56 protein-coding genes (2 of these 56 cut by a window edge) are annotated in these 56,672 nt (G+C 54.2%); 37 read left to right on the plus strand and 19 right to left on the minus strand.

Annotation, left to right across the window (positions count from 1 at the left end; genetic code table 11):
- The 7 genes from livG to ugpQ form a co-directional block, all read left to right on the plus strand.
- Positions 1–157: the final stretch of a high-affinity branched-chain amino acid ABC transporter ATP-binding protein LivG gene (livG, locus tag AC6I8T_RS01515; RefSeq protein ID WP_013507459.1), read on the plus strand. It extends 611 nt beyond the left edge of the window; the window shows 157 of its 768 coding nt (coding positions 612–768); its start codon lies beyond the left edge, outside the window; the stop codon is at positions 155–157.
- Position 158: 1 nt separating this feature from the next.
- Complete coding sequence (gene livF / locus AC6I8T_RS01520) at positions 159–872, plus strand: high-affinity branched-chain amino acid ABC transporter ATP-binding protein LivF (protein WP_208724591.1); 714 nt, start codon at positions 159–161, stop codon at positions 870–872.
- Positions 873–1,107: 235 nt separating this feature from the next.
- A complete protein-coding gene (ugpB, locus tag AC6I8T_RS01525; protein WP_208724592.1) occupies positions 1,108–2,424 on the plus strand; it encodes a sn-glycerol-3-phosphate ABC transporter substrate-binding protein UgpB in 1,317 nt (438 codons plus the stop codon).
- Between the two features lie 60 nt (positions 2,425–2,484).
- Complete coding sequence (gene ugpA, locus AC6I8T_RS01530; protein ID WP_497833447.1) at positions 2,485–3,375, plus strand: sn-glycerol-3-phosphate ABC transporter permease UgpA; 891 nt, start codon at positions 2,485–2,487, stop codon at positions 3,373–3,375.
- Positions 3,372–4,217 carry a sn-glycerol-3-phosphate ABC transporter permease UgpE gene (gene ugpE / locus AC6I8T_RS01535; RefSeq protein ID WP_208724594.1) on the plus strand — a complete coding sequence of 282 codons (846 nt, stop codon included), beginning with the start codon at positions 3,372–3,374 and terminating at the stop codon, positions 4,215–4,217. Before ugpA ends, ugpE begins: the two co-directional genes overlap by 4 nt.
- Before the next feature lies 1 nt (position 4,218).
- On the plus strand, positions 4,219–5,292 hold the full coding sequence (locus AC6I8T_RS01540; protein ID WP_208724595.1) for a sn-glycerol-3-phosphate import ATP-binding protein UgpC: 1,074 nt from the start codon (positions 4,219–4,221) through the stop codon (positions 5,290–5,292).
- Positions 5,289–6,032 carry a glycerophosphodiester phosphodiesterase gene (ugpQ, locus tag AC6I8T_RS01545; protein WP_208724596.1) on the plus strand — a complete coding sequence of 248 codons (744 nt, stop codon included), beginning with the start codon at positions 5,289–5,291 and terminating at the stop codon, positions 6,030–6,032. The genes AC6I8T_RS01540 and ugpQ overlap by 4 nt, the downstream gene beginning before the upstream one ends.
- On the opposite strand, the gene AC6I8T_RS01550 is transcribed toward ugpQ, so the two are convergent.
- Complete coding sequence (locus AC6I8T_RS01550; protein WP_021184060.1) at positions 6,029–6,304, minus strand: DUF2756 domain-containing protein; 276 nt, start codon at positions 6,302–6,304, stop codon at positions 6,029–6,031. The two genes, ugpQ and AC6I8T_RS01550, sit on opposite strands and share 4 nt — an antisense overlap.
- Positions 6,305–6,494: 190 nt before the next feature.
- On the opposite strand from AC6I8T_RS01550, the gene ggt reads away from it, so the two are divergent.
- Positions 6,495–8,246: a gamma-glutamyltransferase gene (gene ggt, locus AC6I8T_RS01555; RefSeq protein ID WP_021184061.1), complete on the plus strand. Its 1,752-nt coding sequence runs from the start codon at positions 6,495–6,497 to the stop codon at positions 8,244–8,246.
- 523 nt (positions 8,247–8,769) lie between these two features.
- On the opposite strand, the gene AC6I8T_RS01560 is transcribed toward ggt, so the two are convergent.
- Positions 8,770–9,264: a GNAT family N-acetyltransferase gene (locus tag AC6I8T_RS01560; RefSeq protein ID WP_021184062.1), complete on the minus strand. Its 495-nt coding sequence runs from the start codon at positions 9,262–9,264 to the stop codon at positions 8,770–8,772.
- 330 nt (positions 9,265–9,594) lie between these two features.
- Between AC6I8T_RS01560 and gntR the strand changes: the two genes are divergently transcribed.
- The 3 genes from gntR to gntU all read left to right on the plus strand — a co-directional run bounded on the left by gntR (position 9,595) and on the right by gntU (position 12,609).
- The gene (gene gntR / locus AC6I8T_RS01565; RefSeq protein ID WP_208724598.1) at positions 9,595–10,590 is read left to right on the plus strand and encodes a gluconate operon transcriptional repressor GntR; all 996 of its coding nucleotides are present in this window, start codon (positions 9,595–9,597) and stop codon (positions 10,588–10,590) included.
- Between the two features lie 139 nt (positions 10,591–10,729).
- Positions 10,730–11,266: a gluconokinase gene (gene gntK / locus AC6I8T_RS01570; RefSeq protein WP_021184064.1), complete on the plus strand. Its 537-nt coding sequence runs from the start codon at positions 10,730–10,732 to the stop codon at positions 11,264–11,266.
- 2 nt (positions 11,267–11,268) lie between these two features.
- Positions 11,269–12,609, plus strand: a complete 1,341-nt coding sequence (gene gntU / locus AC6I8T_RS01575) for a gluconate transporter (RefSeq protein ID WP_208724599.1) — start codon at positions 11,269–11,271, stop codon at positions 12,607–12,609.
- 105 nt (positions 12,610–12,714) lie between these two features.
- Here the strand turns inward: gntU and AC6I8T_RS01580 are convergent, their stop codons facing one another.
- The 6 genes from AC6I8T_RS01580 to AC6I8T_RS01605 all read right to left on the minus strand — a co-directional run bounded on the left by AC6I8T_RS01580 (position 12,715) and on the right by AC6I8T_RS01605 (position 18,964).
- Entirely contained in the window at positions 12,715–14,340 is a 1,626-nt protein-coding gene (locus AC6I8T_RS01580) for a Na/Pi cotransporter family protein (RefSeq protein WP_021184067.1), read from the minus strand.
- Between the two features lie 107 nt (positions 14,341–14,447).
- The gene (locus tag AC6I8T_RS01585; protein WP_208724600.1) at positions 14,448–15,440 is read right to left on the minus strand and encodes an ABC transporter ATP-binding protein; all 993 of its coding nucleotides are present in this window, start codon (positions 15,438–15,440) and stop codon (positions 14,448–14,450) included.
- Between the two features lie 2 nt (positions 15,441–15,442).
- Positions 15,443–16,228, minus strand: a complete 786-nt coding sequence (locus AC6I8T_RS01590) for an ABC transporter permease (protein WP_021184069.1) — start codon at positions 16,226–16,228, stop codon at positions 15,443–15,445.
- A 10-nt stretch (positions 16,229–16,238) separates the two neighbouring features.
- A complete protein-coding gene (locus AC6I8T_RS01595; protein ID WP_021184070.1) occupies positions 16,239–17,084 on the minus strand; it encodes an ABC transporter permease in 846 nt (281 codons plus the stop codon).
- Entirely contained in the window at positions 17,074–17,892 is an 819-nt protein-coding gene (locus AC6I8T_RS01600) for an alkaline phosphatase family protein (protein WP_208724602.1), read from the minus strand. Before AC6I8T_RS01600 ends, AC6I8T_RS01595 begins: the two co-directional genes overlap by 11 nt.
- A gap of 10 nt (positions 17,893–17,902) precedes the next feature.
- A complete protein-coding gene (locus AC6I8T_RS01605; protein ID WP_021184072.1) occupies positions 17,903–18,964 on the minus strand; it encodes an ABC transporter substrate-binding protein in 1,062 nt (353 codons plus the stop codon).
- Between the two features lie 225 nt (positions 18,965–19,189).
- On the opposite strand from AC6I8T_RS01605, the gene AC6I8T_RS01610 reads away from it, so the two are divergent.
- Positions 19,190–19,888, plus strand: coding sequence for a UTRA domain-containing protein (locus AC6I8T_RS01610; protein WP_208724603.1), 699 nt, complete (start codon positions 19,190–19,192; stop codon positions 19,886–19,888).
- Positions 19,889–19,958: 70 nt separating this feature from the next.
- Positions 19,959–20,369 (plus strand): phosphate-starvation-inducible protein PsiE, encoded by a 411-nt coding sequence (psiE, locus tag AC6I8T_RS01615; protein WP_013507480.1) that lies wholly within the window; start codon positions 19,959–19,961, stop codon positions 20,367–20,369.
- 86 nt (positions 20,370–20,455) lie between these two features.
- Here psiE and AC6I8T_RS01620 read toward each other — a convergent pair whose 3' ends face one another.
- Positions 20,456–22,492, minus strand: coding sequence for a prolyl oligopeptidase family serine peptidase (locus tag AC6I8T_RS01620; RefSeq protein WP_497833448.1), 2,037 nt, complete (start codon positions 22,490–22,492; stop codon positions 20,456–20,458).
- 148 nt (positions 22,493–22,640) lie between these two features.
- Between AC6I8T_RS01620 and ubiC the strand changes: the two genes are divergently transcribed.
- Together ubiC and ubiA are read left to right on the plus strand one after the other, a co-directional pair.
- Positions 22,641–23,153, plus strand: a complete 513-nt coding sequence (ubiC, locus tag AC6I8T_RS01625; protein WP_021184075.1) for a chorismate lyase — start codon at positions 22,641–22,643, stop codon at positions 23,151–23,153.
- Between the two features lie 11 nt (positions 23,154–23,164).
- Positions 23,165–24,049 carry a 4-hydroxybenzoate octaprenyltransferase gene (gene ubiA / locus AC6I8T_RS01630; RefSeq protein WP_208724605.1) on the plus strand — a complete coding sequence of 295 codons (885 nt, stop codon included), beginning with the start codon at positions 23,165–23,167 and terminating at the stop codon, positions 24,047–24,049.
- 74 nt (positions 24,050–24,123) lie between these two features.
- Here the strand turns inward: ubiA and plsB are convergent, their stop codons facing one another.
- Positions 24,124–26,547, minus strand: coding sequence for a glycerol-3-phosphate 1-O-acyltransferase PlsB (plsB, locus tag AC6I8T_RS01635; RefSeq protein WP_208724606.1), 2,424 nt, complete (start codon positions 26,545–26,547; stop codon positions 24,124–24,126).
- A gap of 125 nt (positions 26,548–26,672) precedes the next feature.
- Here plsB and AC6I8T_RS01640 point away from each other — a divergent pair, with 125 nt between their 5' ends.
- From AC6I8T_RS01640 to AC6I8T_RS01655, 4 genes are all read left to right on the plus strand, one after another.
- Positions 26,673–27,041, plus strand: coding sequence for a diacylglycerol kinase (locus AC6I8T_RS01640; RefSeq protein ID WP_208724607.1), 369 nt, complete (start codon positions 26,673–26,675; stop codon positions 27,039–27,041).
- 105 nt (positions 27,042–27,146) lie between these two features.
- Positions 27,147–27,761, plus strand: a complete 615-nt coding sequence (gene lexA / locus AC6I8T_RS01645; RefSeq protein ID WP_021184079.1) for a transcriptional repressor LexA — start codon at positions 27,147–27,149, stop codon at positions 27,759–27,761.
- A 90-nt stretch (positions 27,762–27,851) separates the two neighbouring features.
- A complete protein-coding gene (dinF, locus tag AC6I8T_RS01650; RefSeq protein ID WP_208724608.1) occupies positions 27,852–29,177 on the plus strand; it encodes an MATE family efflux transporter DinF in 1,326 nt (441 codons plus the stop codon).
- Between the two features lie 163 nt (positions 29,178–29,340).
- Positions 29,341–29,553 (plus strand): CsbD family protein, encoded by a 213-nt coding sequence (locus tag AC6I8T_RS01655; protein ID WP_021184081.1) that lies wholly within the window; start codon positions 29,341–29,343, stop codon positions 29,551–29,553.
- A 69-nt stretch (positions 29,554–29,622) separates the two neighbouring features.
- On the opposite strand, the gene zur is transcribed toward AC6I8T_RS01655, so the two are convergent.
- Positions 29,623–30,144 (minus strand): zinc uptake transcriptional repressor Zur, encoded by a 522-nt coding sequence (zur, locus tag AC6I8T_RS01660; RefSeq protein ID WP_021184082.1) that lies wholly within the window; start codon positions 30,142–30,144, stop codon positions 29,623–29,625.
- 449 nt (positions 30,145–30,593) lie between these two features.
- Here zur and AC6I8T_RS01665 point away from each other — a divergent pair, with 449 nt between their 5' ends.
- The 3 genes from AC6I8T_RS01665 (at position 30,594) to pspG (ending at position 33,451) form a co-directional block, all read left to right on the plus strand.
- Entirely contained in the window at positions 30,594–31,844 is a 1,251-nt protein-coding gene (locus AC6I8T_RS01665; RefSeq protein WP_208724609.1) for a conjugal transfer protein TraF, read from the plus strand.
- 98 nt (positions 31,845–31,942) lie between these two features.
- A complete protein-coding gene (gene dusA, locus AC6I8T_RS01670) occupies positions 31,943–32,938 on the plus strand; it encodes a tRNA dihydrouridine(20/20a) synthase DusA (RefSeq protein ID WP_497833449.1) in 996 nt (331 codons plus the stop codon).
- 246 nt (positions 32,939–33,184) lie between these two features.
- Positions 33,185–33,451: an envelope stress response protein PspG gene (gene pspG / locus AC6I8T_RS01675; protein ID WP_021184086.1), complete on the plus strand. Its 267-nt coding sequence runs from the start codon at positions 33,185–33,187 to the stop codon at positions 33,449–33,451.
- A gap of 190 nt (positions 33,452–33,641) precedes the next feature.
- Here the strand turns inward: pspG and AC6I8T_RS01680 are convergent, their stop codons facing one another.
- Positions 33,642–34,625: a quinone oxidoreductase gene (locus tag AC6I8T_RS01680; protein WP_497833450.1), complete on the minus strand. Its 984-nt coding sequence runs from the start codon at positions 34,623–34,625 to the stop codon at positions 33,642–33,644.
- A 73-nt stretch (positions 34,626–34,698) separates the two neighbouring features.
- Here AC6I8T_RS01680 and dnaB point away from each other — a divergent pair, with 73 nt between their 5' ends.
- The 6 genes from dnaB to AC6I8T_RS01710 all read left to right on the plus strand — a co-directional run bounded on the left by dnaB (position 34,699) and on the right by AC6I8T_RS01710 (position 39,704).
- The gene (gene dnaB, locus AC6I8T_RS01685; protein ID WP_021184088.1) at positions 34,699–36,105 is read left to right on the plus strand and encodes a replicative DNA helicase; all 1,407 of its coding nucleotides are present in this window, start codon (positions 34,699–34,701) and stop codon (positions 36,103–36,105) included.
- A 128-nt stretch (positions 36,106–36,233) separates the two neighbouring features.
- Positions 36,234–36,725, plus strand: coding sequence for an Lrp/AsnC family transcriptional regulator (locus AC6I8T_RS01690; protein WP_208724612.1), 492 nt, complete (start codon positions 36,234–36,236; stop codon positions 36,723–36,725).
- 228 nt (positions 36,726–36,953) lie between these two features.
- Positions 36,954–37,568, plus strand: a complete 615-nt coding sequence (locus AC6I8T_RS01695) for a YitT family protein (protein ID WP_013507496.1) — start codon at positions 36,954–36,956, stop codon at positions 37,566–37,568.
- 48 nt (positions 37,569–37,616) lie between these two features.
- The gene (locus tag AC6I8T_RS01700) at positions 37,617–38,810 is read left to right on the plus strand and encodes an amino acid aminotransferase (protein WP_208724613.1); all 1,194 of its coding nucleotides are present in this window, start codon (positions 37,617–37,619) and stop codon (positions 38,808–38,810) included.
- Between the two features lie 124 nt (positions 38,811–38,934).
- On the plus strand, positions 38,935–39,351 hold the full coding sequence (locus tag AC6I8T_RS01705; RefSeq protein ID WP_013507498.1) for a secondary thiamine-phosphate synthase enzyme YjbQ: 417 nt from the start codon (positions 38,935–38,937) through the stop codon (positions 39,349–39,351).
- 2 nt (positions 39,352–39,353) lie between these two features.
- Entirely contained in the window at positions 39,354–39,704 is a 351-nt protein-coding gene (locus AC6I8T_RS01710) for an MmcQ/YjbR family DNA-binding protein (protein WP_021184091.1), read from the plus strand.
- On the opposite strand, the gene AC6I8T_RS01715 is transcribed toward AC6I8T_RS01710, so the two are convergent.
- Together AC6I8T_RS01715 and uvrA are read right to left on the minus strand one after the other, a co-directional pair.
- Positions 39,701–40,765 carry an NAD(P)-dependent alcohol dehydrogenase gene (locus AC6I8T_RS01715; RefSeq protein WP_208724614.1) on the minus strand — a complete coding sequence of 355 codons (1,065 nt, stop codon included), beginning with the start codon at positions 40,763–40,765 and terminating at the stop codon, positions 39,701–39,703. The two genes, AC6I8T_RS01710 and AC6I8T_RS01715, sit on opposite strands and share 4 nt — an antisense overlap.
- 221 nt (positions 40,766–40,986) lie before the next feature.
- Positions 40,987–43,815, minus strand: a complete 2,829-nt coding sequence (gene uvrA / locus AC6I8T_RS01720; protein ID WP_021184093.1) for an excinuclease ABC subunit UvrA — start codon at positions 43,813–43,815, stop codon at positions 40,987–40,989.
- Between the two features lie 214 nt (positions 43,816–44,029).
- Between uvrA and ssb1 the strand changes: the two genes are divergently transcribed.
- A complete protein-coding gene (ssb1, locus tag AC6I8T_RS01725; protein ID WP_208724615.1) occupies positions 44,030–44,569 on the plus strand; it encodes a single-stranded DNA-binding protein in 540 nt (179 codons plus the stop codon).
- A gap of 81 nt (positions 44,570–44,650) precedes the next feature.
- Here the strand turns inward: ssb1 and AC6I8T_RS01730 are convergent, their stop codons facing one another.
- The gene (locus tag AC6I8T_RS01730) at positions 44,651–46,036 is read right to left on the minus strand and encodes an amino acid permease (RefSeq protein ID WP_497833451.1); all 1,386 of its coding nucleotides are present in this window, start codon (positions 46,034–46,036) and stop codon (positions 44,651–44,653) included.
- 391 nt (positions 46,037–46,427) lie between these two features.
- Here AC6I8T_RS01730 and AC6I8T_RS01735 point away from each other — a divergent pair, with 391 nt between their 5' ends.
- On the plus strand, positions 46,428–47,558 hold the full coding sequence (locus AC6I8T_RS01735; protein ID WP_497829918.1) for an SMP-30/gluconolactonase/LRE family protein: 1,131 nt from the start codon (positions 46,428–46,430) through the stop codon (positions 47,556–47,558).
- Here AC6I8T_RS01735 and AC6I8T_RS01740 read toward each other — a convergent pair.
- Positions 47,548–48,087, minus strand: a complete 540-nt coding sequence (locus AC6I8T_RS01740) for an isochorismatase family protein (RefSeq protein ID WP_021184097.1) — start codon at positions 48,085–48,087, stop codon at positions 47,548–47,550. The two genes, AC6I8T_RS01735 and AC6I8T_RS01740, sit on opposite strands and share 11 nt — an antisense overlap.
- Positions 48,088–48,216: 129 nt before the next feature.
- On the opposite strand from AC6I8T_RS01740, the gene AC6I8T_RS01745 reads away from it, so the two are divergent.
- Together AC6I8T_RS01745 and AC6I8T_RS01750 are read left to right on the plus strand one after the other, a co-directional pair.
- Positions 48,217–49,047, plus strand: a complete 831-nt coding sequence (locus AC6I8T_RS01745) for an AraC family transcriptional regulator (RefSeq protein ID WP_208724618.1) — start codon at positions 48,217–48,219, stop codon at positions 49,045–49,047.
- Between the two features lie 73 nt (positions 49,048–49,120).
- Positions 49,121–50,080, plus strand: coding sequence for a DMT family transporter (locus AC6I8T_RS01750; protein WP_021184099.1), 960 nt, complete (start codon positions 49,121–49,123; stop codon positions 50,078–50,080).
- Between the two features lie 918 nt (positions 50,081–50,998).
- Here AC6I8T_RS01750 and AC6I8T_RS01755 read toward each other — a convergent pair.
- A complete protein-coding gene (locus AC6I8T_RS01755) occupies positions 50,999–51,394 on the minus strand; it encodes a transposase (RefSeq protein WP_021184101.1) in 396 nt (131 codons plus the stop codon).
- A 526-nt stretch (positions 51,395–51,920) separates the two neighbouring features.
- On the opposite strand from AC6I8T_RS01755, the gene AC6I8T_RS01760 reads away from it, so the two are divergent.
- Together AC6I8T_RS01760 and AC6I8T_RS01765 are read left to right on the plus strand one after the other, a co-directional pair.
- Positions 51,921–53,177 (plus strand): MATE family efflux transporter, encoded by a 1,257-nt coding sequence (locus AC6I8T_RS01760; protein WP_021184102.1) that lies wholly within the window; start codon positions 51,921–51,923, stop codon positions 53,175–53,177.
- 8 nt (positions 53,178–53,185) lie between these two features.
- Positions 53,186–54,136 carry an ATP-grasp fold amidoligase family protein gene (locus AC6I8T_RS01765; RefSeq protein WP_021184103.1) on the plus strand — a complete coding sequence of 317 codons (951 nt, stop codon included), beginning with the start codon at positions 53,186–53,188 and terminating at the stop codon, positions 54,134–54,136.
- 54 nt (positions 54,137–54,190) lie between these two features.
- Here AC6I8T_RS01765 and AC6I8T_RS01770 read toward each other — a convergent pair whose 3' ends face one another.
- A complete protein-coding gene (locus AC6I8T_RS01770; protein WP_013507511.1) occupies positions 54,191–54,472 on the minus strand; it encodes a YjcB family protein in 282 nt (93 codons plus the stop codon).
- A 300-nt stretch (positions 54,473–54,772) separates the two neighbouring features.
- Between AC6I8T_RS01770 and AC6I8T_RS01775 the strand changes: the two genes are divergently transcribed.
- Entirely contained in the window at positions 54,773–55,291 is a 519-nt protein-coding gene (locus AC6I8T_RS01775) for a hypothetical protein (protein ID WP_497833452.1), read from the plus strand.
- 79 nt (positions 55,292–55,370) lie between these two features.
- Here the strand turns inward: AC6I8T_RS01775 and soxS are convergent, their stop codons facing one another.
- The gene (gene soxS / locus AC6I8T_RS01780) at positions 55,371–55,799 is read right to left on the minus strand and encodes a superoxide response transcriptional regulator SoxS (RefSeq protein WP_021184105.1); all 429 of its coding nucleotides are present in this window, start codon (positions 55,797–55,799) and stop codon (positions 55,371–55,373) included.
- An 83-nt stretch (positions 55,800–55,882) separates the two neighbouring features.
- On the opposite strand from soxS, the gene soxR reads away from it, so the two are divergent.
- Together soxR and AC6I8T_RS01790 are read left to right on the plus strand one after the other, a co-directional pair.
- Positions 55,883–56,359, plus strand: coding sequence for a redox-sensitive transcriptional activator SoxR (gene soxR, locus AC6I8T_RS01785; RefSeq protein WP_013507513.1), 477 nt, complete (start codon positions 55,883–55,885; stop codon positions 56,357–56,359).
- Positions 56,360–56,408: 49 nt separating this feature from the next.
- Positions 56,409–56,672: the 5' end (the start) of a glutathione S-transferase family protein gene (locus AC6I8T_RS01790; protein WP_208725482.1), read on the plus strand. 402 nt of this gene lie beyond the right edge of the window; the window shows 264 of its 666 coding nt (coding positions 1–264); it begins with the start codon at positions 56,409–56,411; the stop codon falls past the right edge of the window.

The following is a 56,672-nucleotide window of genomic DNA, read 5'->3' on the forward strand; positions in this document are numbered from 1 at the left end:
GGTGTCGGTGTTGTTGATCGAACATGATATGAAGCTGGTGATGGGCATTTCTGACCGTATTTACGTGGTCAATCAGGGAACGCCGCTGGCCAACGGCACGCCGGAAGAGATTCGTAATAACCCGGATGTGATCCGTGCCTATTTAGGAGAGGCGTAATATGGCCAACCCAATGTTAACCATTGAAAACGTCAGCGCCCATTACGGTAAAATTCAGGCGCTGCATAACGTCAGCCTGTATATCAATCAGGGCGAAATTGTCACCCTGATTGGTGCCAACGGTGCAGGCAAAACTACGCTGCTCGGTACGCTGTGTGGCGAGCCGCGTGCAACCGCAGGCACCATTACGTTTGATGGCAAAACCATTACCGATTGGCAAACCGCACGCATCATGCGTGAGGCGATCGCCATTGTCCCGGAAGGGCGTCGGGTGTTTTCGCGCATGACGGTGGAAGAGAATCTGGCGATGGGGGGCTTCTTTGCCAGCCGTAGCCAGTATCAGGAGCGTATTGAGCGCGTCTATGATCTGTTCCCGCGTCTGGCGGAGCGTAAGGTGCAACGTGCCGGTACCATGTCCGGTGGCGAGCAGCAGATGCTGGCGATTGGTCGTGCGCTGATGAGCCAGCCGCGTCTGCTGTTGCTGGACGAGCCATCGCTCGGCCTGGCGCCGATTATCATTCAGCAGATTTTCGACACCATCGAGCAGCTGCGTAAAGAAGGGATGACCATCTTCCTTGTCGAGCAGAACGCCAACCAGGCACTGAAACTGGCCGACCGTGGCTACGTGCTGGAGAACGGGCATGTGGTGCTGGAGGATAGTGGCGAAGCGCTGTTGTCCAACGAGGCGGTAAGAAGCGCCTATTTAGGTGCCTGAGTGCCCTAACCCTCTCCCGCGAGCGGGAGAGGGAATTGATCGAGCCAAACTTATATATTGCACGTCTCCTTCTCCCGCTTGCGGGAGAAGGCCGGGATGAGGGCAACAAGCTGCACTCAGCCTTGTCACATTCCCGTCATTAACCTGTTATTTTTCCGTCATTTTCCCGTGTCATGTTACTTCGCGAACAAAAAATGCGTGATTTCGCGCGTACCTACATGCACAGGAAAACATTATGTCCGCTTTTACGCTTCGTCCCCGCCTGATGAGTGCCCTGCTCGGTCTGATGCTCAGTGGTCATGCACTGGCTGCCACCGAAATTCCTTTCTGGCACTCAATGGAAGGCGAGTTAGGCAAAGAAGTTGATTCTCTGGCACAACGTTTTAACCAGGCCCACCCAGACTACAAAATCGTCCCGGTCTACAAAGGCAACTATGAACAAAGCCTGGCGGCGGGGATTGCCGCTGTGCGTACCGGTAAAGCACCGGCCATTTTGCAGGTGTATGAAGTGGGTACTGCCACCATGATGGCGTCCAAAGCCATTGTGCCGGTGCATCAGGTGTTCCAGGATGCCGGAATCGCATTTGATGAAAAACAGTTCGTCCCGACTGTCGCGGGTTACTACAGCGATTCCAGCGGCCATTTAATCTCTCAGCCGTTCAACAGCTCCACCCCGGTGCTGTACTACAACAAAGACGCCTTCAAAAAAGCCGGTCTGAACCCGGATCAGCCACCAAAAACCTGGCAGGAACTGGCAAAAGACGCCGATGCGCTGCGTAAAGCGGGCCTGACCTGCGGTTACGCCAGCGGCTGGCAAGGCTGGATTCAGATTGAAAACTTCAGCGCCTGGCACGGCTTGCCGGTGGCGACCAAAAACAACGGTTTTGACGGCACAGACGCTGAGCTGGAGTTCAACAAGCCGGTGCAGGTTCGTCACATCCAGATGCTGGAAAACATGAACAAGAAGGGTGATTTCACCTACTTTGGCCGCAAAGATGAATCCACCGCGAAGTTCTACAACGGCGATTGCGGCATCACCACCGCGTCTTCCGGTTCACTGGCGGATATCAAACACTACGCCAAATTCAACTTTGGTGTCGGCATGATGCCGTATGACGCAACCGTGCCGAATGCACCGCAGAATGCCATCATCGGTGGTGCCAGCCTGTGGGTGATGAAGGGCAAAGATGCCAACACTTACAAAGGTGTGGCGGAGTTTATGCAGTTCCTGGCGCAACCGGAAATCGCCGCCGAGTGGCACCAGAAAACCGGTTATCTGCCGATCACCACGGCGGCGTACGAGCTGACCAAACAGCAGGGCTTCTACGACAAGAACCCGGGTGCCGATATCGCGACGCGCCAGATGCTGAACAAAGATCCGCTGCCGTTCACCAAAGGGATGCGTCTGGGCAATATGCCGCAGATTCGCACCATCGTGGACGAGGAGCTGGAAAGCGTGTGGACCGGCAAACAATCGCCGCAGGCAGCGCTGGATAACTCAGTTAAACGCGGAAACGAACTGCTGCGCCGTTTTGAGCAGCAGGTGAAGTAACCCGCCGTAACGGGGCAGGCCGCGTGTCTGCCCCGATCTTTTTGCCTGAACGAGTCCGTTATGTCCTCATCATCACGCCCGGTTTTCCGCTCCCGTTTGTTGCCCTATCTGCTGGTACTGCCACAGCTGGTGATCACCGCCATCTTCTTTCTCTGGCCAGCCGGTGAAGCGCTGTGGTACTCACTGCAAAGCCTTGATCCCTTTGGTATCTCCAGCACTTTTGTTGGGCTGGATAACTTCAGACGGCTGTTCAGTGATGAGTACTACCTGGCCTCTTTCTGGACCACCATTGAATCCAGCGCGCTGGTCACGGGGTGCGGCATGCTGTTTTCTCTGCTGCTGGCGGCGCTGGTGGATTATGTGGTGCGGCTGAAAAAACTCTACCAAACCTTGCTACTGCTGCCGTATGCGGTAGCCCCGGTGGTCGCGGCAGTGCTGTGGATGTTCCTGTTTAACCCCGGACTCGGCCTGTTCAGCCATCTCCTTAACCAGATCGGTTACAACTGGAACTACGCGCAAAACAGCGGCCAGGCGATGTTCCTGATCGTGCTGGCATCGATCTGGCAGCAGATGAGCTACAACTTCCTGTTTTTCTTTGCGGCGCTGCAATCGATCCCCAAATCGCTGGTGGAAGCAGCGGCGATTGACGGTGCCGGGCCGGTGCGGCGCTTCTTTAACCTGTCGCTGCCGTTGATCACCCCGGTGAGTTTCTTCCTGCTGGTGGTCAACCTGGTCTATGCCTTCTTCGACACCTTCCCGGTGATCGATGCCGCCACTGGCGGTGGGCCGGTACAGGCGACCACCACGCTTATCTACAAAATTTATCGCGAAGGGTTTACCGGGCTGGATCTCTCCTCGTCGGCAGCGCAATCGGTGGTGCTGATGTTGCTGGTGATTGGCCTCACTATCCTGCAATTCCGCTTTGTCGAGCGTAAGGTGCAATACCAATGATTGAGAACCGACGCGGGCTGGATATCTTCAGCCACACGCTGCTGGTGCTGGGTGTGCTGACGATCCTGTTTCCGCTGTATGTCGCCTTTGTCGCGGCAACGCTGGACAACAACGCGGTTTATCAGGTGCCAATGACGCTGATCCCAGGTCACCACCTGTGGGACAACATCGCGCGCATCTGGACTCAGGGCGTTAACGGCAGTGGCCCGGCGTTTGGCCTGATGCTGTTCAACAGCCTGGTGATGGCGCTGAGTATCACCGTGGGCAAAATCGCCGTCTCGATGCTGTCGGCATTTGCGCTGGTGTGGTTTCGCTTTCCGCTGCGCTCGCTGTTTTTCTGGCTGATTTTCATCACCCTGATGCTGCCGGTGGAAGTGCGTATCTTCCCGACGGTGGAGGTGATTGCGACGCTGCATATGCTCGACAGCTACAGCGGTCTGACGTTGCCGCTGATGGCCTCGGCCACCGCCACCTTCCTGTTTCGCCAGTTCTTTATGTCGCTACCGGATGAGTTGATTGAAGCGGCACGCATCGACGGTGCCAGTCCACTGCGCTTCTTCTGGGACATCGTGTTGCCGCTGTCGAAAACCAATCTGGCCGCGCTGTTTGTCATTACCTTCATCTACGGCTGGAACCAGTATCTGTGGCCGCTGCTGATCATCAATGATGCCAGCCTTGGCACAGCCGTGGCCGGGGTGAGAAGTATGATCAATACCAGCGGCGGTCCGACGCAGTGGAATGAAGTGATGGCGGCAATGTTATTAACCCTGATCCCACCGGTGGTGGTGGTTTTAGTCATGCAGCGTGCCTTTGTGCGTGGCCTGGTGGAGAGTGAGAAATAAAATGGCAGGCGTAACCCTTCAGACCGTCACCAAATCGTATGACGGCAAAAATCAGATCATTCAGCCGCTGAATATCACCATCAACGATGGCGAGTTTATGGTGATGGTCGGGCCTTCCGGCTGCGGTAAATCCACGCTGCTGCGTATGGTGGCCGGGCTGGAGCGCGTCAGCTCTGGCGATATCTATATTGACGACCAACGTGTTACCGATCTGGAGCCGAAAGATCGTGGTATCGCGATGGTGTTCCAGAACTACGCGCTCTACCCACATATGACGGTAGAAGAGAACATGGCCTATGGCCTGAAAATCCGTGGTATGGGCAAAGAACAGATTCGCCAGCGCGTACTGGAAGCGGCGCGTAGCCTCGAACTGGATCATCTGCTGACCCGTCGCCCGCGTGAGTTATCCGGCGGTCAACGCCAGCGTGTGGCGATGGGGCGCGCCATCGTGCGTGAACCGGCGGTGTTCCTGTTTGATGAACCGTTGTCAAACCTTGATGCCCGCCTGCGCGTGCAGATGCGGCTGGAGCTGCAACAGCTGCACCGTCGTCTGCAAACCACCAGCCTGTACGTGACGCATGACCAGGTTGAGGCGATGACGCTGGCACAGCGCGTGATGGTAATGAACAAAGGCATTGTCGAGCAGGTGGGCACGCCGGTTGAGGTGTACGAACGCCCGGCCAGCCAGTTTGTCGCCGCTTTTATCGGCGCACCGGCGATGAACCTGCTGCCGGGGCAGATCAACAGCGACGGCACCCGTTTTACCCTCGATGCCCTGCACGCGCTGCCGCTGGCGGAAAGCAAGGCGAAGTGGGCCAATCGGCCACTGACGCTGGGCATTCGCCCGGAGCATATCCAGCTAACAAGCCGAGAGGCGGGGGGGATTCCGTTGGTGGTGGAGACACTGGAAATGCTCGGTGCTGATAATCTGGCGCATGGTCGTATCGGTGAGGCGCGATTGGTGGTACGTTTGCCGCACAGCGAACGCCCGCCGGCGGGCAGCAGCCTATGGCTGCATTTGCCGTCGGAGGCGTTACATTTCTTCGATTCAACTCATGGAAAGCGTCTGGAATGAGTAAGCACAACTGGCCGTATCCGCACATTGTCGCCCATCGTGGCGGCGGTAAACTGGCCCCGGAAAACACCCTCGCCGCCATTGATGTGGGGGCGCATTATCACCACCAAATGATTGAGTTTGACGCCAAACTCTCAGACGATCGCCAGATTTTCCTGCTGCACGATGACACCCTCGATCGCACCAGCAACGGCTGGGGCGTGGCGGGCGATTTGCCGTGGGATAAGCTGGCGCAACTGGATGCCGGTAGCTGGTTCAGCAACAAATTTGCCGGTGAGCCGCTGGCGCTGCTGAGTGACGTGGCCGCGCGCTGCCGTCAGCATCAGATGATGGCGAATATTGAGATCAAACCGACCACTGGCAAAGAGGTGGAGACGGGGCGCGATGTGGCGTTAGCCGCGCGTGAATTGTGGCAGGGGCAAACTGCGCCGCTGCTCTCTTCTTTCTCGTATCAGGCGCTGGAAGCCGCCATGCAGGCGGTGCCAGAACTGCCACGCGGCTTGCTGCTGGATAGCTGGCATGATGACTGGCAAGCGCTGACCTCAAGTCTGGATTGCGTCTCCATTCACCTCAACCACAAATTGCTGAATGCCGAGCGCACCGCGCAGTTGAAAGCGGCAGGTCTGCATATCCTGGTTTATACCGTGAATCAGCCCGAGCGGGCGCGCGAGCTGCTGGGGTGGGGCGTCGATGCGATCTGTACCGACCGCATCGACATTATTGGTCCCGACTTCCGTTAATTGGTCTTCTGCTGGCCCGGCTGCGTTTTGATGATGCGCTGCTGGGCGCTGTCGCGATGTTCCTGCATTTTGCGCTGTAAATCCTGTTTCTGCTGTTGCTGATCCTGTTGCAGCTTCAGTTTCTCCTGCTGCTGCTGGATTTGCATCTGCGTCTGCATCCGTTGCTGGCTTGGGTTGTAGCCCGGTTTAAAGGGTTCGTTGGTGTTATTCAGCATATTCGCCATGCTGCTTAACGGCAGCAGGGCAGCGAAAACAATCAGCCATTTTTTCATGATCACTCCTCCATTAATGCCGCGGTGCTGTGTGTCTGGCGTAACCGCAGCAACCATAAGTTTATGCGATATTAAAAAGGGCCAATCCAGGAGTGCACCTAATTTGAGTTAGCTGCTAATCTTTTTCAGTGTTTGTAAACACTTGCGTCAATGTAAACAATTATAAACAACTGAAAAGGATGGTAGTGGCATGCGGATACAAGGCAGTGTACGCCAGCTCGGCTGGGCGTTGTTGATGAGTTTTACCGTGGTGCAGGGGGGACAGGCGGCACCAAACAGCGCACCTCCCGTCTCTTATGGCGTGGATAGCGATACCTTCCATCCGGTGAAGGCGAAACATGGCATGGTGGCCTCGGTGGATGCGACCGCCACTGACGTGGGCGTGGAGATTCTCAAGCAGGGTGGCAATGCGGTGGATGCCGCGGTCGCGGTCGGCTTCGCGCTGGCGGTGACCCATCCACAGGCCGGAAACCTCGGTGGCGGCGGATTTATGTTGCTGCGTACCGCCTCCGGGCAGACCACCGCCATCGATTTCCGCGAAATGGCTCCGGCGCGTGCCTCGCGCGATATGTTCCTTGATAAACAAGGCAACGCCGACAGTAAGTTATCACTCACTTCCCATCTGGCATCGGGTACGCCAGGCACGGTGGCGGGTTTTGCGCTGGCCGCTCATAAATATGGCACGCTGCCGTTAAGCACTTTGCTGGCCCCGGCAATCAAACTGGCGCGGAACGGCATCATTGTTAACGATGCGCTGGCGGATGACCTCGCCACCTATGGCAAAGAAAACCTGATCAATCACGACAACAGCCGGGCCATTTTCTACAAAGCCGACGGCCAGCCTTATCAGAAGGGCGATCGTCTGGTGCAGAAAAACCTCGCGCACAGCCTGCAATTGATTGCGCAACAAGGGCCGGATGCCTTCTACAAAGGCAAAATTGCCGACGAAATCGCCGGTGAGATGGCACAACATGGTGGTCTGATTGGCAAAGCTGATTTGGCAGCCTATCGCGCCGTTGAGCGCAAACCGGTCAGCGGCAGCTATCGCGGCTATCAGGTCTTCTCAATGCCACCGCCGTCATCAGGCGGCATTCATATCATCGAAATCCTTAATATCCTGGAAAACTTCGATTTGGCGAAGATGGGCTTTGGTAGCGCCGATGCGATGCAGGTGATGGCCGAGGCAGAAAAATACGCCTATGCCGACCGCTCGGAATATCTCGGTGACCCGGATTTTGTGAAGGTGCCGCAGCAGGCGTTGACCAGCAAAGCTTACGCGAAATCGCTGGCGCAGCAGATTGATGTCAACAAGGCGCGCCCGTCGAGCGAAATCAAACCGGGCAAGCTGGAGCCGTACGAGAGCAATCAAACTACCCATTTCTCCGTGGTGGATAAGGACGGCAATGCAGTGGCGGTGACCTACACGCTGAATACCTACTTCGGTAGCGGCATTGTGGCCGGGCAGAGCGGTATCCTGATGAACAACGAGATGGATGACTTCTCCGCCAAACCGGGGACACCGAACGTCTATGGTCTGGTTGGTGGTGAAGCCAATGCGGTGCAACCTGCCAAGCGTCCTCTGTCGTCGATGTCACCGACCATTGTGGTGAAGGATGGCAAAACCTGGCTGGTGACCGGTAGCCCTGGCGGCAGCCGCATTATCACCACGGTGTTGCAGATGGTGGTCAACAGCATCGATTTTGGTATGAATGTGGCCGAGGCGACCAATGCGCCGCGTTTCCATCATCAGTGGCTGCCGGATCAGCTGCGTGTGGAGAAGGGCTTTAGCCCGGATACCTTGCGTTTGCTGGAGAGCAAAGGTCAGCATGTGAAGGTGCTCCCGGCGATGGGCAGTACCCAGAGCATTATGATTGGGCCGGATGGCACGCGTTATGGTGCATCCGATCCGCGTTCGGTGGATGATTTAAGCGCGGGTTATTAAAGGCTCCGTGGTTTCGTTCGCACTGAGCGGGTTTCGTTCGCCATAGGCTGATGCAGTTTCAGCTCGCCGGTGCGGCGACCGAGCAAAGGGCGCCTGGCCGCATCCTTTGCAATCCCGGGCCCTGCGCCAGCCTCTTTTTTTGCGCGATAAATCGCGCCGCTACGGGTAACGTGCTGCCATTTGTAGCGGCGCGATTTATCGCGCAATTAAGAGAGCACCTGGCTTTCAGGCGATGGGGTGGACGGCATCCGCAGCGCCGAGTGCAGAGGGAAGGCCAGGACGAGCCGCATGGATGCGGCGAGAGAGCGGAATGAGCCAGGGATGGCGAATCCGCGCGGGCCGCACGGCCTGAGTGATAAGCGAGGGAACAGCGCTATGCGTTGCGCGAGGACGGCGCAGGGCGCGGATTGCAAAGGTGCGCGCCCTCGCACCTTTGCCCGTCCGCCTGCACGTTGCGGCTGAAACTCCACAATGTTTGGCGGGCGGAACCTATTCGGTGTCAACCCGCTGCCACCTGGCCAGCTTACCCTTTCAACCGCGCCATATAATGGGTATCCACCAGCGCGCCGTTCCGCATCGCATAACGGCGCGCGGTGCCCTCAATCTCAAACCCAAACTTCTGATACAACCCAATCGCGGCTTTATTGTCGGCAAACACCGTCAGCTCAATGCGCGTCACCTGCAACCAGTTGTCGCACAGGTCCACCATCGCCGCCATCAACGCGGAACCGACGCCACGGCGGTGAAACGCTGGATCAACCCCCATCCCGATAGTCGCGGTATGACGACGGCGCATCGCCTCCAGCACGCTGACGGTGAGTTGTCCCACCACCTGTCCATCAATGCACGCCACCAGACGTTGCTCACCCGGACGAATGTTTTGCAGTCGCTCCTGCCACAGCGCAGGCGATTGCAAGGGTAAATGCAGGGTATCCGCCTGGGTTTCAGCGTGGCTGTAAAGCTGAAACAGTACGGCGGCGTCATCAGGCGTGGTGTGACGAACAGTGATCAGACTCATGGTGCGGCTCCTTATGCAAAATGAAAAAATCCCCTTTAACATCAAGGATTTTTTATCGCTGGTCAATTGAAAATAATTCTCAAAAGGACTTTACAGACGCGAATGATAATGATTATTATTGCGATGCGGTCCCGGGAGGTCCTCCTGACAAACCGGGAAAGCACGACATTGCTCACATTGCTTCCAGTGTTTCTTAGCCAGCTCGGGTGCTGGCTTTTTTTTTGTCTTTTTCTCCGACATTCGGCAACGATCCCGCTTCCCGCGCCCCGTTTACAATCGCATGACAATTTAATGATAGACTCAGCGTATCTCTGACCTCAGGCGCTTACGATGAAGAAAAAAAGACCGGTACTACAGGACGTTGCCGATCGCGTCGGCATCACCAAAATGACCGTCAGCCGCTACCTGCGCAATCCAGAGCAGGTCTCCGCTGCGCTGCGTGACAAAATCGCCATTGCGCTGGACGAGTTGGGTTACATCCCCAACCGCGCTCCTGACATGCTCTCTAACGCCACCAGCCGCGCCATCGGTGTGCTGCTGCCGTCACTGACTAACCAGGTATTTGCTGACGTGCTGCGCGGGATTGAAACCGTCACCGATGAGGCGGGGTATCAGACGTTGGTGGGGCACTTCGGCTATAACGCACAGAAAGAGGAATTACAGCTGCGTTCGCTGCTGGGCTGGAACATCGATGGGGTGATCCTGACGGAACGCACCCATACGCCGGGTACGCTGCGTATGCTCGAAGTGGCAGGCATCCCGGTAATCGAAATGATGGACTCGGTTTCACCTTGCCTCGATATGGCTGTGGGCTTTAACAACGTCGAAGCGGCGCGTCAGATGACCCATGCTATCCTGAAAAAAGGCCATCGCCACACCGTCTACCTCGGTGCGCGCCTTGATGAACGTACCCTCCAGAAACAGCAGGGCTACGAGCAGGCGATGCGTGAAGCCGGGTTAACACCGCACAGCGTGATGATGGAAGATGCCTCGTCCTTCAGCGCCGGAGCCTTGTTGCTGCGTGAGGCGCAACGACGCTATCCGCAAACCGACAGCTTGTTCTGTACCAACGATGACCTTGCAGTCGGGGCGATGTTCGAATGCCAACGTCAGGGATTGAGCGTCCCGGAGCAAATGGCGATTGCCGGTTTCCACGGTCACGATATCACCCAAGTGGTTAACCCGCGTCTCGCGACGGTGCTGACCCCGCGCGAACGCATGGGACGGGAATCGGCGGCGATGCTGCTGGCGCGAATTGGCGGCGATCGTTCCGTCACTGTGCCACTGGATGTCGGGTTTGAAATTGCCGAAGGCGGCAGCATCTGATTCTGGCGATTTTTTGAGTCAGTTCACACTTTCGTGCTTTTCCCGGTAAAAGGGTTGCCAGCCTGTGACCGGGTACCGACAATGATGATCGAATTTGTTATCGGTAACATTGGCAGATTAACTGCCGGAGCGCAAAACAATGACAACGCCATCCCCGTCGCACCATGTTTTTATCCTGATGGGTGTGTCCGGCAGCGGAAAGTCTGCCGTCGCCAATCAGGTTTCACACCAACTCAACACCGCCTTTCTTGACGGTGATTTCCTGCATCCGCGCAGCAACATTATGAAAATGGCCGAAGGCCATCCGCTGGATGACAACGATCGTCGCCCGTGGTTGCAGGCGCTGAACGATGCCGCTTTTGCCATGCAACGTACCCAGGAAGTCTCCATCATTGTCTGCTCGGCACTGAAAAAGTCCTACCGCGACATCCTGCGTCAAGGCAACCACAACCTGAAATTTGTCTATTTGAAAGGCGATTTCGAAACCATCGAATCCCGCCTGAAAGCCCGCAAAGGCCACTTCTTCAAACCACAGATGCTGGTGACGCAGTTTGCCACGCTGGAAGAACCCGGCGCGAACGAACCCGATGTACTGGTGGTTGATATTAATCATTCACTGGATGAGGTAGTTGCGGCCACGGTTGCGACCATCAAGGGAGCAATCAACAAGGGTTAGTCATGAGTACCGCAACGCTGGTGTTAACCGCAGCAGGCTCTGTCCTGCTGCTGCTGTTTTTGGTGATGAAAGCGCGTATGCACGCCTTTGTCGCCCTGATGTTAGTCTCCATTGGTGCCGGGTTGTTCTCCGGTATGCCGCTCGACAAAATTGCTGACACCATGCAGAAAGGCATGGGCGGTACGCTCGGTTTCCTGGCGATTGTGGTGGCGCTGGGCGCGATGTTCGGCAAAATCCTGCATGAAACCGGCGCGGTCGATCAGATTGCTATCCGCATGCTGAAAACCTTCGGGGAAAGCCGCGCGCATTACGCGATGGGCATTGCCGGGTTAATCTGCGCGCTGCCGCTGTTTTTTGAGGTGGCGGTGGTGTTGCTGATCAGCATCGCATTTGCCGTGGCGCGCCGCACCGGCGATAACCTGGTGAAACTGGTGATCCCATTGTTTGCCGGGGTCGCTGCTTCCGCAGCGTTTCTGCTGCCGGGACCGGCTCCGATGTTGCTGGCGTCACAAATGCATGCTGATTTTGGCTGGATGATTTTGTTGGGCCTGTGCGCAGCAATCCCTGGCATGATTATCGCCGGACCGCTGTTTGGCAACCTGATTGCTAAACGCGTCACCTTCAGCGCCCCGCCGGAAGACAATCAACCGGATGTGGAAGAGGGCAAGCTGCCGTCGTTTCGCTTCAGTCTGGCGCTGATCCTGTTCCCGCTGCTGTTGGTGGGGCTGAAAACCATCGGTGCGCGCTTCACTACGCCGGATTCACGTCTGTATGAGTGGCTGGAGTTTATTGGTCACCCCTTCACCGCGATTCTGCTGGCCTGTCTGGTGGCGATTTATGGCCTGGCGTACCGTCAGGGCATGGATAAAGAGAGGGTGATGCAGGTCTGCGGCAGCGCGCTGCAACCGGCGGGGATTATCCTGCTGGTGATCGGTGCGGGTGGGGTGTTTAAACAGGTGCTGGTGGATTCCGGCGTCGGTCCGGTACTGGGCCACGCGTTGATTGGCGCGGGTCTGCCGATTGCGCTGGCTTGTTTTATCCTCTCCGGTGCGGTGCGGGTGATTCAGGGTTCAGCCACGGTCGCCTGCCTGACGACGGTTGGCCTGGTGATGCCGGTGATTGAACCGCTGCACTACAGCGGCGCGCAACTGGCGGCGCTGTCGATTTGTATCGGCGGTGGCTCCATCATAATCAGCCACGTCAATGACGCCGGTTTCTGGCTGTTTGGCCGCTTTACCGGCGCGACGGAAGGTGAAACCCTGAAAACCTGGACGCTGATGGAAACTATCCTCGGCACCACCGGGGCAATTGTCGGGATGATTGCCTTCAGCTTGTTGTCTTAATTAAAATCACCGAACCGGAACTGCGCGATTTATCGCGCAGTTCCGTGCGCGATGCGGGAAAAATCCGCGCGATAAATCGCGCCGCTACGCAAGGTGCCTTGGCTATTATTCATCATCCCTGTCGTCATCCGGCTGTTCCAGCACCGTGTAGGCTACGGCGCAGAACAGCGAATTCAGACGCTTCATATCTCCCAGTAATCCCAGATGCAACGAGCTGGTTTCGATACTTTGCACGTTCTGGCGATGCAGACGCTCAACATGGGCATGGGAAAAACGTCGAATCAGAATACGGAAACGATGTTTGGAACGGCGCAGACGTTTGGCGCTGGCGACATCGTGGGATAAAAACACCGACAGGCTCAGGCGCAGGTTATTCAGCAACTGCTCCTGCAATGTCTCCAGCTCCTCCAGCCCCTCCGGTGAGAAGGCACGGCGTGCGGCCAGCGCTTTATCGGCCACATCAGCGCTCATGCGTTCGATAATGTCGCCCGCCTGTTCCAGGTTAAGCGCCATTTCGATGATCTCCGCCCAGCGGCGCGAATCCTCTTCCGCCAGATCCTCCTTTTGCATACGTGCCAGATAGAGTTTGATGGCGGTGTACAACACATCAACATCATCATCCAGCCGTCGCACCGCGCGTTCCTCGCGTAGCTCGCCGTGCACCACCTTGCTGAAGGTTTCGACCATCTGCTCAACCACATCGCCAATGCGTAACGTCTCACGCGCCGCATTGACCAGCGCCAGCGCGGGGGTATCCAGCGCGCTGCTGTCGAGGTGTTTCGGTTTCAGCACGGTGTCAGTTTCTGCGTCATCGCTAATCATCCGGCGGCACAGGCGCGCCATCGGATCGGCGAAGGGGACCATCACGATGCAGCGGATCAGGTTGTAGAACACATGGAAGAAAATGACCAACTCTTCGTCGTTAACTGGCAGCTTATCCAATACGTCTGCCACGGTATTAACGAACGGCAAAATCACGATGCTACCGATAAGTTTAAACAGCAGGCTGCCAAGTGCGACACGTTTGCCGGCAGCATTGGAGCCGCTGGCGTTAATCATCGCCAGCAGGCCGCTGCCAAGATTGGCACCAATCACCAGACAAAGCGCGACTTTGAAGGAGATCACCCCGGTGGCGGTCAGGGTGGCGGTAATCAACACCGCCGCCAGACTGGAATAACTGATGATGGCGAACACCGCGCCAATCAGGGCATCCAGCATCACATCACCGGTCAGCGTGGAAAAGATGACCTGTACGCCCGCTGCCTGGGTAATCGGGCGCGCGGCGGCGACAATCAGTTGCAGCGCCAGCAGGATCAGACCGAGGCCGATGCTGGCTCGTCCCAGTTGACCGAGACGGGTTTGTTTTCGACCGAGGAAAAAGATCACGCCAAACAGGATAAACAGCGGCGACAACCACGAAAGATCGAAGGTCAGGATACGTGCCATGACGGCCGTACCGACGTCAGCACCCAGCACCACCACCAGGGCGGGTGTCAGGCTGACAAGATTCTGCGCGACGAATGAGGTGACCAGCATGGTGGTGGCGTTGCTGCTTTGCACCAACGCGGTGACGCCAATCCCGGCGAGAAACGCCATCGGCTTTTTCTCGACGCTGCGGCTAAGTACCCGACGCAGATCGGCACCATACACACGCATAATGCCGGTACGAACAATGTGTGTGCCCCACACCAACAGGGCCACGGCAGATAACAGGTTTAACAGGGTTAACACGTAAGCTGGCTCCTTTACCGTCAGGCTTTAAAGCAGGTTGCCAGCCTGACGGAGAGCGCAACCTGTACAAGATATCGTCACGTTGCGTTGCTAATTTTTCCTGTAATTTAAGCGACCTGGCGCAACGTCGACATCTCTAACTGTAGCCCAATCTGCATCCCGGCGGGGTGTAAATCTGCCACGCTACGGTTCAGAACATCGACCGAAAGTTCCACATTGTGCGCCAGCACACGATAACGGATCACGTTACCCAGCAGGCTGTGGCTGATAATGGTGGCCGCAATACCTGACTCTGGCGCACCCATCAGAATCGATTCCGGGCGAATCGCCACCTGACCGGTGAACGTCTGGCCGGTTAACTGCGTTGCCTGCTCGGCACTCAACAGGTTGTAGTTACCGATAAACCCGGCGGCAAACAGATCGGCCGGTTGAGTATATAGCGCTTCGGCATTGCCGTTTTGCACGATTTTTCCACGATTCATCAACACGATGCGATCTGACAGTGTCAGCGCTTCTTCCTGGTCGTGCGTCACGAAGATGGTGGTGAGCTTCAGTTCCTGCTGGATATTGCGGATTTGCTCGCGCAGATGGCGGCGAATACGGGCATCAAGCGCCGACAGCGGTTCATCCAGCAGCAGCAGACGTGGCCGCGTCACCAGCGAACGCGCCAGCGCCACGCGCTGGCACTGGCCGCCTGACAGTTGGTGGGGATAGCGGCGGGCGAAGTCGGTCAGTTCCACCAGCGCCAGCGCTTCCATCACCCGGCTTTGGATTTCACTTGCCGCCAGTTTTTGCATCTTCAGGCCGAAGGCGACGTTCTTTTCTACCGTCATATTCGGGAACAGGGCATAGCTCTGAAACACCATGCCGATGGTACGTTTCTGCGGCGGCAACGGCACGATATCCTGGCCCTGCAACAGAATTTGCCCGTTGTCGACCGAGGTCAGCCCGGCAATGCAGCGCAGCAGCGTTGATTTACCACAGCCGCTTGGGCCGAGCAGGGTGACGAACTCGCCCTCGTCGGCGCTGAAATCGATATTTTCGAAAATGGTGGTTGGGCCGTAGCTTTTATTCAGCTTTGTAACGTTCAGGTAACTCATGGTCAGCCTCGTTCAGGATTGAGGGCATTCGCCAGCCAGGTGACCAGCAGGACGACAACAAAATAGGAGATCACCAGCGCGCTGGTGAAATGGCCGCTGCCGTTGCGCATGTTGTAGAGGTAAACCTGCAAGGTTTCATAGCGGGTGCCGACCAGCAGGTTAGCGAATACAAACTCACCTATCAGGAAAGAGAAGGAGAGCAGCACGGCTATAAATACACCTTTGCGCAGGTTCGGCAGCACCACAAACAGCGCTGCCTGCCAGGTGCTGGCGCCCAGCAGATGCGCGGCATCAATCAACTCTTTCAGGTTGATGGCCTGCATATTGTTGGAGATGGCACGATAGATAAATGGCAGCGCGATGGTGAAATAACAGCCAATCAGAATCCACGGCGTGCCGGTGAGCATCAGCGGTGATGAGGAGTAAAGCTGCAACAAGCCGACCGATGACACTACCGGCGGTACGGCGAACGGCATCAGAATCAGCACGTTCATAACCGAGTCCAGCTTCGGAAAGTAGTAAGCGATCACAAACATCGCAGGCAGCACCAGCACTAACGAGAACAACAGCGCACCAAAGCAAATCAACAGCGAATGGCCGAGCGCCGTCAGGAAACGACTGTCGCTCCAGAGTTCAAAGAACCATTTCAGCGTGTAGCCCTGCGGCAGAATGGTGTTGCTCCAGTCGGAGGAGAGCGCATACAACAGCGTTGCCAACAGCGGAGCCGCCAGAATCACCAGCAGCAGCCAGACAATCAGGCGATGGTAAAGTTTTTCGACGCGAGACATGGGCCGCTCCTCAGGACGGTTTGGCGTTGAGATAACTGCGGCGCACCAGATACTGCTGCACCACGGTAATCACCGCCATCAACAGCACCAACAGCATCGCCAGCGCGCCGCCGGTATTAGGATCCAGCGAAATATCACCCGATACCAGGGCGGCGATACGTACCGGCACCACGTTAAAGTTGCCAGTGGTGAGCGCATAAATGGTGGCGTAAGCACCAAGGGCGTTGGCGAGCAGAATCACGAAGGTGCCGAGCAGGGCCGGGAACAGAATCGGTAGCCCGATATGCCACCAGTAGCGCCAGCGGCTGGCACCGAGCAACGCGGCGGATTCCTGCCAGTCCTGACGCAAGCCATCAAAAGCCGGGTAGAGCAGCAAAATGCCGAGCGGGATCTGGAACCAGGTGTAGACAATCACCATGCCGTCGCGCGAGAACAGTTTGAAGCTTTCCAGCAAATTGTAATGGCGCAGCAGCAACGTCAGGCAGCCGTTCAGTCCGAGTAAAATGACAAAGGCAAACGCCAGCGGCACGCCGGCGAAGTTGCTGGTCATATTGGTAAACGACATCAAAAAGCGCTGAAAGCGTCCACTGCCCATCTGATGCAGTGAGTATCCGGCGACCAGCGCGATTAACAGGCCATAAATGCTCGACCAAATCGAGATATCCAGCGACAGGCGAAAAGCCTGTAAATAGAATGGCGAGGTCAGGATATCGCTGTAGTTATCCAGTCCCCAGCTTTCGTTCATGTCGCTCCAGAAGCTGTTGATGGCGATCCACAGCAAAGGGGCGAGCTGGAATGCCACCCAGAACAGGGCGAACGGCAGCAACAGTAGTAGCGCCAGGCCCTTACCCTTCATGACGCGGCTCCGCCAGCAGGTCACGGCATACCGGTTTATCATGCTCGACGCCCAACAGGGTGCAGACGATGCCGCACAACTCGGTCTGTCGTGGTTGCAGATCCGGCTGTTTTGAGAAGCCTTCACCAAACACGAACAGCGGCACGTTGGTTTCCTCCGGCAGAATCCCGCCGTGAGAGCGATCGTCGTTCATGCCGTGGTCGGCGGTGACAATCACCTGGTAACCGGCAGCCAACCAGCCTGGCATCCAGTGCGACAGATAACCATCGGCCATGCGCGCACGGTTGCGATACTGTGGTGACGACAGGCTATGTTTGTGCCCGGCATCGTCAATATTCATCGGGTGGATCAGCATAAAGTCCGGGTCGTGGCGCAGACGCAGGCTTTCGGCATCTTCAAACAGGTGGGAATCCGGATAGCCGTCGTCCCAGTAAAAGTGCCCATATTGAATGGGCAGGTCAGGCGCGACCGTATGCCGGTCGCGCGCTGCGTTAAACGGGGTCTGATTATACAGCTCACTCACCCAGTGGTACGCCGCAGCTGCGGTGGTTAAACCGGCGGCGCGGGCATAATGGAAGATGCTGCGCTCTTTGCTCAACCGACTGACGCCATTATGAATGATGCCGCTACGCACCGGCGGGATGCCGGTGAGAATACATTCGTACAGCGGCCGCGACAGCGACGGCAACTCGCAGGTCAGGGTGTAATATTGGCCATTGCCCTGCGCGCATTCGGCAAACAGGTAACCCATTGCGTGCTGTGCCACCTGATTGCTCAGCCCATCCAGTACCACCAGGATTGTTTTCATCCCCTTCTCCTTACTGCTGCATATTGATGATCACGTTCTCTTGCCACAGACGCGGCAGTGCTTTTGACGATTTATCCCAGGCAGCCTGGTCTTTGATCGGTCGGGCATTTTTGTACTCAGATTCCGGCAGCAGTTTGGCCTGCACGTCAGCTGGCAGCGTGAGGTATTTGGCACGAATCGGGCGTGCGTAACCTTTTGCCAGGTTAGTCTGACCGGCATCAGAGAAGATATATTCGCGCGCCAGTTTGGCGGCGTTCGGGTGTTTGGCGTATTTGTTGATGATGGTGGTGTAGCCAGACGTCACGGAACCGTCGGATGGGATCACCACTTCATAGCGGTTTTTGTCGATCTGATCGCGGTAGTTCAGACCGTTGAAGTCCCACACCACAGCAACCTGGATTTCGCCTTTCTCAATGTTGGCAATTACCGGATCGGTCACGCCGAGACGGCTTTGTTTGGCGAGGTCAGCAAAGAAGTTCAGTGCCGGTTTCAGGTTTTTCTCGTCACCGCCCAGCGCGTAGTTAGCCGCCAGAACACCGTTGGCAGCCTGAGCAGCCACACCGACGTCACCGATAGTGACCACATACTTACCTTTTTTCAGATCGGCCCAGCTATGCGGGACATCTTTCACCTGCTGCTTGTCGACGAGGAACGCGATGGTGCCGGTATAGGCCAGCATCCAGTTGCCTTCTTTATCTTTCGCCCAGTCCGGCACCTGATCCCAGTGCGTCGGCTTGTAGGGCTGTGCCAGACCTTTCGCTACCGCGACCGGGCCAAAAGCGGCACCCACGTCACCGATATCGGCGCTGGCATTTTCTTTTTCGGCGGCAAATTTAGCCAGCTCCTGCGCCGATGACATATCGGTATCGCTGTGCTTCAGGCCATATTTGCTACTGATGTCATTCCAGGTATCTTTCCAGTTGGCCCAGCTATCTGGCATACCGACGCTGTTGATTTGACCTTCACTGCGCGCGGCTTTTTCCAACGCGGCGAGGTCGTTGTCGGCGGCTTGCGCGGCTGGCAACGCAAGCAGTACGGCACTGGCTACTACAGAGGCGATTAACGCTTTCATCTCAGTTGCTCCCGGTGTAAGTTGAGGGACATCTTGGTCTAGTCCAGCAAGAACCGAGCCAATTTAGCTGTTGCAGATGAAGGTTTTATGACTAAGGCGGTAAAATGTGGTGTAGAGCGCCGATCCACACAGATGTTCGGAAGGCATTGAGACCAGGTTTACGTTGTCATTAGAATGTCATCGAACTGTCATAGTGCAGCTTCGCCCCAAAATGAGGCTTTAAAGATGTTGTCGAAAACGGCAGATGTCATCGCAGCCGCGCTGCATAGTCGGATTGACGCAGGCGAGTTCACCAGCGGGCGTTTGCCTGCGGAACGCAGCCTGAGCGAACAATATTCCACCACGCGTATTACCTTGCGTGAAGCGCTGGGATCGCTGGAGGCACAGGGTGTTATTTACCGTGAATTGCGCCGCGGTTGGTTTCTCGCCCCGCCGAGATTGGTGTACAACCCGTTGCACCACAGCCATTTTCACGCGATGGCTGCCCAACAGGGGCGGATTGCCAGCACTGAGGTGATTGAAGCGCGTAAAGCGCCGGTGCAGTCCTCGGTGGCGCATCAACTGCAACTGGCTGAAGGCGATGAGGTTTACCTGATTCGCCGTCTGCGCCGCATTGATGGGCGCGCGGTGCTGTATGTGGAGCACTATCTTAACCCACACTATTTTCCGGGCCTGCTTGACGAGGACCTCACCCGTTCCCTGACTGATCTGTATAACCACCGCTATGGCATTCGTTACGGCGGTGCACGTTTTACTATCCTGCCAGGGCCATTACCCGCCCATGCCGCGCCAGCATTAAATGTCGCCAGCGGCACGCCAGGATTGCTGATTACCCGCACCAACCGTGATCAGCACAAACGTGTCATCGACTGCGACTGTGAGTACTGGCGCTATGATGCGCTGTGCGTGGATGTGGATGTCTGAGCATATTGTGATTTTGATCACACTACCGCATGATAGCGCCAGAGATAACTCGTTTTATTAAGGCGCAAAAATGACTGAAAAATCAGCGGCGGGGCAACTGATTGCCACGGCTCTGCAATGGGTGTTGAACCTGGGATTGGTGATCCTGGCGATCATTCTGGTGGTATTCCTGGGTAAGGAAACCATTCATCTGGCCAACGTGCTGTTTAGCACCGGCGAACAGGCGTCGTCCTTTCTGCTGATCGAAGGGATTGTGATCTACTTTCTCTATTTCGAATTTATCGCGTTGATTGTGAAGTATTTCCAGTCTGGTTATCACTTCCCATTGCGCTATTTCGTCTATATCGGCATCACTGCGATCATTCGGTTGATTATCGTCGACCATAAAAACCCGTTCGATACGCTGTGCTACTCCGCCGCCATTCTGATTCTGGTGGTGACGCTGTGGCTCGCGAACAGCAACAGATTGAAACGCGAGTAATTTCACGTTCGTAGCGGCGCGTATCGAGCGTGCTTTTCCTTCAGCGCGCACGAAATTGCGCGATAAATCGCGCCGCTACGCATCCCTTAGTTACCCATTAACATTTGCCACAAAAACTCCTCCACTAACGCCATCTTGAATGCAATCTGTCCTTTCTCTGGCGCGTTACCGTGTCCGGCCTCGGTTTCTTCATATAACCAAACCTGCTGATGTCCTTGTTGCTGCATCCGCGCCACCATTTTACGGGCGTGCGCCGGACTCACGCGATCATCCCGGGTTCCGGTGGTAAACAGGGTGGGAGGATAGGTTTTATCGGCCTGAACCTTGTCGAAGGGGGAATAGTTTTTCAGCCATTGCCACTCTTCCGGTTTGTCCGGATCGCCATATTCCGCAATCCAGGATGCGCCTGCCAGCCAGCGATGATAGTTCGCCATATCCAGCAGCGGAACTTCGCAGACCAACGCGCCGAAGTATGCGGGGTAGTCCGTCAACATATTGCCAATCAGCAATCCGCCATTGCTGCCGCCGCGTGCGGCAAGACGTGCCGGGCAGGTGACATTGCGCGCGACCAGGTCAGCAGCGACAGCAGCAAAATCCTCATAAGCCCGGTGACGATGCTCTTTCAACGCCGCCTGGTGCCACTGCGGGCCATACTCACCCCCACCGCGAATATTTGCCACCACGTAAACGCCGCCTTTTTGCAGCCATGTCGCGCCTTTCGCACCCAGATAAGAGGGCGTCAGTGAAACTTCAAAGCCGCCGTAGCCATTGAGTAACGTCGGGTGATCGCCGCTCAACGTCAGATTTTTGGCGCTAACCTGGAAATAGGGAACAGGGGTGCCATCCAGCGATAGCGCAAAATGTTGCGTTACTGCAAAGTTTGTGGCGTCAAAGCTGGCCGGATCCTGCTTCACCTCTACGCGCGTTTGTCGATCAAAGTCACCCCAGCTCAGACGTCTCGGCTGCAAAAAACCGTGGCTGATCAGTGCGTAGCGGTTGCTCTCATTATCCAGCGCATGCGCAAACACATTGGTGGCATCATTGAGGCTGATCTCCTCAACCGTCTGCCACTCTCCTTCTGCCCACGTTAGTACGCTGACGGTTTCCACCACGTCACGGATCTTATCGATCAACAGATAATCACGCGTGGCAGAGTAGCTATTCAATGTGGTGTGCACATCTGGCGTAAACAGGGGAGTGAAGTGGCGTTTTCCCTGTTGAAAATCGTCCAGGTTAATCGCCAGTAACGCGCCAGCCGGGTAGACCTCATCCGCTATCTGCCAGCGGCTGGTCAGGGTAACCAGCAGCCACTCTTTGAAAAAACCGGCAGTGGCATCATCCGGGATGGCAATGTGTTCCAGCTGGCCCTGATCTTTCAGTAACCAGGTTTGATGACGGTAAAAATCGATCCCGCGATACACCAACTCTTTCTCATAACCCGGAGTATGAATACGCCAGGCAGAAACCGAGAGATCGTTGACCTCACCTGCGTAAATCAACGGGGCGGATTCAGGGGACGTGCCGCGCTGCCAGCGACGGACACAGCGTGGATAGCCGGAAGAGGTCAGGGTTTCGCCCCCCGCATCCAGGCTGAGTAAAAGGGTGTTTTCATCTACCCAACTCACCCGGCTTTTGCTGACAGGGAGAAAAAAGCCGTCGTTGATAAAGGTCTTACTGACCAGATCAAACTCGCGTATCTCACAGGCATCGCCGCCGCTGGAGAGGTAAATCAGCGCACGCGCGTAGTCGGGGTAGAGTGGCTGGGCGCCATGAAAACTCCAGTGGCTGTTTTCCTGCTGGTTGAGTTGATCCAAATCCAGCACGGTTTCCCACTCGGGTTCGGCGCTCTGATAGGAGACCGCGTTAGTACGCCGCCAGATACCGCGCGGATGTTCCTCATCCTGCCAGAAGTTATACAGGCTCTCGCGATAGTGGGTAACCCAGGGAATGTTGGACTTGTCATTCAGCCAATGCAGCGTCGCTTGCTGGGCCTGTTGGAAACGGCTGCCCTGAGCGAATTGAGCAGTGGTAAGGCTGTTTTGTGTGGCGACCCAGCTGAGTGCCTGGTCGTTTAGGGGTTGCTCCAGTGCGTTTAACAGATCCTGATGTTGTTCTGGCGTCATGACATCTCCTTAGTAGCCTGGTGAACTGAAGCAAGCATAGCGGTTTTGCATTGAATTAACTTACAACGCATTTCCGGCAACGCTTCGTTATTCGCGCTGCGGCGGTGGTGCGTTACACTGGGCGCACTTTTTTCTGTGGAGAGTTTTTATGTCTCAGGATGCGCTGGCGCAATTGCGCGCGCTACACTGGCTGCCTGCTTCTTCCCCGCTGCTAACCGCACCCTTGCTCGACTGGCTAATGGAAGAAGACTCGATGACACGACGCTTTGAGCAGCATTGCCAGCAAGTCACGGTGCAACTGGTACGTGAAGCCTTTATTGATGCCGGTGAACTGCAAGAGGAAGGGGATTTGCTACCCGCCGATCAGCGCTTCTGGCTGCGAGAAATTTTGTTATGCGGCGATGGTGTGCCCTGGCTGGCTGGCCGCACCCTGGTGCCGGAAAGCACGCTTAATGGCCCTGAGCAGATGCTACAGCAGCTTGGTACACGCCCACTCGGGCGCTATCTGTTTGCTGACTCTACCCTGACGCGAGATTTTATCGATCCGGGTCAAGTCGGTGCGCTGTGGGGTCGGCGTTCCCGTTTACGCCTCTCCGGCAAACCGCTGTTGTTAACTGAACTGTTTTTACCGGCGTCGCCGCTTTACCGCGCGCTGGATTAAGGATAAGGATTGTGCAAAAGACCCTGGGAATAAATAAATTACAGGCCTACAGCCGCCTGATGCGCATTGATAAACCGATTGGCACGCTGCTGCTGCTGTGGCCAACGCTATGGGCGCTGTGGTTATCCGGCATGGCGATTCCCCCACTCCCGGTGCTGCTGGTGTTTGTGTTGGGTGTCGTTGTGATGCGTGCTGCGGGTTGCGTCATTAATGACTACGCTGACCGTAAAGTCGATGGACATGTGAAACGTACCGCGGCACGCCCGTTGGCGAGTGGGCTGGTGACGGAAAAAGAAGCGAAGCTGCTGTTTGTGGGCTTAGCTCTGCTGGCGTTTTTGCTGGTGCTGACCATGAATCGCATGACGATTATGTTGTCAGTGGTGGGGCTGGCGCTGGCCTGGGTTTATCCCTTCATGAAGCGTTATACCCATCTGCCACAGGTGGTGCTGGGCGCTGCTTTTGGCTGGGCCATTCCCATGGGCTGGGCGGCAGTTAGTGAGTCCTTACCTTTAGTCTGTTGGCTGGTATTTATCGCCAACCTGTGCTGGACGGTCGCGTACGATACACAATACGCTATGGTGGATCGGGACGATGATTTAAAGATAGGCGTGAAATCGACGGCCATTCTGTTTGGTCGCTATGACAAGTTGATCATCGGCTTGTTGCAGCTGGCAACGCTGGGTCTGATGGTGCTGGTGGGGATGCTGCTGAATCTGAATGGCGCGTTTTACTGGTCGCTGCTGTTAGCGGCAGGCTTGTTTGTCCATCAGCAGAAGTTGATAGCTCAACGCGAGCGCGAACCCTGCTTCCAGGCATTCCTGAATAACAACTACGTTGGTCTGGTGCTGTTTATCGGTATTCTGTTGAATACTCAGCCGTTTATCGATTTGCTGTAGCAGCGCGATTTTTCGTGCGATTGTTGAAGTAAAAAAGCCGTCATCCAGTGGATGACGGCTTTTTAATTAGCACCTTAATCGTGAGCGACTGCACTCTCGATGGTCAGACGCACATCGCTGGTCACCAATTCGGCCAGCATTTGCCACATGGCTTGTGTCTGTCCTGGCTCGGCATCGCCACTGTCGCTGATATAGCCTTCATCGCGCAGGGTCAGTACCAGCGCGGTGAACACCGCTTTATCAAAGAACTCAGGGGCATTGATGCCGTGCAGCACCGACAAACGCTGTGCCAGCGTACGGCTCTCTTTTTCCAGCGTGCCACGGTTGATGGTGGGTTTCGCACTGAGAATCGAGAAGGTGATGGCAAAACGCTGGAGCGTTTCACGGATACCCGCCGCCAGTAGTTGTAGCGTGCGATAGCGCGCGGTGGTCATTTGTACCTGACCGTTTTGTTGCGTGATCAGACCCTGACGCGCCATCTCGTTGCACAGCGACTGAATCAGCTCAGGCAACTCATTGTTGCTCCAGCGCAGGAACAGTTCACTCTTCAGCATCGGATAGACCAGCGCGACCTGACGCAACAATTCAGCTTCACTGATTTCACGATGCTGCTGCACAATCGCGGCAATCAGCGACGGCATCACCAGCATGTGTTGAATGTTGTTGCGATAGTAGGTCATCAACACTGCCTGCTCACGCGGCAGGATGATGATGTCACCGATATTATCTTGCTCAGTCTCGAACTTATTCATGCCCATCGCGTGATCCAGCAGGGCTTCAGCGCTGAGATTCGGCACCGTGGCTTCCGGTGAGTAGGGCACATTGCGCAGCAATTGGGTGTAACACTCCAGTTGCTCAATGAGCTGCTCGCGGGTCAGCGAACGCTGACGAGAAGCCAGTAACGCGGTGACGCACAGGTTCATGGCATTGGCGGCACCCGCATCGTTAATCCGCACCATCAGGCGGTTAGCGATGTCATTCACTGCGGGGTTCATCCACGCCTGACGCTGCGGCTCGATCGGATCAATCGCCTCGCGCCATTCCGGCACATGTTTGTTCAGATAGTTCACCAACGGCAGGGGTTCACCGAAGTTCACATAACCCTGGCCAAGATTGCGCAGCTTACGCAGGCCGCGCACCATCTGCATAAAGCCTTCTTTTTCTTTCGCTGCACCACGCAGTTCTTTGGCATAGGTGCCGACTTCCATCACATGTTCGTAGCCAATATAAATCGGCACGAAGGTGATGGGACGGCTACCGCCGCGTAGCAATGCCTGCAATGTCATCGACAGCGTGCCGGTTTTTGGTTCCAGCAAGCGGCCAGTACGTGAGCGCCCGCCTTCCACAAAGTATTCAACCGAATAACCGCGATTAAACAACTCGCCCAGATATTCACGGAAGACCGTAGAGTAAAGCTTGTTGCCCTTGAAGGTGCGGCGAATAAAGAACGCGCCAAGGCGACGGAAAATCGGCCCGGCGGGCCAGAAATTCAGGTTGATACCTGCGGCGATGTGCGGCGGCACCAGTCCCTGATGATAGAGAACGTAGGAAAGCAGCAAGTAATCCATGTGGCTACGATGGCAGGGGACATAAACGATCTCATGTCCATCCTGTGCCAACTGGCGCACTCGCTCGCCACCATTCACGTTGATCCCCTGATAGAGACGACTCCACATCCAGCCCATCACGCGATCGGTGACGCGGATAGCTTCATACGAGAAGTCGGCAGCAATCTCTTCCATCAATTCGACGGCGTTTTGCTGTGCTTTCTCGTGGGAAATCTTTTTGCTGCGCGCCTCGTCTTCCACCGCTTTTTCAATCGCTTTCGATTGCAGCAGCTTATTAAACAGATCCTGGCGGGCGGGCAAGCGCGGGCCAATCGCAGCCAGACGCTGGCGGGCGAAGTGGATCCGCGCCACGCGTGCCAGTTTCTGGGCTATCGACTTATCCGTACCGTGTTCGGTCGCCATCTGGCGCAGTGAAACGGTCGGCGAAAAGCGCACAAAGCTATCGCGACCATGCCAGAGAATGGCGAAGAATTTCTGCACACCGTTCAGAATACGCAGGTGAGGGGTGGATTCCCCCTGAACTTCACGTCCTGGTGCACGTCCAAACATCACCGATACTGGCAGCATCTGTACATCCAGTTCCGGGTTGCTGCGGTGCAGATCAAGGTAGTCATGGAACAGCTTTACGGACTCCAGATTCGGCACGAAATACGGGAAAACACGCGGTCCATCGTGGATAAACACATGTCGCGGCAGCAATGAGCCGTCAATTTCCAGCGGTGCGAGCGGATCGGGCAGATCGTGTTTCAGACACTGCGAACGCAGTGTGAGGAGATCGGCCTTGGAATCATAAGGCAGTACATACAGGATAGGCCGCGTCGGATCCAGTCCATGCTCGGACACGGGATCGGCGGGAATGGCCTTACTCTTTACCAAAATGGAGAGTGGTAAATTCAATAATTTATAATAAAGTTTACGCCAACCTGACATAGACAACTTCAAGCCTCTTGTTAGCAAAGCGCGGCAAGCATACCAGAATGCGCCGCGAAAATCTGTGGCTGCACCACTCCGGCTGCCCAGACATTGACGTCAAAACGAGTAAAGGGTTCAACGACATGGCAAATAACGTCACCGGTTTTCTCAGGATAGTGAAAGCAGCCGGTTATTCCTGGCAGGGATTGCGCGCTGCCTGGACACATGAAGCAGCGTTTCGCCAGGAAGCTATTGCCGCATTAGTGGCAATTATAGTGGCGTGCTGGCTGGATGTTGATGCGATTTCCCGCGTACTCATGATTGGTTCCGTAGTGCTGGTGGTCATTGTTGAGATCCTGAATAGCGCCATTGAAGCCGTGGTCGACCGCATTGGTCAGGAACGCCATCCGCTGGCTGGACGCGCGAAAGACATGGGATCGGCCGCCGTGTTGCTGGCTATTTTACTGGCGCTGTTTGTCTGGATCGCGCTGCTTTGGTCACATTTGCGATAAGGATTCCGGATTCATCAACTCGCTGATTTTTCCCTCAGTTTTGGTTTCCATTTCACCAATACCTGTATATACTCACAGCGACTGTATAAACAACCAGGGGGCGGGATGAAAGCGTTAACCAGCAGGCAGCAACAGGTCTATGATCTGATTCGCGACCATATTAACCAGACGGGCATGCCGCCAACGCGTGCGGAAATTGCTTCGCAGCTGGGCTTCCGCTCACCTAATGCGGCAGAAGAACACCTGAAAGCATTAGCGCGTAAAGGCGTTATTGAGATCGTTTCCGGCGCTTCGCGCGGCATTCGTTTATTGATGGAAGAAGAAGCCAGTGAGGGGCTGCCATTGGTTGGCCGTGTCGCTGCGGGTGAACCTTTGCTGGCGCAGGAGCACATTGAAGCGCACTACCAGGTCGATGCTAACCTGTTCAAACCCAGCGCTGATTTCCTGCTGCGTGTCAGCGGCATGTCGATGAAAGATATCGGCATTATGGATGGCGATCTGCTGGCGGTACACAAAACACAGGAAGTGCGTAACGGCCAGGTTGTCGTCGCACGTATCGATGACGAAGTCACGGTGAAGCGCTGGAAAAAGCAGGGCGCAATTGTGCAACTGCTGCCGGAAAACAGCGACTTCCAGCCGATTGTTGTCGATACCCGCGAACAATCCCTGACGGTAGAAGGGCTGGCGGTAGGCATTGTGCGTAACGGCGAGTGGCTCTGATACCTTGATTCCCCCTGCTACGGCAGCCTTCTGTGCTGCCGTGGTTTTATTCTCTGACAAGACGGTAGTGCAGCAAACCGGGACGTGCTGATGCAGCTGTTTTCCTCCTCTGACAAAGCACTCTGGCGGCTGGCGCTGCCTATGATTCTCTCCAATATCACTGTTCCGCTACTTGGCGTGGTTGATACCGCCGTCATTGGTCATCTCGATAGTCCCATTTATCTCGGCGGTGTGGCGGTTGGCACCACGGCGACCAGTTTCATCTTTATGTTGCTGCTGTTTTTACGTATGAGCACCACCGGGCTGACTGCTCAGGCATTTGGTGCTGGCAACAAAAAGGCACTGGCTCGGGCGCTTACCCAGCCTTTACTCATTGCCCTGGTGGCCGGTGTGCTGTTTATTTTGCTGCGCACGCCAGTCAGTAATCTGGCAGCGGTGCTGATGGGTGGCAGCCAGGAGGTCCAACAGCAGGCGCAATTGTTCATTCAGATTCGCTGGCTGAGCGCTCCCGCCACGCTGGCAAACCTGGTCATCCTCGGTTGGTTGTTGGGGGTGCAATATGCGCGTGCGCCAGTGGTGCTACTGGTGGTGGGGAATTTGGTCAATATCCTGTTGGATCTGGCGTTTGTGTTGGGGCTGCATTGGGGCGTAGCAGGTGCCGCAGCAGCAACGGCACTGGCTGAATATACGACACTTGCCGTCGGATTATGGATGGTGGCGCGTGTATTGAAGCTGCGCGGAATTGATTTGGCGATGCTGCGGGAGAGTTGGCGCGGTGATGCTGCTCGTCTGTTTCGCCTCAATCGCGACATTATGCTGCGCTCCTTCCTGCTACAAATCTGCTTTGCTTCCCTGACGATACTCGGTGCACGTATTGGCCCGGATGTGGTAGCGGTCAATGCGGTGCTGTTGATGTTTCTGACTTTCACCGCGTATGCACAGGATGGCTTTGCTTATGCGGTTGAAGCGTGTTCTGGTGAAGCCGTCGGTGCCAAAGATCGCAGCCGGCTATTGCTCATCTGGCATGCTGCCTGCCGTCAGGCGGGGTTGGTCGCGCTGCTGTTTGCGGCGATTTATGCGTTATTTGGCACCCATATCGTGGCCCTGCTGACTTCACTGGAGGCATTACGCGATGCGGCCGATCGCTATCTGCTATGGCAGGTGGTGATGCCGTTAGTGGGCGTGTGGTGCTACCTGTTGGATGGCATGTTTATCGGGGCAACGCGCGGCCGGGAAATGCGTAACAGCATGGCGCTGGCGGCGCTCGGTTATGGCCTGTCATTACTGACGCTTCCCTGGTTAGGTAATCATGGATTGTGGCTGGCGGTGACGGTGTTTCTGGCCGTGCGTGGAATAACGCTCTGGTTCGTCTGGCGTCGTCACTGGCGTCATGACAGCTGGTTCGCAAACAGTTAACTATGATGCTTTGAATACAGAATAATCCGTAAGTGTGCTAACCATTCCGTAATGTCTACTATAGTTATCCTTATCAGCGCGAATGAGTAGCGCTTTATGTTGGTTTTACCCGCTGGCGTTGGGTATTCCACCACTATCACTCGACATAACATGGAGAAAGGTTATGAACAAAGACGAAGTGAGCGGAAACTGGAAACAATTCAAAGGGAAAGTGAAAGAAAAATGGGGCAAGCTGACGGATGACGATATGACGGTCATTGAAGGGAAACGCGATCAGCTTGTCGGGAAAATTCAGGAACGCTACGGCTACGCAAAAGATCAGGCCGAGCGAGAAGTTAAAGACTGGGAAAGTCACAACAAGGATTATCGCTGGTAACGGACCCGTTTAAGGACGATGCTCCTGCCCTCCGATCGTGATGATCGGGCTGGCACAGGGATGTGCCATCTATCCTTTTTTACCCCGCTTCTTACTTTCTACCTGATGATCGTGCTCACAGCTTTCGTGATGCGTACAGGCTTCTACTTCAACACAATTTTCACACAGACCGTGTGCTTCTATGACGCTGTGTCGCAAGGAAAAACCGGCCTGTTCGGCCAGGCCTGCAATGATCTTTTCCACGCCATGCGCGTGCTTTTCACTGACTGCGGCACAACGATCGCACACCAGCATGACTGAGGTATGTGCCGGTTCATCGAAATGATGGCAAACCACGTAGCTGTTATTGGACTCCACACGATGGATAAAACCCTGCTCCAGCAGGAAGTCCAGTGCACGGTAAATAGTGGGGGGTTTTGCCTGGGGCTCACTGACACGCAACTGATCCAGCAAATCATAGGCGCTGATCGATCCATTCTGTTCTGCCATCAGGCGCAGCACCTCGGCGCGTTGTGAGGTCAGACGTACACCGCGTTGCAGACAGAGTGTCTCTGCCTGAGTAAGCAGTTGGTCGGGCGACAGATTTGACATAAGCGTTCTCCAGGTTGCGAGTGATGTTATTTTATCACACAAATTTTTACGCTGCTGTGATTGCTTTTTCTTCTTAACTCTCTCAATAAAATTTCATTTTTTCATCAGGTTAGCCGCGCAATTTTCCGCAGACTCTTCTCACCCTGTCATCATTGATTCTGCTTGCTCTGACCTCATTACAGAGGCTTATCATTTTTTGCTTTGCAACTCACCGACTTAGCGACTAAGGTTCAAAAGGTCTTAAGTAATATCTGGTCTTAATTTAAGTGCCGTTTATTTTTTTGCATAAATACACGACAGATTGACGCTTCAGCAGTCAATTCTGCGAATAGCAGTGCTATTTCCTTTCATTTCACAGCAATAAATCGTTAGCCCAGGTTCACAATAAGGGGCTGGTAAATTGTTTCGTCGATGACGTGGTCACGACTTTTAAAGGTGATGGCAGGCAAATGGTGAAGACATTATTCAGACGCAAAAGTGTTGGTTATATTGTTGTTTTGAATGCAGTATTTCTTTCCTCTTCGGCCCTGGCCGCAGGTACCTGGTACGACGCTCGTAACGATGCAATGGGGGGGACAGGTGTCGCTTCTTCCACCTGGAGTTCTGCGGTACTGGCAAACCCGGCTTTGATGACCAAAGCAAAACCTGATGATGACGTGAGTATTATTTTCCCTTCAGCCGGGATACAGGTTACTGATAAAGACAAACTGATTAATCGTGTTGATGACATCACGGACACCGTCGACCGTTATCAGAATGTGATTGATAACTTAACCTTCCAGGACTACCTCAACGGCTATCCAGAACTTAAAGCCGCGGCGGGTGATATGGCAAACCAGTTGCGCGATCTGCGTGGCAACAAAGCAGACGGCTCAGCAGGCGTTGCGCTGGCTGTTACGGTGCCCAATGAAACGCTGCCCTTCGCGTTTGTCACCAAAGCCTACGGTACTGCACACATCCGTGCGAACGTGTCACAAAGCGATATTGATTATCTGCAAGGGGTTGCGGATGGCACTGTCATTCCGGTGCCGGGTGATGAGGATAAGTTGACCTCCAGCGCCAACGGTCTGGCGGCATTAGTGACCGATTACGGTATTGCTATGGCGCATCAGTTCAGCGTTGCCGGGCATCCTGTCTCTGTAGGGATTACGCCGAAACTGCAAAAAACCTGGCTGTATAACTACACCGCCAGCGTGTACAACTACGACAAAAGTGATATCAACAACAGCCGCTACCGCAGCTCAGATACCGGTTTTAACGTTGATGCAGGTATCGCAACGGACTTTGCCGATAACTGGACGTTCGGCCTGACCGGCCAGAACCTGATTTCACGCGATATCGATACCAAAGAAGTGAATGGCTACCGTGATACGTACCAAATCCGTCCACTGGTCACCACCGGTCTGGCCTGGAACTATGGTGCCTTCACACTGACTGGCGATGTCGATTTGACACAAACCAAGCGTTTTAAATCGGAAGACAGCAGTCAATACGTTGGAGTCGGTGGGGAATATCGTGTACTGGACTGGCTGCAATTGCGGGCTGGTTATCGTGCGGATATGAAGTCAAATGACGCCAACGTGTTCACCGCAGGTTTTGGTGTGTCACCGTTTAACAATACCGTGCACCTTGATTTGGCCGGTTCGGTTGGCGACGACAATACCTGGGGTGCGATGTTGCAGCTCGGCTTTAATTTCTGATGTCTCTGCTTCATCCTGACGGGCGGCTGTGTCGCCCGTCAATCCTGTGATATCATTGCGCAGAATCTCATCACTTAACCCCGGATTTACTGCGTTTCATGACCGATACCTTCTCTTCGCAACGTTTTTCTATTGCCCCGATGCTCGACTGGACCGATCGTCACTGTCGTTATTTTCACCGCCAGCTGAGTGGTGACACGCTGCTTTACACCGAAATGGTGACAACCGGCGCGATCATTCATGGCAAGGGTGATTATCTGGCTTTTAGCGAGGATGAACATCCGGTTGCGCTGCAACTGGGTGGCAGCGATCCAGCAGCCCTGGCGCAGTGCGCGCAACTGGCGGAAGCGCGTGGTTACGATGAGATCAACCTTAATGTCGGCTGCCCGTCCGATCGCGTGCAGAATGGCCGTTTTGGTGCCTGTCTGATGGGAGAAGCGGCGCTGGTGGCGGATTGCATTAAAGCGATGCGTGACGTGGTAAGCATTCCGGTGACGGTGAAAACCCGTATCGGTATTGACGATCAGGATAGCTACGCCTTCTTGTGCGATTTCGTTGGCACTGTCGCACAGCAGGGTGGCTGCGACACGTTTATCATCCACGCCCGTAAAGCCTGGTTGTCGGGTCTTAGCCCAAAAGAGAACCGCGAGATCCCCCCGCTTGATTATCCGCGCGTCTATCAACTGAAACGTGATTTCCCCCATCTGACTATGGCGATCAATGGGGGGATCACAACGCTGGAAGAGGCGAAAATCCACCTGCAACTTATGGATGGCGTGATGATGGGGCGTGAAGCCTATCAGAATCCGGGCATTCTGACGCAGGTTGACCGTGAGTTGTTTGGTCGTGATACGCCAGCCGTAGATCCCGTGGCCGTGGTACGTAGCATGTATCCGTATATCGAGGCGGAACTGGCGAAAGGGACTTACCTTGGTCACGTCACGCGCCATATGTTGGGCCTGTTCCAGGGCATTCCGGGCGCACGCCAGTGGCGACGTTATCTTAGCGAGAATGCCCATAAACCGGGCGCTGATGTTCGCGTGCTGGAAGCGGCGCTGGCGCTGGTGGCGGATAAAATTCCCCAGGAAGCCTGATTTTTTTCTCCGTAGCGGCGCGATTTATCGCGCGGATTTTTCCTGCAACGCGCACGAAATTGCGCGATTAATCGCGCCGTTACAGGGATGGTTCAATGGTTTTATTCACACCACTATTTGGTGAATTTCACTATTCTCCAAACCTATCTCGCTTATCATTTCTATTGATTTCAATTAATTAGCAAGAATTCAGTGTTGGCACGTATCTTGTAATGCACTTCCTGTAACCTACACAGGAGAACCTTCGTGGAAATATTATTTGTTATCGGCTTTTTTCTCATGCTGTTGCTGACCGGTGTGTCACTGCTGGGCGTGATTGCCGCGCTGATTGTTGCAACGGTGCTGATGTTCCTCGGCGGGTTGTTTGCACTTGTTATTAAATTGTTGCCGTGGCTGGTGTTGGCGGTGGTGGCTGTCTGGGTGTATCGCGCTTTTACCACGCCGCAGGGTGAAGTGAAGCTGAATCGACTGAAAAGAAAAATCAGTAAGTTAGAGAGAAACGGCTGGCGCTAAATGCGGAGGCGATCACAGAGTTGGCAATGCTTAGTTCAAATCTGCAATTAAACATATTTTTTACTTATGTTTTCTGTCAGGATGTTTGCCGTTGAGTCGAAACAAATTCATCGCCGCTGTCCCTACACCAGCGCGAACTATAAAAAAGAAAAAGGGGCTTCCTACGGGAAGCCCCGTTTGCTTTATGGCGTCAGGGAATCAGCAGGCTTGAACCTTGCGTTGCGCGGCTTTCCAGCACCTTATGCGCCTGAGCCGCATCGCGTAACGCGAATTTCTGCTGTTCCGGCACATTGATTTTAATCGCATGGCTGGCAATCAGTGAAAACAGCTCAGCACTGGCGTGGTCGAGTTCTTCGCGGTTGGTAATATAACCAAACAATGAAGGACGGGTGACAAACAGCGACCCCTTCTTGTTCAGAATGCCCAAATCGACACCGGTGACCGGACCGGACGCATTACCAAAACTCACCATCAGACCGTGGCGACGCAGACTATCCAGTGACGCTTCCCAGGTATCTTTACCTACTGAGTCATACACCACAGCCACTTTTTTGCCGTTGGTCAGTTCACTCACCCGTTGCGCAATATTCTCGTCGCGATAGTTAATGGTGGCCCATGCGCCCGCCTCTTTAGCGATTTGCGCTTTTTCAGCGGAGCCTACGGTACCAATCAGGTGCGCGCCCAGCGCTTTCGCCCACTGGCAGGCAATCAGACCGACACCGCCCGCTGCGGCATGGAACAGGAATGTCTCATCCGCTTTGACCTTATAAGTCTGACGCAACAGATATTGTACGGTCAGGCCCTTCAGGAACGAGGCGGCTCCCTGCTCGAAGCTGATGCGTTCAGGCAGAATCACCAGACGATCTTCATGCACATTGTGCAACTCGCTGTACGCACCGAGCGCTGACTGGCAATACACCACGCGATCGCCCACTTTAAAGCGTGTAACGGCAGAACCAACTTTTTTCACTACGCCTGCCGCTTCCGTACCCAGACCAGATGGTTTCGCTGCCACCGGATACAATCCGCTACGTACATAGGTATCGATATAGTTAATACCGATTGCCCTATTTTCCACCTGGACTTCATGTTCAACGGGGTCATTGAGCTCAAAATCCACCCATTGCAGTACTTCAGGGCCGCCATGTTCGTTGAACTGAATACGCTTTGCCATTCTGACTCCTGTGATTGTTCATCCTGTGACGTTATACTTGCCCGTCACTCTAAAGATCGGTAATGCATTCACTATGGCAGGAAATAAACCCACCAACAAATCGAACGAAACCCGCGACCGTCAACTGGAGGGCGTGAAAATGCCGCCGCATTCCATTGAGGCGGAGCAGTCGGTACTCGGTGGGTTGATGCTGGATAACGAGCGTTGGGACAACGTCTCCGAACGCGTGGTCGCTGAGGATTTCTTCAACCGCTCGCACCGGCTAATCTTCTCCGAAATGCAGAGCCTGCTGGAAGCCGGACAGCCTATCGACCTGATTACGCTGTCGGAATCGTTGGAAACGCGTGGCGAGCTGGAAATGGCGGGGGGCTTTGCCTATCTCGCCGAACTGGCAAAAAACACCCCGAGCGCGGCCAACATTGGTGCCTATGCTGACATCGTGCGCGAGCGTGCGGTGGTACGCGAAATGATCTCAGTGGCGAATCAAATCGCCGATGCCGGTTACGATCCGCAGGGGCGCAGCAGTGAAGATCTGCTCGATTTCGCGGAATCCAACGTCTTCAAGATCGCCGAGCAGCGCGCCAACAAAGATGAAGGCCCGAGGAATATCGAGCAAATCCTCGAAGCCACGGTATCGCGTATTGAATCGCTGGTTTCTACGCCGCACGATGGCGTCACCGGGGTAGACACCGGTTATCAGGATCTGAACAAAAAAACCGCCGGTTTGCAGGGTTCTGATCTGATTATCGTTGCGGCACGTCCGTCGATGGGTAAAACCACCTTCGCCATGAACTTGTGCGAAAACGCCGCCATGCTGCAAGAAAAGCCGGTCCTGATTTTCAGTCTGGAAATGCCCAGCGAACAGATCATGATGCGTATGCTGGCGTCATTATCACGAGTGGATCAGACGCGTATCCGTACCGGTCAGCTGGAGGATGAGGACTGGGCGCGTATCTCCGCTACTATGGGCATCCTGCTTGAGAAGAAGAACATGTACATCGATGATTCTTCCGGTCTGACGCCGACGGAGGTGCGTTCGCGCGCGCGCCGTATCTATCGTGAAAACGATGGCCTGAGCATGATCATGATCGACTACCTGCAATTGATGCGTGTCCCCTCGCTGTCGGATAACCGTACGCTGGAAATCGCCGAAATATCACGCTCGCTCAAGGCGTTGGCGAAAGAACTGAATGTGCCGGTGGTGGCGTTGTCGCAGTTGAACCGCTCGCTGGAACAACGTGCCGATAAACGCCCGGTGAACTCGGATCTGCGTGAATCCGGCTCGATCGAACAGGATGCGGACCTGATCATGTTTATATATCGTGATGAGGTTTATCACGAAAACAGCGATCTGAAAGGCATTGCTGAGATCATCATCGGTAAACAGCGTAACGGACCGATCGGCACAGTACGTTTGACCTTCAATGGTCACTGGTCGCGTTTTGATAACTACGCCGGCCCGCAATACGACGACGAATAATCCTCTTCTCCCCTCTGCATGCACGATCTGTGCATGCATTTCACGTCATTGGAAAATAGTGTTGGACAACCCCGCCTTTAATCAGGTTATCTGTAGCAAAGCGCCCCCATTTACGCTCTGGAAGCAGCATGACTCAGGTAGACGATTACGACCTTAAAATATTGACATTATTACAATCTAACGGCCGCCTCACCAACCAGGAACTCAGTGATTTAGTGGGCCTTTCGGCGTCTCAATGTTCACGCCGACGCATCAATCTTGAACAGGCAAACCTGATTCTCGGTTATCACGCCCGCTTGTCGCCCGATGCCATCGGCCTCGGCATGGTGGGATTGATTGAGGTGCGGCTGATTAACCACACACCTGATTATGAAGAGAGTTTTCACCGTATGGTGGAACAGGAAACGGCCATCGTGGATGCGTTTAAAACCACGGGTGATGCGGATTATTTGCTGAAAGTTGCGGTAGCGGATCTGGCTTCACTCAGTGCCTTAATCAGCCAACTGGTGGGGGGGCATCAAAGTGTCGCCCATGTCAAAACCTCAGTGGTTTTGAGCCGTTTAAAAGAGAACGGTTTGATGATAATTCCTGAGCACAAAACGCGCCAAAAAAGTGCGTAATGTGCTAGTCTGGTGCAATTATTGCCAATCAAATGCAAAAAACGCGCACCAGATAACAGATTTGTGCATGGATTACTGATTTAGCCTCTGAGCCATGCACAAAAACCTGCAATAAAGCGCCTTAGTTATCAATTGGATAATCATTGGCACCCATCGGCGGCGACACGACGTCGCCGATGTGGTGCGTTTTTTGCATTTGAACCGCATCAATTGCAATGAGATAAATCCATGGATAACGTTGTTGAACCCACCAAGATTCCCCACTCCCGTATCGAAGATGCCCTGGCGATAGTGCTTGGCACGCTGATGGTTTCTTTCGGCGTGATCATGCTGAAGCAAGCGGGAGCGTTGACCGGCAGTTCCGCCGGTATTGCCTTCTTAATTAGCTATCTGACGCCACTTTCCTTCGGCAGCGCCTTTTTCCTGATTAACCTGCCATTTTACTGGCTGGCGGTGCGTCGTATGGGCTGGGAATTTACCCTGAAAACATTCTGCGCCGTGGGCCTGGTGTCACTGTTTACCCACCTGCACCCGTTGTTCATCCATTTTTCCTCATTAAATCCGTTTTATGCGACATTGTTCGGTAACGTGGTAATGGGGATTGGGTTTATAGTGTTGTTTCGTCACAAAGCCAGTCTGGGCGGCGTCAATATTCTGGCGCTCTGGTTGCAGGACCGCATCGGCCTGCGCGCTGGAAAACTGCAAATGGCGGTCGATACCTGCGTGGTGTTGGCTTCGTTGTTTGTCGTATCCGTACCCATGCTGCTTGCCTCGATAGCGGGCGCGGTGATCCTGAATCTGATCATCGCCATGAATCACCGCCCAGGCCGTTACAGGGTTTGACGATGCATCGTTACCTGACTTTTTTGACCAATCATGGAGATCTGCACCGTGTTTCAAAACGTTGATGCCTATGCCGGCGATCCGATTCTGTCGCTGATGGAAACCTTCAAACAGGACCAGCGCGCGAATAAAGTGAATCTGAGCATCGGCCTCTATTACAACGAGCAGGGCATCATTCCTCAGCTGCAGGCGGTTGCCGCAGCGGAAGAGCGCCTGCAAGCGGCACCGCATCAGGCTTCGCTTTATCTGCCGATGGAAGGTTTTGGTCCTTACCGTAACGCCATCGCACCATTGCTGTTCGGTCGCGAGCACCCGATGCTGAAGGCGGGCCGCATTGCCTCCATCCAGACGCTGGGTGGGTCAGGTGCGCTGAAAGTCGGTGCGGATTTCCTCAAACGTTACTTCCCGAACTCCAACGTCTGGGTTAGCGATCCTACCTGGGAAAACCACATTGCGATCTTCAACGGTGCCGGTTTTGAAGTCAGCACTTACCCGTGGTACGACGCAGAAACCAACGGCGTGAAATTCGATGCCTTTATCGCTGCGCTGAAAACCCTGCCGAAGCAAAGCATCGTGCTGCTGCATCCGTGCTGCCATAACCCAACCGGTGCGGATTTGACTGACGCACAGTGGGATCAGACCGTTGAGGTGCTGAAAGCACAGGAACTGATCCCGTTCCTCGATATCGCTTATCAGGGGTTTGGCGCCGGTATGAACGAAGACGCCTATGCGATTCGTGCCGTGGCGGCTGCGGGTCTGCCAGCGCTGGTCAGCAACTCGTTTTCCAAAATCTTCTCACTGTATGGTGAGCGCGTCGGTGGACTCTCTATCGTTTGCGATAGCGCAGAAGAAGCAGGCCGTGTGCTGGGTCAGTTGAAAGCAACGGTGCGCCGTAACTACTCCAGCCCGCCGAACTTCGGTGCTCAGGTGGTTTCCTGTGTTCTGAACGATGAAGCGCTGCTGAACAACTGGTTGGCGGAAGTAGAAGCGATGCGTCTGCGTATTATCGAAATGCGTCAGGCACTGGTTGCGGTACTGCGTGAGAAGCTGCCGGGCCAGAACTTCGATTATCTGCTGAAACAGCGTGGCATGTTCAGCTACACCGGGCTGAGTGCGCAGCAGGTCGATCGTCTGCGTGACGAGTTCGGTGTCTACCTGATTGCCAGCGGTCGTATGTGTGTGGCAGGACTTAATAGCCGCAACGTACATCAGGTAGCTGAAGCCTTTGCTGCGGTGATGTAATCCATGATGAAGCCGCCAGCTTGATGCTGGCGGTTTTTTTTCGTCCAATTTCAGGCCGTTTTTTCCTTTACCTTTCGCCGTCATGCTGCACACTTAAACGGTGTGTTTAATTCAGGATTCAGGCATGTGGCACCAACAAACCTTAACGCTTAGCGCCAAACCACGCGGTTTTCACCTGGTCACCGACGAGATCGTCGGACAGCTACGCGCCCTGTCGGATGTGCGTATTGGTCAGCTGCATTTGTTGCTACAGCACACCTCCGCCTCACTGACCCTCAATGAAAATTGCGATCCCACGGTACGCAGCGACATGGAGCAACATTTTCTGCGTCATGTGCCAGAAAATGCCCCTTATCAACACGATTATGAAGGTGCAGATGATATGCCCGCGCACATTAAGTCATCGCTACTCGGCGTATCCTTGTTGTTACCGATTAGCCGTGGGCGGCTGATGCTGGGGACGTGGCAGGGGATCTGGCTCGGTGAACATCGGGTTCACGGCGGTGCGCGGCGCATTGTCGCCACCTTACAAGGGGAGTAAATATGAACACTTCGGATTTACTGACATATTGCATGAGCAAGCCGGGCGCAGAGCAGAGTGTGCACAGTGACTGGAAAGCCACGCAGATCAAAAGCGAGGGGATTTTATTTGCGATGGTGCATGAGGTAAAAGGGCGTCCGGCGGTTTCGTTGAAAGCCACCCCGGCACTGGCCGATTTATTGCGTGAAGAACATAGTGATGTGTTTCCCAGCGAGCATCTGAACAAGTCCCACTGGAGCACCCTGTGGCTGGACGGTTCGCTGAAAGATTCGCAGATTTACTACCTGGTGGATGCTTCCTGGCAACAGGCTGACGCCACACGCGCGGCGGGCGTCAGCCATGATGAGGATTAAGCGACAGCTTCCTCACGCAGGGTGTTGATATCAATTACAAAACGGTATTTCACGTCGCTTTTCAGCATACGCTCATAGGCTTCGTTGATTTGGTTCATGGCGATCAGTTCGATATCGGAAGTGATACCGTGCTTGCCGCAGAAATCCAGCATTTCCTGGGTTTCAGCGATACCGCCAATCAGCGAGCCAGCGATGCTGCGACGTTTGAAGATCAGGTTAAACACCTGCGGTGCCGGGTGATCGTGCTCCGGTGCGCCCACCAGCGTCATGTTGCCATCGCGCTTCAGCAGGGCAATAAACGGGTTGAGATCGTGCTGCGCCGCCACGGTGTTCAGGATGAAGTCAAAGCTGTTGAGGTGCTGGGCCATCTGATCCGCGTCCTTCGAGATCACCACTTCGTCAGCGCCAAGGCGTTTGCCGTCTTCAATTTTTGACGGTGACGTGGTGAACAGCACCACATGTGCGCCCATAGCATGCGCCAGCTTCACACCCATATGACCGAGACCACCAAGGCCGACGATACCGACTTTCTGGCCCGGACCCACGTTCCAGTGACGCAGCGGTGAGTAGGTGGTGATACCGGCACACAGCAGCGGTGCAACACCTGCCAGGTCGAGGTTTTCCGGTACACGCAGCACAAAGCTTTCATCCACAACCATGCTGGTGGAGTAGCCGCCATAGGTGATGGCTTTGGTTTCGCGATCTTCACCGTTGTAGGTGCCAACAAAACCGTTTTCACAGTACTGCTCCAGACCTTCCTGGCAGCTCGGACAGCTACGGCAGGAGTCGACCATACAGCCCACGCCGACCAGATCACCCACTTTGTATTTATGAGTGTGTGCGCCTACCGCCGTCACGCGGCCAACGATTTCATGGCCTGGTACGACCGGGAAAATGGTGTTTTTCCATTCGTTACGCGCAGTATGAAGGTCAGAGTGGCAGACGCCGCAGTACAACACTTCAATCTGCACATCATGAGCGCGCAGCTCGCGAGGCTTATAGTCGAACGGAGCGAGTTTAGATTTCGCGTCCTGTGCGGCATAGGCATGCGTAATATTCATGGTGTCTCCAGTTAAGATGTGTCGTGAGTTTTTGCGGGGATCCTCTCCGTAAACGGAAGGGATAAAGGCGCTTGAGTACGCCTAAAAGGAACTGTGTAAGGATAGTCACCTGATGGGAAAGCGTATATGCCTGAAGATGTCTGATTCTTGCCTGTTTCTGCATTTCTCTGCGGAATCTGGCAGAAAGAATCAGGCCCGCAATCGCGGGCCTGAGAGAGAAATTACTTTTTTAACATTGGTTTAAGGAAGCGTGCCGTATGTGATTTTTCACATTCCGCCACGGTTTCTGGCGTACCTGCCACCAGGATTTCGCCGCCGCCGCTGCCGCCTTCGGGGCCGAGATCGACGATCCAGTCAGCCGTTTTGATCACGTCGAGGTTGTGCTCAATCACCACGATGGTATTGCCCTGATCGCGCAACTGATGCAGCACTTCCAGCAGTTGCTGGATATCAGCAAAGTGCAGGCCCGTAGTCGGCTCATCAAGGATGTACAACGTCTGGCCGGTACCGCGTTTCGACAGCTCACGCGCCAGCTTCACGCGCTGCGCTTCACCGCCGGACAGCGTGGTGGCAGACTGGCCGAGGCGGATATAGGACAAGCCCACGTCCATCAGGGTTTGCAGCTTACGCGCCAGCGCTGGCACCGCATCAAAGAAGTCACGCGCTTCTTCGATGGTCATCTCCAGCACTTCATGGATGCTTTTGCCTTTGTATTTAATCTCCAGCGTTTCACGGTTATAACGTTTGCCTTTGCACTGATCGCAGGGGACGTAAATATCCGGCAGGAAGTGCATTTCAACCTTGATCACCCCATCGCCCTGGCAGGCTTCACAACGTCCACCACGCACGTTAAAGCTGAAGCGGCCCGGATTATAGCCACGCGAGCGCGACTCCGGCACACCGGCAAACAGTTCGCGCACCGGGGTGAAGATGCCGGTATAGGTCGCGGGGTTGGAACGCGGTGTACGACCGATCGGGCTTTGATCGATATCGATCACTTTGTCGAAATGTTCCAGACCGGCGATCTCGCGATAGGGTGCCGGTTCACCGCTGGTGGCACCGTTTAACTGGCGCTGAGCAATCGGGAACAGGGTATCGTTAATCAGTGTCGATTTACCGGAACCTGACACGCCAGTGATGCAGGTAAACAGACCGACCGGCACCGTCAGGGTCACGTCTTTCAGGTTGTTGCCGCGCGCCCCGGTCAACTTCAGCACCTTGGCGGGATCGCCTTTAACGCGTTCTTTCGGCACGGCAATTTCACGTTTGCCGCTCAGGTACTGGCCGGTAAGAGAATCTTCATGCGCCATGATGGCGTTGACGTCACCTTCCGCCACCACCTGGCCGCCATGCACCCCGGCGCCGGGGCCGATATCGATGATATGGTCGGCGGCACGAATCGCATCTTCATCGTGCTCCACCACAATCACCGTATTGCCGAGATCACGCAGGTGAATCAGCGTACTCAGCAGACGTTCGTTGTCGCGCTGATGCAGACCAATCGACGGTTCATCCAGTACGTACATCACCCCCACCAGACCCGCACCGATCTGGCTCGCCAGACGGATACGCTGTGCTTCACCGCCGGACAACGTCTCAGCAGAGCGCGACATGGAAAGATAATTCAGCCCGACGTTGACGAGGAAGCTCAGACGATCGCCAATCTCTTTCAGGACTTTTTCTGCAATTTTGGCGCGCTGGCCGCTCAGTTTGAGATCGCGGAAGAAATCCATTGCGTGGCCGATGCTCATGTCAGAGATGGTCGGCAGGTTGGTGTTTTCCACAAAGACGTGGCGCGCTTCACGGCGCAGACGGGTGCCCTCACAGCTGGCGCAGGCGCGGTTGCTGATAAATTTCGCCAGCTCCTCGCGCACCGCATTGGATTCCGTCTCTTTATAGCGGCGCTCCATATTGTGTAGCACGCCTTCAAACGGATGGCGGCGCACTGAGGTATCGCCACGGTCGTTGATGTATTTGAATTCGATGCTTTCTTTGCCAGAACCGTACAGAATCACCTGCTGTGCTTTGTCGCTCAGGCTGTTAAACGGTGCTTCGACATCGAAATCCAGATGCTCAGACAGCGAACGCAGCATCTGGAAATAGTAGAAATTACGGCGATCCCAGCCGCGAATCGCACCACCCGCCAGCGACAGCTCCGGGTTTTGAACTACACGATCGGGATCGAAATATTGCTGCACACCGAGGCCGTCACAGGTTGGACAGGCACCCGCCGGGTTATTGAACGAGAACAGGCGCGGTTCGAGTTCGCGCATGCTGTAGCCGCACACCGGGCAGGCAAAGTTGGCGGAGAACAGCATCTCTTCGGCGCTGTTGTCATCCATATCAGCGACAATCGCCGTGCCACCGCTTAATTCCAACGCGGTTTCGAACGATTCGGCTAAACGTGTCGCGAGGTCGTCACGGACGCGGAAGCGGTCAATCACCACCTCGATAGTATGCTTCTTCTGGAGTTCCAGCTTTGGCGGATCGGAGAGATCACAGACTTCACCATCGATACGGGCGCGGATATACCCCTGCGAGGCAAGGTTCTCCAGCGTTTTGGTGTGCTCGCCTTTACGATCCTTCACCACCGGAGCCAGCAACATCAGGCGACGGCCTTCTTCCTGTGCCAGCACCTGATCGACCATCTGGCTAACGGTTTGCGCCGCCAGGGTGACGTCATGATCCGGGCAGCGCGGCTCGCCAACACGGGCAAACAGCAAACGCAGATAGTCGTGGATTTCGGTAATGGTGCCGACCGTCGAGCGCGGGTTATGGGACGTGGATTTTTGCTCAATAGAGATGGCGGGCGAGAGACCTTCGATATGGTCAACGTCCGGCTTCTCCATTAAGGAAAGAAACTGGCGCGCATAGGCAGAGAGCGACTCCACATAGCGACGCTGACCTTCCGCGTACAGCGTATCAAACGCCAGAGAGGATTTACCGGAGCCTGACAGGCCGGTAACCACAATGAGTTTGTCGCGAGGGATGATCAGGTTGATGTTTTTCAAATTATGGGTGCGGGCACCACGAACTTCGATCTTATCCATTCACCTTTCCCGGATTAGCAGCACTCGCCGCGCCTTGCCGACGGCGGCCAGAAGAAACGCGTATTATGGCATAAAAAATAAACTGAATAAATATCCAGTATTTTGTGTTTTGATTGTGTATTCTGGAAGCCAGCTCGAAAGTGGGAACCGCGATCCAGACGTGCTAGAATTGATCGTTTAGTATTGACGCATTAACTCATCGGGAGACAGCAACATGGCCAGTCGTGGCGTTAACAAAGTGATTCTTGTCGGGAATCTGGGTCAGGATCCGGAAGTACGTTATATGCCAAATGGTGGCGCAGTTGCCAACATTACGCTGGCTACGTCAGAAAGCTGGCGTGACAAACAAACCGGTGAAAACAAAGAGATCACCGAATGGCACCGCGTAGTGCTGTTTGGCAAACTGGCGGAAGTGGCCGGTGAATACCTGCGTAAAGGTTCACAGGTCTACATTGAAGGCCAGCTGCGCACCCGTAAATGGCAGGACCAGGGCGGCCAGGATCGTTACACCACCGAGATCGTGGTAAACGTGGGCGGCACCATGCAGATGCTGGGTGGTCGTCAGCAGGGCGCCAGCACCGGCGGAGCACCGATGGGCGGCCAGAGTGGCGGCAACAACAACGGTTGGGGTCAACCACAGCAGCCGCAGGGCGGCAACCAGTTCAGCGGCGGCGCGCAACAGCGTCCACAGCAGCAGAGCGCACCAGCGAACAACGAACCGCCGATGGATTTTGACGACGATATTCCGTTCTAAGATCGGAACACATTCAGACAGATTTTCGAAAGAGGCCGCAGGGCCTCTTTTTTATTTCATGCATTGCCGTGCCAAGGACATTCAGTTGGCCGCTATCTTCTGATGCTGTGCTTCTGTGTTGCTCTTTTTTCTTAACCGATAGCTGACGGCCAGCACCTGCAGCCAAACGGGGATCAGCCAGACTGAAATCTCGATGCCAGGCGTCATAAACATAATCACCAGAATTCCGGCCAGGAACAGCAGACACAGGATATTGGTCAGTGGGTAGCCCAGGCTGGGGAAATGGGTTTTCTGTTTGGTGATACGCATGGCGCGGCGGAATTTCAGATGGGTGATACTGATCATCGCCCAGTTGATGACGAGTGCAGAGACCACCAGCGACATCAGCAGCTCGAAGGCTTTGCCCGGCATGAGGTAGTTAAGCAGCACACACAACGCAGTAACCAGCGCTGAGACGCTGAGGGCGTTAAAAGGAATACCGCGCCGATTAACTTTTAACAATGAGGCGGGAGCGTTCCCCTGTTTCGCCAGACCAAACAACATGCGGCTGTTGCTGAACACACAGCTGTTATAAACGGAAAGCGCAGCAGAAAGCACGACGGCGTTGAGCAACGTCGCGACCAGATTACTGTCAAGTGCGTGGAAAATCAGGACGAACGGGCTACCCCCTTCCACCACTTTCTGCCACGGGTAGAGCGACAACAACACCGCCAGCGCGCCAACATAGAACAGCAGGATGCGATAGATAACCTGGTTTGTGGCTTTCGGAATGCTTTTCTGCGGATTGTCGGCCTCGGCGGCAGTAATGCCGATCAGCTCCAGACCACCGAATGAGAACATGATTACGGCCATTGCCATCACCAGTCCCTTGATTCCGTTAGGGAAGAACCCTCCATGCTGCCACAGATTTGCGACGCTCGCCTCGGGACCTCCGTGTCCGCTGGCGAGCAGCCAGGCACCAAAACCGATCATGCCGACAATCGCCGCGACTTTGATGATTGAAAACCAGAATTCGACCTCGCCATAAATTTTCACGTTGGCCATATTGATGGCATTGATCACGACAAAGAACACCCCGGCGGACACCCAGGTCGGGATTTCCGGCCACCAGTATTGGACGTAAATACCGACCGCGGTCAGCTCTGCCATGCTGACCAGTACGTAAAGCACCCAATAATTCCATCCCGCTACGAAGCCCGCAAAATTGCCCCAGTATTGGTTGGCAAAATGGCTAAACGAGCCAGCAACCGGTTCGTGAACCACCATCTCGCCGAGCTGGCGCATAATAAAGAAGGCGATCACGCCAGCAATCGCATAGCCCAGCAGGACCGACGGACCTGCCATTTTTATGGTTTGCGCAATGCCAAGAAACAGCCCGGTACCGATTGCGCCTCCCAGCGCAATCAGTTGAATATGGCGATTTTTCAAGCCTCTGTGCAGCTGACTTTCTGACTGATGGTTGCCCATGTCTACTCCCGCAGGTATCAATATTTATCTACATGGGATTAGCAATTCCTGGGCCAATGGGGGGATGCTTTTCGGAAAGTGATACTTAACGTCATGATAAAAAAGAATAATTATTTTATGGGTAAATTCACGGTCCGTGCATTAATTGCGCAAAAATTAATTGATTTGTGCTTTTTAGAGTAAATCTGTGCAAGCAGTGAGCGTTAAGCGTCTTTTTTATGACTGACGTGAACCAAAAAGGTGCATGGTGGCGTGCAAGTTAGCTCCCCGGATTGAATGCTGGCTTTAACCTTTTGCCACATTCCTCCCGGCGTGGCACAAAAAGCCGTTCATCCCCACGGCGGCTTCGCCATCCTGTCAGGCCTAACACAATGGCGCAGAAGGAGCGTGAGTGAACCTCAATCGCCGTACATTTTTGCTGGCGCTGGGCGCGCTGGGCGTAGCGCGCAATGTTCAGGCTTTTACGGCTGAAGATCCCTTGCCACTGGAGCGGGTGGTCGTTTCGCCGTGGATGGCGAATCAGGTGGCGTTAACCCGCGGTAATCTGCTGTTTCTTGGCCTGCCACGCTATGCCAAAGATAAACCGACACCTTCCCTGGCGCGACGCGAGACGGATGGCAGTTTGCGACCTTTCCCTGGCAATGGCTGGAATGAGTGGCAGCCGGGTAAAGATGGGCGCAATGCGTTTGTTTACCTTAACTCGGTACATATTTTTGCTGATGATACGGTGTGGTGTGTTGATCAGGGGTCGCTCAGTGCCGGTGTTTTTTCAGCAAAAGATGCGGTGCCACAACCCGGCGCGCAAAAGTTGGTGCAGTTGGATGCACATAGCGGCGAAATCCTGCAAATTCTGCGGTTTGACGAACGCATCCTGCCGCCAGGCGCGCAGATGAACGACCTGCGTTTTCACGGCAACGCGTTGTACATTACCGATTCCGGTCTGGGTGGCATCATTGTACACGACATGGTCAGTGGCAAAACGCTGCGTCGTTTGTCGGCTACCCCGGTGGTGAAGGCGTCGGATAAAGCGCCACCGGCGATGTTGTCTGGCATCAAAGGCAGCAAAACCTTCCATCCGCCCAATAGCGATATGATTGAAATCACCGCCGACGGTAACTGGCTTTACTGGGCGGCACCAACCGGGCCGCTTTATCGCGTGGAAACCCGTTGGCTGCAAAGTGATCTGCCTGATGAAGACATCCTGCCCCATGTTGAGCAGGTGTATGACAACAACTTCTCGGGGGGCTGCTGCATGGATTCGGCGGGCAATGTGTACTTCTCGGAAACCGTTACCCACAACATTCGGGTGTTGGCACCGTCCGGTGAAACGCGCGTCATTGCCAGTGATGTGCGGTTGTTACGGCCAGACGGCACGTTTATCAGCGCCGATCGTCAGCTTTATATTCCGGTTAAACAGCCGCTGGCAGCGCAACCGGGCGCGGCTGCGCATTTTGCCATTTATAAGCTGGCGTTGCCCGATCAGTTTCAGGGCCTCAACCTGGGCGGCCCGATTACGGGTTAACCGTCTCTGGCTGCCAGATAGCCAGCAGCTCTGCGGTCGGTCGTACCTGCACCGGGTTGCCCGGCAGGATCAGATCGGCCCAGACTTCATTATGTTGGTTGATCAGTTGCTGCGCGGTTGCCCAGGTACGATCGGCTGTGGTGTGCGCGTCGGCGGCGACGGTGATGCGATAACCCAGGCTGGCACCCACTTTGAGGGTGGTATCGACGCAATAATCAGTCGCACAACCACAGATGACAAAAGACGAAATGTCTTGCTGTTCCAGCTGCGCCGCCAGCTCGGTCTGCCAGAAGCCGTCACAGGCAGTTTTATTGACGTAAAGGGCGTGAGCCGGTTGGTGTAGCTCAGGCACAATCTGCCAGGCTTCGCTGTTCAGCTCCAGACCCGGACCGACGTGCTGGATAAAAATGACCTGATCAGCGGCGGCAATGAGCTGATTAATCCGCGCGCAACGTCCTGCCCGATCGAAACGCGGCGTTGCCAGCACCCCGTTTTGCATGTCCACCACCATCACTACCTTGCTTCCCATGATCGCCTCCTTTTATATGCCTGGGCGTCAGTGTCGCGCTGAACTTCCTCACAGGCAAAACAAATCTGTTTTGCATTTTGCCCGTCTTACGGGGCATGCTGGTGATCTTCTTTACGATGGAGGTGTGTCGTGTCAGTGGTTCCTGCAATCTTCCCGTGCGAGCGTGACCGCGCGCAATTCCAGCAATTTTCCGAGCTGCCGGGCATTGAATTGTATCAGGCGCATATCTCCCGTTATGCCTTTGAGCCGCACACCCATGAAGCGTTTGGCATTGGCACCATTGAGTCGGGTGCACAACGCTTCCGCTATCGTGGCACCCACTACACCGCTCCCGAGCATTCGTTGGTGATGATGAATCCGGATGAGCTACACACCGGCGAATCCGCCTGTGAAGAGGGCTGGCGTTACCGCATGATTTACATCCATCCGGATGAGATGGACAGGCTGACCGGCGATCGCAACTGGTGGTTCAGTGAAGCGCTGCGCACCGATGCTCGTCTGGCACAGCCGTTTTCGCTGCGGCTGGCGGCTTTGTGGCAGGCTGAAACCGCGCTGGAACGCGAGGGATTGTTGGTGGAATTGCTGGAGTTGATGCGTCCATTGGCGCATCGCGGGCAATCCCGACCGGTGGAAGGAGCGCACCGTTTTGATTCGGTGAAAACGTATCTGCGAGAAAATCTCGCTGAACCGGTCAGGCTGGATGAACTGGCCGCGCTGGCGGGGTTGTCGCCGTGGCATTTTCTACGCAGTTTCCGCCAGCAGTTTCATGTCACACCACATCAGATGTTGATGGCATTCCGGCTTTATGACGCCAAGTTGCGGCTGGCACAAGGCGAAAGTGCGGCCTCGGTTGCAGCAGCCGTTGGCTTAACCGATCAGGCACATCTGACGCGTGCCTTTGCGCATCGCTATGGCATCACCCCTGGCCGTTATCAAAAACAGGTCTGGCCCGCACGCTAACCGCAATCTGCTACAAGCTTTTGCTGCTGCGTTCCGCCACACTGCGCCGGAATATCTTAATCAGGAAAAGATTATGTTGGCTGGAGTTCTGTTTGCGCTGGCGGCGGGATTGATGTGGGGGCTGATCTTTGTCGGGCCGCTGCTGGTGCCGGATTATCCCGGCACGTTGCAATCCGCCGGGCGCTATGTTGCTTTTGGTTTGATCGCCTTGCCGCTTGCCTGGCTGGATCGTCGTCGCTTGCGTCAACTGGCGCGCCAGGATTGGATTGAGGCGTTAAAGCTGTCGCTGGTGGGCAATCTGATGTATTACGCCTTTCTCGCCACCGCCATTCAGCGTACCGGCGCACCGGTAGCAACAATGATTATTGGCACCTTACCGGTGGTGATGTCGGTCACGGCTAACCTGTGTTACGGGCATCTGGAAGGGCGATTGCCCTGGCGACGGTTGATGCCTGCCTTGCTGATCATTGCCCTGGGATTGGTATGCGTCAATGCTGCGGAGTTGCAGGCACAGGGAGCAACGCTGGACTGGCCGCGCTATCTCTCCGGCCTGTTGTTGGCGGTGATGGCGGTGGGCTGTTGGACCTGGTACCCGCTACGTAATGCGCGTTGGCTGCGTAACCATCCGCAGCATAAACCCGGCAGTTGGGCGACTGCGCAAGGCCTGGTGACGTTACCCCTGGCAGTGGTGTTTTATCTGCTGGTGTGCGGACAGATCCACTGGCAACAACCTGATTTCGCGTTACCTTTTGGCCCGCAGCCTGAGGTTTTCCTGCTGTTGATGCTGGCGATAGGGTTGCTGTGCTCATGGCTCGGAACGCTGTGCTGGAATGCGGCCAGCCAGCGCCTGCCCACGGTCATTATGGGGCCGTTAATTGTGTTCGAAACCCTGTCTGGCTTGTTCTGGACTTTCCTGTGGCGACAAAGCTGGCCGCCGTTGCTGACCGCCATCGGTATCTGCTGTTTGATTATTGGCGTCATCTCGGCAATGCGTATCAAGCCGCAGCCGGTGGTAACTTCACTGGAAATTTAAGCGTAAAACGATGCCAGCCACGGGTGCTGGCATCCTGATTTGCCCCTGATTTTAAGATTATGACCAGCCAGAAATCCTGCCACTTTTGCCTTATCTGTTCTTAAGCCATACCGCGTTATAACCATTTCCTGGGCCACCAGGCAGGTTTTCAGCGCGAAACGTCATATCTGACGCCAGGCCGGCAGGGACGAGTGGATAAAATTCTCCCTGTTCTGGGGGGAAGACGCGGTGATTCGCGGGCAAAATGGGCCGTTTTGGCGGCTGAATGGTCGCTAAACAGGCATTAAACAACCGGGCCAGGTCTCTTTTTATTGCGCTCTGGCACTGAAAACCCCCTGCCGGAACCATCATTTCCTCAAGGTGTTGCTGTCTGGCTGAGACTCTTCCGCCGTGCATGTGACCGAGATTGGTTAAGTGCGGCGATGAATAGTGACGTGATATTAACTCATCCGGTATGGCTAATTGCGTTATTGTTTAGCGATGATAACGTTTCTCTTCAGGCTGATTCCTGGTATGAGTACGCCATCGGCACATGGAACTGCGGATAATATGATCACCCCCAGATAACGATAGATCCACTTAAAAGAAGAGTGGGTGTGAGAGGGATTCTGGCCTGTTGTTCATCGATGCTAAACAAAAATACCTGTTTCTGGCGCAGAGTATTAATGTTGATAAAGTAATAATGAAAGCCCCAATCTCACCTGAATGAGATTGGGAGGGACGTAAATAGCTTGAAACGCGAGACTTTTGCTGATGTGAATCAATTTTACCGCAAAAAAAGAAGTAATTTCTTGATGTTATTCATCAGGAAATAATGGTGCGAATTGTTATGTCACGAACGCCGAATTAAATGATCTTCATCTCTTCTGGTAAGAACAAATCTCAGCATTAAGTCAAATAACAACGGCCTTAATGTTGTTAGCGATTTTCTGTACCTGACGGGTAGTGGTAAACGCTGCGGCTAATATCCAGCAAGCGGCAACTGCGACGTGTGCCTATGTCGAAGGTGGTTTGCAGAAAGTTAACAGCCTGGCGTTTTTCATTGGTGGTGAAGAAATTTTTCAGCACGCTTTGCAGCATCTCCTTATCAGAGCTGAGTGTCTGCAACTCGCGGGTGAGTGTTTGAAGTTTGTCTTCTAACTCTTTGATTTTTCTTCCCTCCTCAGAAGAGAGTCCAGAGAATTTTTTCTTCCAGCTATAGAAAGTGGCTTCGGAAATGCCAAGCTCCTCACAAATCTCCCTGACTTTCACTCCTGTTTCAGAAGCTTTAATGGCATTTGTGATTTGCTCTTCGCTATATCGTGACTTTCTCATAAATGCTATTACCTTTCTTATCAATTAGTGGATGAGAATTACTGTATTAATATCTGGTACTGCAAAAACACTATTAATGCAGTATTAAAGTGCGCGATTAGAATTGCGAGGGTTAAATTAAGATATTTAGAATAAATATCATCATGGGATAAGTCTTATTTTATTCTGATTGCCATTGAACGCCTTCCTGGTGTTGAGTTTTTGATATAGATTCATTTCATCCCAAATGCGGAAAAATTATACATTCATCGGAAAAACGGCATAACCTGCTTGCAAAAACGCCAGGATATGCCAGTAGCTTTTTGGTCAATATTTTGACTGAAATCGGTTACATCCACAGGGTTTCGCGCCGGATTTAATCAGAATTATCCTGAATTCATTGTCTGAATCCTGACGCGAGTCCTCTTTTTCGGACCAGCATGGTTTGAAGATATTAATTTAAGTCAGGCCCAATTAGCGCTTGTTTAATTCTTTCAAGGACGTTGTACCGAAAGTAGTTGCAGTAAGTAATACTAAGGACGAGTTGATGAAATTAAGCGTAATGTCAAATGCCGCCTGGATGATGTCTGAGAAGATCGTCTCGGTTTTCGGCGTCATATTTGTGACTTCCTATGTGGCAAAATCCTTCGGCCCGACGGTGTTCGGCCAAATGGCGTTTTCCACCTCACTGTTTTCTATGGTGCAGACCGTAGCGATGTTTGGCACCGAAACGATACTGTTCAAAACCATCAGCAAAAGTGAGCCAAAAGGTGTGCGCCTGATGAACGTGGCACGCACGTTGCGATTTGCGCTCCTGGTATTGACCTCGGTGCCGGTGTTGATTTGGGTCTGGTACAACATGCAGGAAAACTTTCTTGCGTTTGCGCTGGCTTCGTTCATCGCTTCGGTATTCGTTACCCAGGACACGTTCAGCGTGTATAACAACGCGCGTCTGGCTTCACGGCTCAATACCATTGCCAACTCAATCGGTCTGCTGCTGGGTTTTTCACTCAGTTTCGCCATTGCCTGGTTCCGGCTCAACCCCATCTGGCTGACCTTATCGATTGTGGTGGTGACGTTGGTTCCCTACGCCATCAAACGCTACAACTTCTACCGTGAAAACCAGGAGCAGGCACCTGCACGCAGCAAACGCGGCGCTTATCTGCGTTATCTGCTGTATGCCGGTTTACCGTTGGCGATCTCCAGCATTTTTATTTCGGTACAGGTGAAAACTGCGCAGATGTTTCTGGTGGGTATCGCCTCGGCGCGTGAGCTTGGCTTGTTCGCCGCCGCCAACACCATATCGGCCTCATGGACCTTCATTCCATTGGCCATTATCACCTCCAGCTTTTCAGAGATTTTCAGGGAGCGCGGCAGCGTTGCTATCAAGCTGACGGCGCGCCTGAACGGTTATGTTTTGGGTGTTTCATTGCTCTTGTTACTTGTCATCGCCTTATACGGCGAAAAAATCATCATTGCTTTGTATGGTCACGAATACACGCAGTCAGGAAGTCTGATTACCGTGTTGTCGATAGCGTCCAGCTTCTCCGCAATGGGAACCGTGGCGTACCGCTACATGGTCAAGGAAGGAGGGTTTAACTATCTGCTCAGAAAAATTATCTGCTTGATGGCGATCAGCCTGCCGCTCTCGTGGTGGCTTATTCAGGGCTACGGCATCATGGGGGCCGCCTGGAGCGTCTTCATTACTGAACTTCTGTCCCTTACGGTGATGAATTACTTCTTCAGAAATGGCGCCATTTTTAAGATTCAAGTTTCCTCGCTCAACTACAAAACCTACAAATGAGGTTAGATATGCTCAAGTTGAAAGATGAACTCAGACGAAGTGTGCGGTATTTCATCAAAAAAATGCCCTGGGCTTACCAGGACCGTCTGTACTACTTCCGTAGGTTTCGTCGGTTACCCAATTTGCGTCAGCCCAAAGTGTTTAATGAGAAGGTGCTGTATCGCAAGTTTGTCTATGGCGATTACCAGAACTATGGTCGCCTGTCGGATAAATACTCGGTGCGTGATTACGTTGCTGAGAAGGTGGGCAGCGAATATCTGATCCCGCTGGTGTATGAAACCAGCGATCCTCATTCACTGCATACCCTGTCGAGCTGGAAAAATACGGTCATCAAACCGAACCACGGTTCGAATATGGTCGAAATCCTGTTGGAAGAGCCAGATGCGCTGAAGAAACAGCAGATCATCAGTAAATGCCAAACCTGGTTGAAAAAAGACTATGCGGATGAAGCGCGCGAGATCCACTACCGCTATATCAAACCGCGCATTCTGGTAGAAAAATACATTGGTGATGGGAAAAACGCGCCCATTGATTACAAGTTCCATATGTTTAATAAACGTGATGGCAACTTTGAATATGTGCTTCAGGTGATTTACAACCGATGTAGGCCGTTGTTATCCATGAACTTTTACGTTAACAATTTAGACGAGGCGTATCACAAGATTCGCGATACCGGCCTGGATATCTCGCCGCAAATGGCCGCGTTACAGCACGCGTTAGTCTTGAGCAAGAAGCTGGCAAGTGATTTCGATTATGTGCGCGTTGACTGGTATATCCACGAGCAGCAGGTTTTCTTTGGTGAGCTGACCTTTACGCCTGGCGCGGGGATGGTCACCGGGCTGGATCGTGGACTTAATCAGATGATGGGTGATATGTGGATTCAGGACCGTCTTGGTGCACAGACACCCGACGGAACGGTGGAGGATGTCAACATCCCGGCCGTATTGAAGAAAATTTGAAATCACACAGCAAAATAAAAAACCCCGCAACGCGGGGTTTTTTATGGGTAGCGATTAAGGCATTGGCCAGTCAGCAGGCGTCTGGCTCATCACCTCAACAAAGGCATTTTTGGAGATTTCCATAAAGTTATGCAGATTCTCCATACTGAGGGTGATCCCCATCAGGCCAGTGACAAACCAGCAGGACATACCCAGGCCGATTCCGCCGCACATCAGCGCCATCACATGGTGGCTGTTCTGACGAAAACGAATTTTCAGGGTGCTGGCGAAAAACATCATTACTGCGCTCAGCAATTCCCAGCGCATAACGATAAGACTGGTGGTTAAAGTAGCCATCTGCAACGAACCTCTATGAATCAGTAACATCCCTGACATTCATCGGACATCACTGGCGGCAGAGAAGGAAGGTCAGGGAGGCCCTTCAGGCCGTCGAACTACGCATTAAACTGTGACTTGGGTCACATTATATCATCCGATTTGAAAGTTTGAACAAAATTTATACCTGGTATGGTAGAAAAAAATTTATCGATGCAGCTAGAGGATTCGCGCGATAAATCGCGCCGCAACGACAGCATGCGGAAATTTATGGCGTAGCCACGGATTTATCGCGCACGTATCGGCAGCGTAAGGAAATTTATGGCGTTGCCACGGACTTATCGCGCACGTATCGGCAGCGTAAGGAAATTTATGGCGTTGCCACGGACTTATCGCGCTCGTATCGACAGCGTGCGGAAATTTATGGCGTTGCCACGGATTTATCGCGCACGTATCGGCAGCGTAAGGAAATTTATGGCGTTGCCACGGACTTATCGCGCACGTATCCGCAGCGTAAGGAAATTTATGGCGTTGCCACGGACTTATCGCGCACGTATCGACAGCGTGCGGAAATTTATGGCGTTGCCACGGACTTATCGCGCACGTATCGACAGCGTGCGGAAATTTATGGCGTTGCCACGGATTTATCGCGCACGTATCGGCAGCATGCGGAAATTTATGGCGTTGCCACGGATTTATCGCGCACGTATCGGCAGCGTAAGGAAATTTATGGCGTTGCCACGGACTTATCGCGCACGTATCGGCAGCGTGCGGAAATTTATGGCGTTGCCACGGATTTATCGCGCACGTATCGGCAGCATGCGGAAATTTATGGCGTAGCCACGGATTTGTAGCGGCGCGATTTATCGCGCACGAATAGACAGGGCAGGGAGCGCCCGCGCGGGGCGCGCAGGCAAGGTTAGCGAACCGGGCAGCACTCGCCGGTAGTACGCTGGGTAAAGCTGGCCATATTCTCGTTGCAATCAAAGCTCACCAGACGTGGGCGCTGAATCATCGCCTGGCGACGCATGGTATGGCGATACGCGGTGGGCGTTTGCGAGAACTGACGGCGAAACACGCGGGAAAAGGTTTGCTGTGAGTCGTAGCCGTACTGCATAGCGATATCAAATACCGGACGTTGTGTCTGACGCAGAGCCTCAGCGGCCAGCGTTAAGCGGCGTTCGCGAATATAACCGCCCAGCGTTTGTTTCGTCACGGTACGGAACATACGTTGCAGGTGCCATTTGGAATAACCTGATTTCGCCGCTACTTCATCAATCGACAGAGTTTTATCCAGATTCTGATCGATCCAGTGAGTCAGTGAATGAATGATTTCCTCTTGCATCATAACCACATCCTTCTGAGTAGAGATTCGAAGTTTCAATGGGGAGCGAGTATAATTCCTCAAGTTAACTTGAGGTAAAGAGCGAAATGAAAAAAGAACGCAACTACCCGAAACCGGTGCTGACGCCGGGTGAAGTGGCGAAGCGCAGCGGTGTGGCGGTGTCGGCTTTGCACTTTTACGAAACCAAAGGATTGATCTCCAGTACGCGTAATAACGGCAACCAACGGCGTTACAGCCGTGATGTGCTACGCCGCGTGGCGATCATTAAAATTGCGCAGCGCATTGGTATTCCCCTCGCCACGGTCAGCGACAGTCTGATGCATGTGCCGGCTAACAAGCGCATGTCGACCCAGGAATGGGATGCGCTGACGCAGCACTGGCGTGAGGAACTGGATAAACGCATCGAAACCCTGACGCGGCTGCGTAACGATCTTGATGGCTGTATCGGCTGTGGTTGCCTGTCAATGCGTGACTGTCCATTGCGTAACCCTGGCGACCGTTTGGGCGAGCAAGGTTCAGGGGCGGTTTTGCTCGATCCGCAACAGGACGAGCAGAAACGCTGAGGCGACATCATCTATACTTGCTGGTCCAACCATTGGTCAGGAAGCCATGATGATCACTGTTCACCATCTTGAAAATTCTCGTTCACATCGGGTGCTGTGGCTGCTGGAAGAGCTGTCAGTGCCTTATCAGATCAAACGTTACCAACGTGAAGGCACCCTGCTGGCGCCCGAGTCGTTGAAGAAAGTCCATCCGTTGGGGAAATCTCCGGTGATCACCGATGGCAATCGCGTGATCGCGGAATCTGGCGCAATCCTGGAGTATCTGGCCGACAAATATGACGCCGAATATCGATTAAAGCTGTCCGATGAAGAT

It is taken from the genome of Pantoea sp. X-Soil-OKNW-556 (assembly GCF_059730695.1).

What these genes read in the sequence shown, in the direction of transcription:
- AC6I8T_RS01775 (WP_497833452.1), top strand. Translation starts at nt 54,773, where the DNA reads ATGGCGTTGCCACGGACTTATCGCGCACGTATCGGCAGCGTAAGGAAA.
- AC6I8T_RS01760 (WP_021184102.1), top strand. Translation starts at nt 51,921, where the DNA reads ATGAAATTAAGCGTAATGTCAAATGCCGCCTGGATGATGTCTGAGAAG.
- dinF (WP_208724608.1), top strand. Translation starts at nt 27,852, where the DNA reads ATGCAGCTGTTTTCCTCCTCTGACAAAGCACTCTGGCGGCTGGCGCTG.
- gntR (WP_208724598.1), top strand. Translation starts at nt 9,595, where the DNA reads ATGAAGAAAAAAAGACCGGTACTACAGGACGTTGCCGATCGCGTCGGC.
- AC6I8T_RS01605 (WP_021184072.1), bottom strand. Translation starts at nt 18,964, where the DNA reads ATGAAAGCGTTAATCGCCTCTGTAGTAGCCAGTGCCGTACTGCTTGCG.
- AC6I8T_RS01550 (WP_021184060.1), bottom strand. Translation starts at nt 6,304, where the DNA reads ATGAAAAAATGGCTGATTGTTTTCGCTGCCCTGCTGCCGTTAAGCAGC.
- AC6I8T_RS01680 (WP_497833450.1), bottom strand. Translation starts at nt 34,625, where the DNA reads ATGGCAAAGCGTATTCAGTTCAACGAACATGGCGGCCCTGAAGTACTG.
- AC6I8T_RS01585 (WP_208724600.1), bottom strand. Translation starts at nt 15,440, where the DNA reads ATGAGTTACCTGAACGTTACAAAGCTGAATAAAAGCTACGGCCCAACC.
- ugpB (WP_208724592.1), top strand. Translation starts at nt 1,108, where the DNA reads ATGTCCGCTTTTACGCTTCGTCCCCGCCTGATGAGTGCCCTGCTCGGT.
- ubiC (WP_021184075.1), top strand. Translation starts at nt 22,641, where the DNA reads ATGTCTCAGGATGCGCTGGCGCAATTGCGCGCGCTACACTGGCTGCCT.
- dusA (WP_497833449.1), top strand. Translation starts at nt 31,943, where the DNA reads ATGACCGATACCTTCTCTTCGCAACGTTTTTCTATTGCCCCGATGCTC.
- AC6I8T_RS01610 (WP_208724603.1), top strand. Translation starts at nt 19,190, where the DNA reads ATGTTGTCGAAAACGGCAGATGTCATCGCAGCCGCGCTGCATAGTCGG.
- AC6I8T_RS01730 (WP_497833451.1), bottom strand. Translation starts at nt 46,036, where the DNA reads ATGGGCAACCATCAGTCAGAAAGTCAGCTGCACAGAGGCTTGAAAAAT.
- plsB (WP_208724606.1), bottom strand. Translation starts at nt 26,547, where the DNA reads ATGTCAGGTTGGCGTAAACTTTATTATAAATTATTGAATTTACCACTC.
- AC6I8T_RS01715 (WP_208724614.1), bottom strand. Translation starts at nt 40,765, where the DNA reads ATGAATATTACGCATGCCTATGCCGCACAGGACGCGAAATCTAAACTC.
- AC6I8T_RS01765 (WP_021184103.1), top strand. Translation starts at nt 53,186, where the DNA reads ATGCTCAAGTTGAAAGATGAACTCAGACGAAGTGTGCGGTATTTCATC.
- AC6I8T_RS01590 (WP_021184069.1), bottom strand. Translation starts at nt 16,228, where the DNA reads ATGTCTCGCGTCGAAAAACTTTACCATCGCCTGATTGTCTGGCTGCTG.
- lexA (WP_021184079.1), top strand. Translation starts at nt 27,147, where the DNA reads ATGAAAGCGTTAACCAGCAGGCAGCAACAGGTCTATGATCTGATTCGC.
- AC6I8T_RS01705 (WP_013507498.1), top strand. Translation starts at nt 38,935, where the DNA reads ATGTGGCACCAACAAACCTTAACGCTTAGCGCCAAACCACGCGGTTTT.
- zur (WP_021184082.1), bottom strand. Translation starts at nt 30,144, where the DNA reads ATGTCAAATCTGTCGCCCGACCAACTGCTTACTCAGGCAGAGACACTC.
- gntU (WP_208724599.1), top strand. Translation starts at nt 11,269, where the DNA reads ATGAGTACCGCAACGCTGGTGTTAACCGCAGCAGGCTCTGTCCTGCTG.
- AC6I8T_RS01595 (WP_021184070.1), bottom strand. Translation starts at nt 17,084, where the DNA reads ATGAAGGGTAAGGGCCTGGCGCTACTACTGTTGCTGCCGTTCGCCCTG.
- AC6I8T_RS01665 (WP_208724609.1), top strand. Translation starts at nt 30,594, where the DNA reads ATGGTGAAGACATTATTCAGACGCAAAAGTGTTGGTTATATTGTTGTT.
- AC6I8T_RS01640 (WP_208724607.1), top strand. Translation starts at nt 26,673, where the DNA reads ATGGCAAATAACGTCACCGGTTTTCTCAGGATAGTGAAAGCAGCCGGT.
- ugpA (WP_497833447.1), top strand. Translation starts at nt 2,485, where the DNA reads ATGTCCTCATCATCACGCCCGGTTTTCCGCTCCCGTTTGTTGCCCTAT.
- ssb1 (WP_208724615.1), top strand. Translation starts at nt 44,030, where the DNA reads ATGGCCAGTCGTGGCGTTAACAAAGTGATTCTTGTCGGGAATCTGGGT.
- ugpQ (WP_208724596.1), top strand. Translation starts at nt 5,289, where the DNA reads ATGAGTAAGCACAACTGGCCGTATCCGCACATTGTCGCCCATCGTGGC.
- AC6I8T_RS01540 (WP_208724595.1), top strand. Translation starts at nt 4,219, where the DNA reads ATGGCAGGCGTAACCCTTCAGACCGTCACCAAATCGTATGACGGCAAA.
- soxR (WP_013507513.1), top strand. Translation starts at nt 55,883, where the DNA reads ATGAAAAAAGAACGCAACTACCCGAAACCGGTGCTGACGCCGGGTGAA.
- soxS (WP_021184105.1), bottom strand. Translation starts at nt 55,799, where the DNA reads ATGATGCAAGAGGAAATCATTCATTCACTGACTCACTGGATCGATCAG.
- AC6I8T_RS01655 (WP_021184081.1), top strand. Translation starts at nt 29,341, where the DNA reads ATGAACAAAGACGAAGTGAGCGGAAACTGGAAACAATTCAAAGGGAAA.
- AC6I8T_RS01750 (WP_021184099.1), top strand. Translation starts at nt 49,121, where the DNA reads ATGTTGGCTGGAGTTCTGTTTGCGCTGGCGGCGGGATTGATGTGGGGG.
- gntK (WP_021184064.1), top strand. Translation starts at nt 10,730, where the DNA reads ATGACAACGCCATCCCCGTCGCACCATGTTTTTATCCTGATGGGTGTG.
- AC6I8T_RS01740 (WP_021184097.1), bottom strand. Translation starts at nt 48,087, where the DNA reads ATGGGAAGCAAGGTAGTGATGGTGGTGGACATGCAAAACGGGGTGCTG.
- ugpE (WP_208724594.1), top strand. Translation starts at nt 3,372, where the DNA reads ATGATTGAGAACCGACGCGGGCTGGATATCTTCAGCCACACGCTGCTG.
- AC6I8T_RS01755 (WP_021184101.1), bottom strand. Translation starts at nt 51,394, where the DNA reads ATGAGAAAGTCACGATATAGCGAAGAGCAAATCACAAATGCCATTAAA.
- psiE (WP_013507480.1), top strand. Translation starts at nt 19,959, where the DNA reads ATGACTGAAAAATCAGCGGCGGGGCAACTGATTGCCACGGCTCTGCAA.
- ggt (WP_021184061.1), top strand. Translation starts at nt 6,495, where the DNA reads ATGCGGATACAAGGCAGTGTACGCCAGCTCGGCTGGGCGTTGTTGATG.
- AC6I8T_RS01690 (WP_208724612.1), top strand. Translation starts at nt 36,234, where the DNA reads ATGACTCAGGTAGACGATTACGACCTTAAAATATTGACATTATTACAA.
- uvrA (WP_021184093.1), bottom strand. Translation starts at nt 43,815, where the DNA reads ATGGATAAGATCGAAGTTCGTGGTGCCCGCACCCATAATTTGAAAAAC.
- dnaB (WP_021184088.1), top strand. Translation starts at nt 34,699, where the DNA reads ATGGCAGGAAATAAACCCACCAACAAATCGAACGAAACCCGCGACCGT.
- livF (WP_208724591.1), top strand. Translation starts at nt 159, where the DNA reads ATGGCCAACCCAATGTTAACCATTGAAAACGTCAGCGCCCATTACGGT.
- AC6I8T_RS01710 (WP_021184091.1), top strand. Translation starts at nt 39,354, where the DNA reads ATGAACACTTCGGATTTACTGACATATTGCATGAGCAAGCCGGGCGCA.
- AC6I8T_RS01560 (WP_021184062.1), bottom strand. Translation starts at nt 9,264, where the DNA reads ATGAGTCTGATCACTGTTCGTCACACCACGCCTGATGACGCCGCCGTA.
- AC6I8T_RS01695 (WP_013507496.1), top strand. Translation starts at nt 36,954, where the DNA reads ATGGATAACGTTGTTGAACCCACCAAGATTCCCCACTCCCGTATCGAA.
- AC6I8T_RS01620 (WP_497833448.1), bottom strand. Translation starts at nt 22,492, where the DNA reads ATGACGCCAGAACAACATCAGGATCTGTTAAACGCACTGGAGCAACCC.
- AC6I8T_RS01770 (WP_013507511.1), bottom strand. Translation starts at nt 54,472, where the DNA reads ATGGCTACTTTAACCACCAGTCTTATCGTTATGCGCTGGGAATTGCTG.
- AC6I8T_RS01600 (WP_208724602.1), bottom strand. Translation starts at nt 17,892, where the DNA reads ATGAAAACAATCCTGGTGGTACTGGATGGGCTGAGCAATCAGGTGGCA.